This window comes from Microbispora siamensis, from assembly GCF_016863095.1.
Taxonomy (GTDB): Bacteria; Actinomycetota; Actinomycetes; order Streptosporangiales; family Streptosporangiaceae; genus Microbispora; species Microbispora siamensis.
This window is the reverse complement of record NZ_BOOF01000018.1, coordinates 57672-114526: the sequence shown is the minus strand read 5'-3', so window position 1 is coordinate 114526 and position 56855 is coordinate 57672. Positions and strand designations below refer to the sequence as shown.

The window sequence follows — 56855 nt, the reverse complement described above, 5'->3', positions numbered from 1 at the left end:
GTGGTGCAGCGACAGGTAGGTGCCGTTCAGCCGGCTGTCGGCGCACACGGAGGTGACGTTGTCGTTGTAGCCGGTGCCGCTGACGAAGATCCGGTTCTTCGGGATCGACGGGTGGTCGCCGATCCAGCCGGCGGCGACGTCCGCCCACGCCGACTGGCCGTAGCCGAACGGCTCGTTCATCGGCTCGAAGTAGACCAGGCCGTTGCCGCCGTACCTGGCGGTGACGGTGTTCCACATCGAGGTCCACGCCGCGACGTCGTCGATCCTGCCGTCCTTGGCGGAGGGGCCCTCCCAGTAGGCGAGCACGACCTTGAAGCCCTTGGCGGTCGCCGCGTCGATCGCGCCCGTGTACGAGTTCCACCAGCCGGTGCCGACGGAGTAGGGGTTGACCGGCAGCCGTACGGTGTTGGCGCCCAGGTTGTTCTGGAAGCCGGTGAGGATGGCGTCGGCCTTGGCCTTCACCGTGGCATAGCTGTCGGAGGCGGACAGTCCCGAGGGGATCACTGGATCGTCGGCGTAGTTGTCGCGGGGGTCGGCCCAGTTGACGCCCTTGAACTGGCTGGTGTCGGCCGCTGCGGGCGTCGCGCCGGCCAGCACACCGGCGGAGACGACGGCCAGTGCCGTGAGCGCGCCGGCCAGCGAACGGCGGTGTGCGTGCGTTCCGGGGTGCTTGCGGGGGTGGGAGTGCATGGTGCTTCCTTTCGGGGGGAGGACCGGCAGCCGGGCGAGGTCCGCTGGACCTGTCTGTTCGACCCGTCGGGTCAGGGGGATCGGCTGTCGGTGGCCGGGACGACGCCGCCGGTCGGCGGCGCCGCGGAAGTACGTATGCGGTGGACTCGGCGCAGTTCAATCGGCCGGGTGGAATCGGCACGTGCGCCGGGAACGCACGGGCCGGGGTGTGTCTAGCCGCCCGGCCCGTCCTGCCGCCGCGCTCCCCGCGGAACGGCGGCAGCGATGGCCCCGGCGACTACGGTGGCCGCTACTTGACGGTGAAGCCCTGCTCCTCGCCGTACTTCAGAGAGGCGTCCTGCCAGGCCTTCAGGCCGTCCTGCAGCGTGGTGGAGGAGGTGTACGCCTTGCCGACCGTGTCGTTGAAGATGCTGTTGGCGTAGACCTGGAAGGGCAGGTAGGACCAGCCGCTGACGACCTGCGAGGCGGACTCGGCGAGCACCTGGTTGACCTTCTGGCCGCCGAAGTAGGGGAACTCCTTGTCCTGGAACTTCGGGTCCTGCAGCTGGGCGGTGGTGGCGGGGAAGGCGCCGCCGTCGACCCGGGTCTGCACCCCCTCGTCCACGTTGGCGTACTTCAGGAAGGCGTAGGCGAGGTTCTTGTTGGCGCTGGCCTCGGGGATCGCGAGCGAGCTGCCGCCGTTCTCGGCGGTGGACCTGCCGCCGGCCTCCCACTGCGGCATGGGCGCGACCTGCCACTTGCCCTCTCCGGCCTTGACCCCGGACTCGAGGTTGGCGGGCATCCAGGCGCCGATGACCAGGGTGGCGATGGTGCCGTCGCCCAGGCCCTTGTACCAGGCGTCGCTCCAGCTGGTGACCGGCGCGAGCAGCTTGCCGTCGATCAGCTTCTGCCAGAGGGCGGTGAACTTCTGCGTGCCCGGCTCGGCGAAGTTGATCCCGACCGTGGTGCCGTCCACGGTGTACGGCTTGCCGCCCGCCTGCCAGATCATGCTGGTGGTGAAGCCCGCGTCGCCGGTGTCGTTGGTGATGTACGCCTTCGGGTTCGCCTTGTGCAGCTTCTCGGCGTCCGCCGCGAACTCATCCCAGGTGGTGGGCACCTTGAGGTCGTACTTGTCGAAGACCTCCTTGTTGTAGAACAGCGCCATCGGTCCGGAGTCCATGGGCAGGCCGTAGATGCCGTTGCCCATGTGGACGGAGCTCCACGGGCCGGGGGTGAAGGTGCCGTCCAGCTTGCCCGCGCCGAGGGCGCTGAGGTCGGCGACCGACTTGGCGAGGGCGAACTGCGGCAGGGCGTAGTACTCCACCTGGGCGACGTCCGGCACCCCGGACCCGGCCTTGATCGCGTTCTGCAGGGCCGTGTACTGGTCGTTGCCGGTGCCGGCGTTGACGAGGTTGACCTTGACCTTCGGATACTTGGCCTGGAAGTCCGCGACGACCTGCTTGAGCGTCGGCTCCCACGCCCAGACGGTGATGGAGCCGCCGGTGTCGAGCGCCTTCTGGATGTCGGCGTCGGAGACGGCCGCGGACGCCGCGGGGGCGGCGGGCGCGTCGGCGCCGGGGGCGGAGCCGTCGTCGCCGGAGCCGCAGGCGCCGGCGGTGAGCGACACGGTCAGGGCCGCGCCCAGCAGGAGGGCGCGACGGCGGGTTATCGCCATGGGATGTGCCTTTCTGAGTTATCCGGGGAGACAGACGTCGGTGGGGGCGGCCATGCCGTGCCGGTCACGCCGTGCCGGTCATTCCTTGACGCTTCCGGCGGCCAGGCCCGACTGCCAGTAGCGCTGGAGCAGCAGGAACGCCGCGATCAGCGGGATGATGGTGAGCAGCGAACCGGTGATCACGAGATTGAAGATCGCCTCGCCGCCCGCCGTGAGGGCCTGCTGGTTCCATTCCTTGAGGCCGACCGTGAGCGGATACCAGTCGGGGTCCTTCAGCATGATCAGCGGCAGGAAGTAGTTGTTCCAGGTCGCGACCACGTTGAAGAGCAGCACCGTGACCAGGCCGGGCGCCAGCAGCGGCAGGCTGATGCGGAAGAAGGTGCGGAACTCGCCCGAGCCGTCCACCCGCGCCGACTCGAGGATCTCCTTCGGCACGGCGTCGTTGGCGAAGGTCCACATCAGATAGAGGCCGAACGGCGAGACCAGCGACGGGATGATGATCGCCCACGGGGTGTCGGTCAGGCCCATCTTGGCGAACATCAGGAACGTGGGGACGGCAAGCGCGGTGCCGGGCACCGCCACCGCCCCGATCACGACGGCGAACACCGCCTTCTTGCCGGGGAAGTCGAACTTCGCCAGTCCGTAGCCCGCCAGCGTCGCCAGCAGGGTCGCGCCGCCCGCCCCGACGACCACGTACAGCAGGGTGTTGAGCAGCCAGCGGACGAAGATCCCGTCGTTGTACGTGAAGGTCGTGCCGATGTTGTCGAACAGGGCGAAGTCGCCGTCGAACCACAGGCCGAAGGAGCCCAGCAGTCCCTCCTGGGTCTTGGTGGCGTTGATCACCAGCCAGACCAGGGGGAGCAGCGTGTAGACGAGCATGAGCGCGGTCAGCACGGTCAGCGTCGCGCTGCGGCGGTCCTGCGGGGACCGGCGCCGCCGGATCCCGTGCCTGATCACCAGGGGGGCATGGCCCGGGGTGGTCTTCCGGCCGGTGACCGGAGCAGTGGTCGCCATGGGTCAGACCGCCTTCCGCATGCCGCGCAGCTGGACGAGGTAGGCGACGATCATCGTGATGATCCCCATGACGATGGCGACCGTCGCCGAGTAGTTGAACTGCTGGCCCGCGAAGGACAGCGAGTAGGCGTAGTAGTTCGGCGTGAAGTAGGTGGTGACCGAGTTCGGCGCGATCGTCTTGAGGATGCTCGGCTCGTTGAACAGCTGGAAGCTGCCGATGATCGAGAAGATTGTGGCGATCAGCAGCGCGCCGCGCAGGGCGGGAAGCTTGATCGCCCAGATGATCCGGAGCTGGCCGGCCCCGTCGAGCGCGGCCGCCTCGTACAGCGAGGGGTTCACCACCTTCAGCGCCGAGTAGAGGATCAGCATGTTGTAACCCACGAACTCCCAGGTCACGATGTTGCCGATCGACGCGAGGACCAGGTCGGGCGACAGCGGGTCGGGCAGCGAGATCCCGAACGCCTCGTTGATGTTGCCGATCAGGCCGAACCTGGTCCCGTACATGAAGCCCCACATCAGCGTGGCGACGACCGCGGGCACCGCGTACGGCAGGAACACCGAGATCCGGAAGAACGCCGTGCCGTACAGCCTGCCGCTGTCGATCGCGAGCGCGACCAGCAGCGCGAGGAACAACATGATCGGCACCTGGACGACCAGGAAGAGCGCGACGCGTCCGAACGCCGACCAGAACTGCGGGTCCTGCAGGACCTTCAGGTAGTTGTCGGCGCCGACGAAGGCCGTCCCGCCGATCAGCCGGGTGCGGAACAGGCTGAGGTTAACCCGGCTGCACGGCGGTGTTCGCCTCCAACGACCAGATGGCCCTCGGCCTGCTGCGCGCCTTCCACGAGCGGGGGCGCGCGGTGCCCGCCGACGTCAGCGTGGTCGGCTTCGACGACATCCCCGACGCCTCCTGCTTCGTCCCTCCGCTGACGACTGTCCACCAGGACTTCGCCGAGGTCGGGCGGCGCTGTGTCCAGGGCGTGCTGAGGCAGATCCGCGAGGGCGGGGCGTCCCGGCCCGGCACCGACCTCGTCCCCACCCGCCTGGTCGTCCGCGAGAGCACGGCGGCGCCGCCGCGCGTCAGGCCGTGAGGCGGCCACGTGCCGGCCGGCGAGCGGCCGGCACGGGCGTCAGGTGGCCCTCCCGGCGGTCAGCGACGGCATGGCGGGGATCACGGCGGCGAGCCATCCGGCGGGGTCCGCGGTGAAGCGCGGCGCCGCCTGCGTCTCCCACCACGACCGTGCGGCGAGGATCGTCTCCGCCTTCCCCGTCCGGCCGTCCCGGTAGGCGACCTCGCGCTGCCCGGTCTCCCGCACGACGACGCGGCCCCGCTTCGCGCCGGCCTCGTAGTCGTTCCAGTTGATGCCGTGGCCGGCCCACAGCATCTCCTGCATCTGCCCCGTGGACCTGCCGTGGAGCTCCCGGTGGGAGAACTTCGCCTGCGCGGCCATCGTGATGCTGTTGCGCACGCAGTCGTTCTGCCGCCACAGGAAGTAGTTCGCGACTTCGAAAGGGTCGGCGAGGGTGAACGCGCGGGCGTCGAACGTGGCACGCCGGCCGTCCGCGGGCCCGGTGCCGTATGCCTCGTTGAACGCGATCGTCGCGATGCTCGCGGCCACGCTGACGACCTTCTGGGTCACACCGCCGAACCACGGCTGCGAGGACGGGGTGGCGAAGTCGGTCATGAGGACGCTGCACTCGTCGGACTGGACGTACGCGAACACGCTGCCGGTGATCTCCTCGCACAGCGCCCTGCCGACCTCGTTCATGGCGTCCATGACGGCGCGGTCGAACGGCCGGTGGGCGTCGCGGAGGAAGGTGTGGAACGCCCGCCCGTCGACGCGGAGGATCGTGTACGCCCGGCGCGGCAGCACGCTCCTGGTGGCGTGCTCGTACGCCTTCATGCGGTCGCCGAGCGCGGTCTTGTCGCTCATGCCGGTCTCCTTGGCCTCCGCCGCCTGGCCGGTCTCGGGGTGGGGTGCGATGCAGGATCTCACGCCACGGGGGAGGGGCCGCCACCGCTTATCGCCACCCTTGTCGCGAGCGAGGACGGAGACCGGCGTTCCTCGATGGCAGGTGCGTCAGGCGCCGGGATGTGAGGCAGCGCGGCCTGTTCAGCCCTCTCCCTCTTCATCGGGGACCTGGAGCCTGCCCAGGAGCATCAGCAGGAGCTCGTCCACGATCTGGTCGCGGGTGGCGTCGACCCAGCCGACGGCCCAGTCGTGCATGAGCCCGTTGATCGCCCCGATGAACGCGGCGGCTGTGATGCGGAAGTCGCGCGGGGGGATCTCGCCGCGGCCGGCGGCGTCGTCCAGTTGCTCGCACAGGAAGTCGATCCAACGGGCGCGGCGGTCCAGGCGCTGGCGGTCCAGCCGGGGGCTCACGCCGATGATCTCCACGAACGCGATGCGGGTGTGACGGGGGTCGGCGGTGGCCCCGGCGGCGTACGCGCGGAACAGCCGGGTGCAGCGGTCGATGGGCTCCAGGTGCCGCACCTGGGGGAGCACGGCGAGGACGGACCGCTGGGCGACGTCGTTGACGTACAGGTGCAGCTCGGCCAGCAGGTCCTCCAGGGTGTGGAACTCCTCGTAGAACTGGCGGCTGGACAGGCCCGCGGCCCGGCACACGTCCGTGATCCTGGTGGCGCGGTAGCCGGGGCCGCCGCCGAACAGGTCCAGGCCCGCCTCGAGGAAGCGCCTGCGGCGCTCGGCCTGCCGTTCTTCCGCCGATCTGCCGCCGTACCGGCCCGCCGCCGGGGTGATCCTGCCCGCCACCGCGTCCTCCGCTCCGTGATGCATGAATTTTGGGCCTTGTAGGCGGGCGTCACACGTGCCTACCATCCAGTAACAAGTCTGAATATCGAAATGTTCAGACTTGCGCGGGTCCGCGCGCCGAGGCGTGCGGACCCCCACGGCCGGCCATGCTCGATCTCCGTCCACCTCCCACCCCCCGGAGGAAGAACATGCACGCTTCGGCCCCCGTACGCCGGCGCGGATCACTGCTCGCCGTCGCCGTGGCGGTCACCGCCGCCGTCGTCTGCGGCGCTCCCGCCGGTCCCGCGCGCGCCGCCGACGGACTGCGCGAGGTGATGTTCGTCGGCAACAACTGGGACGGCACCGCTGACGTTATCGAGTCGAGCGGGAGCTTCGCCAGGATCGGCCGGATCAACGTCATCCCCGACAAGGCCCGGCGGCTGGCCGAGATCTACCTCAACCCCGTCAAGCTGGCCTTTTTCCTGGGCATCCGGCAGGGCCCCGGGGAGGGGCACGACCAGTTCGTCGACGACATGTACGCCACCCCGGACGGCACGGCCATGGTCGTCTCCCGCCCGAGCTTCGCCGACGTGGTCTCGATCGACCTGGCCACCGGCGCGATCAGGTGGCGGTTCCCGGTCTCCGGCTTCCGCGCCGACCACATGGCCGTGTCGCCCGACGGCGCCAAGGTCGCGGTCTCGGCCTCCACCTCCAACACCGTGCACGTCCTGGACATCAACACCGGCAGGCAGCTCGGCTCGTTCGGCGCCGGCGACAAGCCGCACGAGAACATCTTCACCGGCGGCGGCAGGTACATCTGGAACATGTCGATCGGCGAGGTCGACAACGACTTCGACAGCCCGTCGCAGGACTGGCTGAAGGGCGACCGCCACATCACGATCGCGGACGCCTCGACGTACAAGGTCGTCAGGACCATCGACATGCAGGACCGGCTGGACGCCTTCGGCCGCAAGGACCTGTCGGACGCGGTGCGGCCCGCCGTCTTCACGCCCGACGAGTCGAAGCTGTACTTCCAGGTCTCGTTCTTCAACGGCTTCGCCGAGTACGACACGGCCACGGACAGGATCACGCGGATCAAGACCCTGCCGAAGAACCCCGCCACCAGCGAGGACCGCACCACCTGGGTCAACGACTCCCGCCACCACGGGCTGTCGATCAACCCCGCCGGTGACAAGCTCTGCGTCGCCGGGACGATGGACGACTACGCCACCGTCGTCGACCGGGCCACGCTGCAGGAGGGCCCGCTGGTGAGCGCGTCCAAGCCCTACTGGGCCACCGTCAGCGGCGACGGACGGGCCTGCGTCATCTCCGAGAGCGGCGCCGACCGGGTCACCGCCATCGACTTCGCGACCGGACAGAAGATCACCTCGGTGCCGGTCGGCGACCACCCGCAGCGCGTCCGCATCGCCCGCATCCCGGCCGGCTGGACCCCTCCGGCCGCCGGCTGAACCCCCGCGAGTGCCGGGACGGGCCGCCCCGTCCCGGCACCCCCGGTCGCGCTCCGGGTTCGGAGCCGATGGGGACTCAGGAGCCCTCGGCCAGTTGGATGGCGGCGCCGGGGCAGACGGCGGCGGCCTCGCGGACCGCGCTGTGCCGGTCCTCGGCGGGCTCGGGCTCCAGCAGGACGACGATGCCGTCCTCGTCGCGCTGGTCGAACACCTCAGGTGCGATCAGCACGCACTGGCCGGCGCCGCAGCACTTCGCCTCGTCGACGATGACCTTCATGTCCATGTCCTCCTTGCCATCGGGTCTTCGTGGTCGGGGGTCACCAGCGGACCGGGACCTCGCGCAGGCCGCCGACGGCCAGCCCCTCCACGCGTTCCAGCTCCTCCACCGGAACGGCCAGCTCCAGCGTCGGGAGCCTGCGCAGCAGCACCTCCAGGACGACCTGCAGCTCGGTGCGGGCCAGCGCCTGCCCGAGGCAGGAGTGGGCGCCGGAGCCGAAGGCCAGGTGGGGGTTCGGGCTGCGGGTCAGGTCCATCTCGGCGGCGTTCTCGAAGGCGGTCTCGTCGCGGTTGGCCGCGGCCATGCTGCACACCACGGTCGTGCCGCGGGGCAGGACCGTGCCGCTGACCTCGGTCTCCGCGTTCAGGTAGCGGGGCAGGCCGAAGCCGGAGTTGGCGTCGAATCGCAGCGACTCCTCCACCGTCGTGCGGATCAGCGACGGGTCGGCCAGCAGCCGCTCCCACCGGGAGCGGTCGGCCAGCAGCATGGAGACCATCTTGCCGATCATGTTGGCGGTGGTCTCGTGCCCGGCGACCAGCAACGCCATACCGGTGACCAGGATCTGGATGTCGGACAGCCCGCCGTCTTCCGGGCCGCCGACCGCGATCAGCTCGCTCAGCAGGTCGTCGCCGGGCTCGGCGCGCTTCCTGGCGACGAGGTCGGACATGTACTGGAAGAACTCGCCCTGGGCGGCCTCGATCTCGTCCTTGCCGTAGCGGGTGAGGTTGAGCAGTGTGTCGGACCAGTAGGAGAACCGGTCCCGGTCGGCGGCGGGCACGCCGAGCATGTCGCAGATCACGTAGACCGGCAGCGGGAAGCCGAGGCTCGCCCTGAGGTCGCCCGGCGCACCGCGCTTGACCATGTCGTCGATGAGATCCTCGGCGATCCGGATCATGGCGGGCCGCATGGCGTTCATGCGCTTGGCGGTGAACCACTTGCCGACCAGGCGCCGCCAGTGCTGGTGCTCCTCGCCGCTGTCGGGGATGATCGTCGCCATCTCGCTGCTGAACACCCCGCCGCCGTCCGCCGACAGCCGGGCCGCGTCGGGCGCGTTGAGCTGGCGGGTGAAGCGCGGGTCGGCCAGCACCTGCTTGACGTCCTCGTAGCGGGTCAGCAGCGTCGCCCCGTCGCCGCTGGGCAGCGTGACGTGGGCCACCGGGCATCGGGCGCGCAACTCGGCCCATTCCGCGGGCGGGTCCAGCGCCGCGTCGTTGGGGATCGGGTAGCTCAGGACCTGGTCGTTGACAGTCATTCGGCATCTCCTCTTATGGATGGTCGGTCGCCGTGCACCCCCGGATGGGAAGGACGGCGCCCATCACGTATGCCCGGGTAAGCGTGAAGGCCGGTCGTGCCGGTGCCCGTCTGCATGCAAACTCCGGGGCGTCTTCGGGACGGGTGTCTCAGCGTCGGGTGTGTCAGGGGCGGGCGGCGGCCGTGCTCACGGCGTGCGCCCACGCGGCGCCGGCCGCGATCATCGCCCGCCAGGCGCGCAGGGTCTTCGGCGGCATGCCGACGGAGAGCACCCCGGTCAGCCGCTCGTCCGTGCGGTAGGCGAGCAGGAAACGCCGCTGCGCGATGTCGCCGTCCACGACGACCGCCTCGTCGTGGCCGCGCAGGTGCCCGTACGCCTGGATCTTCATGTCGTACTGGTCGGACCAGAAGTACGGCACCGGGGCGAACGGCCGCCGGGCCTCGGGGGAGAGCAGGTTGCGGGCGACGGCCATGCCCTGCTCGGCGGCGTTGGTGCGGTGCTCGAGCCGCATCGCCGTGCCGAACAGCGGGTTGTGCCAGCGGGCCACGTCCCCGGCTCCGTACACGCCGGGTGCGGCGGCGCTGAACTCGTCGCACACCAGCCCGTCGGCCAGGGGAAGCCCGCTGCCCTCCAGCCAGCCGGTGTTGGGCACGGAGCCGATGGCCACCAGCACGTCGTCGGCCGGCAGGACCGTCCCGTCGCCCAGGCGCACACCGCTGACCGCGCCGCCGGCTCCGACGACCTCGCGGACGGCGGCGCCGGTGCGCAGGTCGACCCCGTGGTCACGGTGGACCTGGGCCAGGAACCGGCCGGCCTGCTCGCCGACGGCCTGCGCCATCGGGACCGGGCCCGCCTCCAGCATCGTCACCGCCACCCCCAGGCCGCGGGCGACGGCGGCGACCTCGGCGCCCACGAACCCGGCGCCGACGATCACCAGTCGCCGTCCCGGACGCAGCCGGTCCTTCAGCGTGAGAGCGTCGTCCAGGGTGCGCAGCGTGTGGATCCCGGTCACCCCCTCGCTTCCCGGCAGGCGGCGGGAGCGTACGCCGGTCGCGACGACCAGCCCGTCGTACGGCACACGGGCGCCGTCGGCCAGCTCCACCGCCCGCCCGGCCACGTCAAGCCCGGTCGCGGCCACTCCCAGGCGCAGGTCGAGGCCCAGCGCCTCGATGTCGTCGTCCCGCCGCAGCGGCAGCCGGCCGGGCTCCCATTCCCCGGTCAGGATCTGCTTCGACAGCGGCGGGCGGTCGTACGGCGGATGCGGCTCGTCGCCCACGAGCGTCAAGGCGCCCCGGTAGCCGGCCCTGCGCAGCGCCTCGGCGGTGATCAGTCCGCCCGCCGAGGCGCCGACGATCAGGACCCGGTTCACGACTGCCCCAGCGTGTTCATCGCGTTCCCTCCGATAGCTGGTGAGACCGGCGACGGTGGCGCCGGTCTGGGCTCGGGGGGACGCCCACGACCGGTTCAACCGGACAACGTTGTCCGGAACACCGTAGCCCGCCTGACAGTGATATGTCGAGTAAAGACGAAGTCGATGTCGAAAAATCGGACATTGATGTCCGGTTGCTATCCTGACCGCATGGCTGTAGCGCGCCGGACGAACAGGGGACCCAGCGCCGCGGCGGGGAACCGGGCGGCGCTGATCGCCGCGGCCCGGGAGGTGTTCGCCGCCGCCGGTTACGACGCGCCGCTCAGCGCGGTCGCCCGCGCCGCCGGAGTCGGCCAGGGCAGCCTCTACCGGCACTTCCCCGACCGAACCAGCCTCGCCCTGGCCGTGTTCGAGGACGGCGTCGCCGAGTTGGAGGCGCTGGCCGCCGAGCCCTGTGCGACGCTCGACGACCTGCTGGCCCTGATCAGGGAGCAGACCATCGCCTCGACCGCGTTCATCGAGATGGTCAGCGCGTACGCCGACGACCCGCGGATCATCGCCGTACGCGACCGCGTGGCCAAGGTGCTCGACGGCAAGCTCGCCGAGGCCCGGCGCGCCGGGCACGTCCGTGCGGACCTCACCACCGAGGACCTGATCCTGGCCGTCGGCATGTTCGCCGCGGTCCTCACCATGAGGCCCGCGCCGGCCCGGCGCGTCGCCGCCGCACGGGCGTGGGCCCTGCTGCGCAAGGGCATGGACGCCTGACCGGGCGGTCCGGCGACAACTGAGCGAACCACGCTCGCCCGTGCGGCGCGCGTAAGCGCACCTCCTCGGGGACACGACAACGGGGAGGCGCATGGAGGACGGGTGGACGCGATCATCAACTGGCTCTGGGGCCTGTCGGGGGCGGTGCTCTACGCGGTCGTGGCCGCGCTGGTCTTCGCCGAGGACGCGCTGTTCGTGGGGTTCGTCGTGCCGGGGGAGACGGCCGCCGTGCTGGGCGGCGTGCTCGCCAGCCAGGGCAAGCTGTCGGTGTACTGGCTGGGGCTCGTGGTGACGCTGGCCGCCATCGCCGGCGACAGCGTGGGTTACCTCATCGGCCGCCGCGTCGGCCCCAGCGTCCTGGACGTACGGGTTCTGCGGCGCCGTCGCGACCGCGTGGAGAAGGCCCAGGCGCTGATTCGCCGGTGGGGCCCTCAGGCGGTGCTCATCGCCCGGTTCGTCGCGTTCCTGCGCGCCATGATGCCGACCCTGGCCGGGGTGTCGCGCATGCACTACCGGCGGTTCTTCCTGTTCAACGTCCTGGGCGGGGTGCTCTGGGGCGTCGGTTACACCCTCCTGGGCTTCTTCGCCGGGGAGGCGTACGAGCAGGTGCAGTCGGCCGTCGGCGGTGTGGTCGCGGCCGTTCTCGCCGCGGCAGTCGTGACCGCTCTGGTCGTGTGGCGCGTCCGGCGGCACCGCAGAGGCTCCTGCGAGCGCGGGAACTCCGGCCGCTCGTGATGTCGTCGCCGCGGCTTTTTGTCGGTCCCGTCTGACAGGCTGGCTCTCTCATTCGAGTGCCTGTAAAGGAGGACGTGTGGCCAACTGGCGTGAAGTGGCCGAATCGGCACCGGAGTTCGCCGCCCGGGTCAGGGAGTCGTTCGAGTCGCACAAGCACAAGACCATCGCGACGCTGCGTAAGGACGGCTCGCCGCGGGTCAGCGGCATCGAGGCGTACATCATCGGTGACGAACTGTGGTTCGGATCGATGCCTCGTGCTCTGAAGGCCCGTGACCTGCAGCGTGATCCGCGCTTCGCCCTGCACGGCCCTCCGGTCATCCTCGGCGCCGGCGAGGCCGCCGGCTCATCGGGGGGTGACACGAAGCTGTCCGGCTACGCGGTCGAGGTCACCGATCGAGCCCGACTCGCGCCGATGCTGGCCGCGCGCGGCTTCGGTCCCGATGACTTCAGCGAGTCCCATTTCTTCACGGCGGACATCCGCGAGGTCGTGTTGACGCAGATCGAGGGATCCGCCATGGTCATGGACCTCTGGCGCCCCGGGCAGGGAGTCCGCCGCCTCGATCGCCCCTAGGGCCGGCATCAGCCCTGTGAGATCGGCTGCAGGCCTGCTGGGGCGGTATCGGCGGGGCCGGCGGCAATGACCGCGTCGAGCATGCCCTGTGACGCCTGCAGATCTTCGATGGTGTGGGTGATGCGCTCGCGCTCGCGGCGCAGTTGCGCCACCAGCTCGGAGCACACTGGCGCGAGGTTCGGGCCGTCGTCGCGGACGCAGGGCAGGACCTGGGCGATGGTGGTGGTCGACAGCCCGGCTGCGAGCAGGATGCGGATGCGCCGCACGGTGTCCACGTCCGCGTCGCTGTAGACGCGGTAGCCGCTGGGCAGCCGTGCCGGCGCCAGCAGACCCTGTTCTTCGTAGTAGCGCAGCAGCCGCTCGCTGACCCCGGTCCGGCGGACCATCTCCCCGATGCGCATGTGATCTGCACCTCACCGCATTGACTCTCACATTGATGTGAGACTTTAGCGTCTCGGTCATGACCACCGGCACAGCTCTCTTGGTTCTCTCGGCGACCCGGTCATCCCTGCTTTCCGCGCCGCGCCTGGCTGTGCACTCTGCTGACCGCCCTGGCCGCCGCGCCCGAGGCGCCCACCCTGGTCACCGCGATCAGCGCCTCCGCCTTCAATCTCGGCGTCGCCGGCGGCTCCCGGTTCGGCGGCCAAGCCCTCACCACTGGCCTCACCCTGCCGACCTGCCCTGGGCCGGTGCCCTGGTGGCAGGAGGCGCCGTGCTCCTCGCAGCGGTGGCCGCCCGCCGATCATGCACCACCACGGTCACCGCGTAGTGATCCCTCACAGAGAAACAGAAGGAGAAACAGCCTATGTCCACTGCTCTGCCCAACTCCCGCCTCGGCCGGGTGGTGCGCGGCACCGGCCCCGGCCTGTTGCTCGCCCATGGTGCCGGCGGCGGTATCGACGCCAACTACGGCCCCATCCTGGACACCCTCGCCGTGGAGCACACCGTCGTCGGGCCCGACTACCCCGGCACCGGCCGAACCCCGCGCGCAGCAGCTCCGCTTTCCCTGGACGGTCTGGCCGATGAGCTGGTTGCCACCGCCGTGGAAGAGGGCGTGGAGACCTTCGCCATCGCCGGTTACTCGCTCGGCAGCCCGGTCGCCATTCGGGCCGCCACCCGCCACCCTGACCGCGTGACCGCTCTGGTCCTCACCGCGGGCTTCGCCCACCCCAACCCGCGGTTCCTGCTCGCGGCCCGGATGTGGCGCGACCTGCTCCGCGCCAACGACCTGGAGCGCCTGGCCGGTTTCCTATCCCTCATCGGCCTCAGCGCCCCCGCCCTGGACGCGATCGACCAGGACGCCCTGGACACGGCCATCAAGACCACCGCGGCCACGATCCCGCCCGGCACGCCGGAGCACCTCGACCTGATCATCGACCACGTCGACGTACGGGCTGACCTCACCGCGCTCACGGTGCCGACCCTCGTCATCTCCACCACGCTCGATCAGCTCGTCACCCCGTACCATCACCGCCAGCTCAGCAACGCCATCCCCGGGGCGCGCTACGCCGAGATCCAAACCGGACATCTCCCTTTCATCGAGCAGCCCGAGCAGTGGGGCGCCCTCATCCGCGACTTCCTGCGCGACAGCCGCGCCTGAGCCCCGCACCACAGGCGTGCGGGCCCGTCCGCGTGGACGGGCCCGCACGTGCCACGGCCGGTGCTCGGATGCCGCGTACCCCGATCGCCGTCGGGATCAGGCGGGAGCGGTCCCGTGACCGGGCCGCTCTCACGCTCGACCGAGCGGGCGGGAATCAGTCCTTGTTCGACTGCCGCCAGTCCCGTACGGCGTCGCGGATCTTGTCGAACACGGCCACCGGCGGGCCGAGCAGCATGTTCGCGGTCGCGGACTCCCCGGCGCCCGGATGGGGCCTGGTCGGCGAGATCGCCTCGGCGGCCCGGACCGCGCCGGCCATGCGGCGCAACCGCTCCGGGGGCGTCTCCCGACGCAGCCGGGGGAACTCCTCCCGCTCCTCGTGCGTGGCGTGGTCGACGACCGCCTTCTCCAGTGCGGCCAGCCGGGTGTCGAACTCGGGGTGGTCGACGCCGAGGTCGTACAGGTCGGACAGGGCGTGCTTGGCCTCGTCCTCCTCGTGCAGCCGGGCCTCGACGACCTCCTCTCCCGCCTTCGACCGCGCCGCCGGGTGCACGACCTGCTCCTCCGCGCTCTCGTGCACCGCCAGCAGCCGTACGAGCTCGTTGAACAGTTCGCGTTTGCGCTCGCCCCGGGCGGCGGCGACCTCCACGAACATGGTCTTGATCTGGTTGTGCTGCGCCAGCAGCAGGTCGATGACGTCATGTTCCGTAGCAGTGGTCACTTTCGTCACCTTTCGAGTCGGAGACTCCGACCCGCCTGCCCGAACCCGGATCGCCTACACCCGCGCCTCGACCGGACGTCTTCCGTGAGCCGGAGGGCGCCGTGATGCGTCATAGAGAGCATGAGGATTTCGCGAATCGCGTTGCTGCCGTTGGCGGCCCTGCCCGTGCTGGCCGTCACCGCTCCCGCCGAGGCGGCCACGGCACACAGGAAGCTGCTCGTGGAGTTGCGGGAGGAGGGCGGGTTCGCCGGGCTGCACAACCGGGTGGCCGTCTACACCGACGGCTGCGCCGTGCTGAGCCGCCGCACCGGCCCCACCGTCCGCAAATGCCTGACCGCAGCCGAGTGGCGCGGACTGAGCGGCTCGCTGAAACACCTGCGGCTCGGGCGCTCCGAGTCCCAGCCTCCGGGGGCCGACTTCATCGCCTACCGGTTGTCCTACAAGGGGCACCGGGCAACCCGCTACACCCTGCCCCCCACCTGGCAACCGGTCGTGAGCAGGCTGGAGAAGGTCCTGGTCAAATACTGGTCCCCCAACTGACCGTCCCGGCTCAGCTGCGCAGGTAGGAGGCGCCGTTCAGGTCGACGATCGTGCCGCTGGCCCACTCGGCGTCCGGTGACGCCAGATACAGGACGGCGGCCGCGATCTCCTCGGGCCTCGCCACTCTCCCGAACGGGCTCTGCGCGCGGATCTCGTCGCCCCGCGGCGCCTTGAGATGCTCGTCGGTCATGTCGGTCTCGACGAAGCCGGGCGCCACGGTCGCCACGGCGATGCCGAGGGGCGCCAGGGCGATGGCGAGCGACTGGCCCAGCGCGTTCAGGCCCGCCTTGCTGGCCCCGTAGGCGGGACTGTCGGGCTCCCCGCGGAAGGCGCCGCGGGAGGAGACGTTGACGATCCTGCCGCCCGGAGCCATGTGCCGTACGGCGTTCCAGGTGACGTTGGCCGGTCCGACGAGATTGACGGCCAGCGTCTCGCGCCACACCTCCTGCCACTCCTCGTACGAGGTCTCCATGATCGGGTGGTGCAGGAAGACCCCCGCGTTGTTGACCAGGACGTCGATGCCGCCGAGGGCGGCCGCGGCCTCCTCGACCATCCGCCGCGCGTCGGCGGGATCGGCGACGTCGGCCTGGACGACGGCGTGGCCCGCTCCCGGCAGTTCGGCACGGACCCGTTCGGCCAGTTCGGGGGAGCCGCGGTGATGGATGGCGACGCGGTCGCCGGCGGCGGCGAAGGCCGTCGCGATCGCCCGTCCGATTCCGCGCGACGCGCCGGTAACGAGGACTGCTCGCTCACTCACAGGGGGAGACTAGCGTCCCTTCTGTTCCGATCATCACGGTGTGGTGCCCCTTCGAGGGAAGATCCGCTGAGTTTGCCGCGGCATGAGACAGGAGCGGTGATCGAGCGGCCACGGTTTGGCGTTGCGGCGGGCCCAAGGAAAGCGATGGGTGTTTCTCTGCAAAAAGACAGTCATAGGTGCCTGTTGTCTGAAATGTGCCGATTTATCGTGGTGCCTTCCCCATGCAGCTTCGCGTCGACCGGGAGGGAGGGCTGTGAGATCCGGACGACTGAGACTGCGTCCCCACTCCATCCGTACTCGTTACACCCTCACCGTGGGGGTCCTGGCCCTGATCGTCCTCACGGTGATCGGTGTCAGCCTGGACCTCGGTGCGCGCGGCCGGGTCCAGGACCGTGCGTTCGGTGAGACGCAGCGCGTCGGCATCGCCTGGGTCTCGTTGATGCGGCCCGGCCGGATTCCCCAGCCCTACCCGGTCGATCACGTCGAGTTCCTCCAGCTCGTCGACTCCAAGGGGAGGGTGGAGGCGGCCACCCGCGCAGCGGCGAACAGGCCTCTCAGCGAGGTGCGGCCGTCGGTGCGCGACCGCGTCCGGTATCTCACCGAGTGTCCGTCCGAGGGGCGCTGCCTTCTGGTCACGGCCATGCGGATCCTGCCGCAGGCGGCCGACGTGCTGTGGGCCGGCGAGCCGCATTTCCTGTACGCCGCGACCGTACAGCCGTGGATCCTGGCGGCGCACCGGCTGGAGTTCGGCATCCTCGCCGCGGTCCTGCTGGTCTCCGCCATCGCCGCCTGGACCACCTGGCTGGTGGTGGGCCGGACGCTGCGGCCCGTGATGGCCATCCGCGAGCAGGTACGCGAGGCGACCCGCAGCGACCTGCGGCTGAGGGTCCCCGAGCCGCCCGGCGACGACGAGATCGCCCAGCTCGCCCGCACCTCGAACCAGTACCTGGAGCGACTGGAGGAAGCGGTGACCTACCAGCGCCGCTTCGCCTCCCTGGCCAGCCACGAGCTCAGGTCCCCGGTGGCCGCCCTGCGCACCCAGCTCGACGAGGCGCTCACCTACCCCGAGGATGTCGACCCACGCGAGACCATCCGCACCGCGATGCGCACGACGGAGCGGTTCCAGGCGATCATCGACGAGCTGCTGGCCTACACCCGGCTCACGAACGCCTCCACGTCGCGCCCCGAGCCGCTCGACCTCATCGCGCTCGTACGTGACGAGGTCGCCGCCCGATCACACGGCACCTCGGTGACCCTGCGTGCCACGGGCGGCCCGCTGCTCGTCGAGGGCGTGCGGCTGCACCTGATCGGCGTCGTGAACAACCTTCTGACCAACGCGCAGCGGCACGCCTGCTCCCGCGTCGAGGTCACGGTGGAACGGGCAGGGGATCACGCCGTGCTGGCCGTCCAGGACGACGGCGACGGCATCGCCCCGCAGGACCGCGAGCGGGTCTTCGAACCCTTCGTCCGTCTCGCCGACGGGCGGCGCCGCGACCCCGGCGGCAGCGGCCTGGGCCTCGCCATCTGCCGCGAGACCGCCAAGGCCCACAACGGATCCCTCACGATCGAGGACGCCCCGCGCGGGGCCCGGTTCGTGCTCCGCATCCCCGTGCTGTCCGGAGCCCCGGACGCCGGGACGGGGACGGCGCCCGCCCAGGCGGGCAGCACGACGGAGCGCCCCAGGACCCACGTCCCCACGTGACCGGCGCCCTCCTACCTACCCGAGGGTGCGTACGGTGACCTCCAGCCGGGAGGCGAGCTCGGCCACGCTCGTGCCGTACGTCTCTGCCACGGTGACGCCCTCGGGGCCGATGTGGAAGACGGCCAGGTCGGTGTAGACGCGGCTCACGCAGGCCAGCCCGGTGAGCGGGTAGGTGCATTCGGGGACGAGTTTGGGCGTGCCGTCCTTGGCGAACAGCGTCATCATGACGAACACCTGCTTGGCGCCGGTGGCCAGGTCCATGGCGCCGCCGACCGCGGGGATGGCGTCGGGAGCGCCGGTGTGCCAGTTGGCCAGGTCGCCACGCTCGGAGACCTGGAAGGCGCCGAGCACGCATACGTCGAGGTGACCGCCGCGCATCATCGCGAACGAGTCGGCGTGGTGGAAATAGGAGGCGCCCGGCAACTCGGTGACGGGCATCTTGCCGGCGTTGGTCAGATCGGGGTCGATCTCGTCGCCGTGGGCGGCGGGTCCCATGCCGAGCATGCCGTTCTCGGTGTGCAGGACGACCCCGGAGCCGGCCGGGAGGTGGTCGGCGACCGTCGTCGGCTGGCCGATGCCGAGGTTGACGAAGGACCCGGGCGGGATGTCCCGGGCGACGAGGGCGGCGAGTTCGTCGCGGCCGAGCGGGCCGCGGCCGAGGTGTTCGACGGTCTTCACAGGGGTTTTCACAGTGGTTTTCACGACGTCGCCTCCGTCGCGCTCAGGTCCAGGATCCGGTCGACGTAGATGCAGGGGGTGACCACGGCCTCGGGGTCCAGCTCGCCGGTCTCGACCACGTGGTGCGCCTGCGCGATCGTCAGCGTCGCTGCGGTCGCCATGACCGGCCCGAAGTTGCGCGCGGTCTTGCGATAGACGAGGTTGCCCATCCGGTCGCCGACATGGGCGGCGATGAGGGCGACGTCCCCCTTGATCGGATACTCCAGCACGTAGTCGCGGCCGTCGATGGTGCGCGTCTCCTTGCCCTCGGCCAGCGGCGTGCCGACCCCGGTCGGGCAGTAGAAGGCGCCGATGCCGGCCCCGGCCGCACGCATGCGCTCGGCGAGGGTGCCCTGCGGGACGACCTCCAGCTCGATCTTGCCGGCCCGGTAGAGGCCGTCGAAGACCCACGAGTCGCTCTGGCGCGGGAACGAGCAGATCATCTTGCGCACCCGCCCGGCGGCCAGCAGCGCCGCCAGGCCGGTGTCGCCGTTGCCCGCGTTGTTGCTGACCACCGTCAGGTCCGTGGCCCCCTGCCGGATCAGCGCGTCGATGAGCCGTACGGGCATACCGGCCATGCCGAAGCCGCCGATCAGCACGGTGGAGCCGTCCGCGATGCCCGCGACCGCCTCGGCGGGGTCGGTGAACACCGTGGTCATGACGCGCTCACGTTCTCGAGCACGACGGCCAGGCCCTGGCCGACGCCGATGCAGATCGCGGCCACGCCCCACCGCTCGCGCCGTTCGCGCAGCACGTGGGCGAGCGTGCCGAGCACGCGCCCGCCGGAGGCGCCCAGGGGATGGCCGATGGCGATGGCGCCGCCCCTGGTGTTGACGATCGCGGGGTCGACCTTCCAGGCGTCGAGGCACACCAGCGACTGCACGGCGAACGCCTCGTTCAGTTCGACGGCGCCGACGTCGTCCCAGCCGATGCCGGCCCGGCGCAGCGCCTGGTTGGCCGCCTCGACCGGCGCGTACCCGAACATCTGCGGTTCGAGCGCCGTGGCGCCGCGACCCGCGACGCGGGCGATCGGGTCGGCGCCGATCCGCTCGGCGGCGGCACGCGAGCCGAGCACGACCGCCGAGGCGCCGTCGTTCAGCGGGGAGGCGTTGCCAGCCGTGATGGCGCCGTCGGGGCGGAAGGCCGGCTTGAGCCCGGCGAGGATCTCCGGCGTCGTGCCGGGCCTGATGCCTTCGTCCCGGGTGAGGTCGGCGCCCTCGACCGGGACGACCAGGTCGTCGTAGAAGCCGTCGTTCCAGGCCGCGTCGGCCAGCACGTGCGACCGCGCGGCGAAGGCGTCCTGCCGCTCGCGCGAGACGCCGAACCTCTCGCCGAGCTGCTCGTTGGCCTCGCCGAGGGAGACCGTCCACTCCTTGGGCATGCGCGGGTTCACCAGCCGCCAGCCGAGCGTCGTGGAGACCGCGGTCACGTCCCCGGCGGGAAAGGCACGGGAGGGCTTGGGCAGCACCCAGGGGGCCCGCGTCATCGACTCCACGCCACCGGTGACGACGACGTCGGCGTCGCCGCTCTCGATGGCCCGCGAGCCGATCATGGCGGCGTCCAGGCTGGACCCGCACAGCCGGTTCACCGTGGTGGCCGGCACGGTCACCGGCAGCCCGGCCAGCAGCACGGCCATCCGGCCCACGTTGCGGTTGTCCTCGCCCGCGCCGTTGGCGTTGCCCCACACCACGTCGCCGATCTCCGCCGGATCCAGTCCGGGGAGCTTGGCCAGCACACCGCGCAGCGCGGTGGCCGCCAGGTCGTCCGGCCGGACACCCGCGAGCGCCCCGTTGAACCTGCCGAACGGCGTACGCGCCGCGGCGTAGACGAAGGCCGAGCCCATCACGTTCCCTTCTTGTTCGCTATGCGAACGTAGGTTCATTTTGCGAACGCCACGAGCATAGTCCATGCCGTCGATGCGCCACCGAGGCAGCGTCCGGCACGCTTCCCCGCCGCGCCTGCTTCTACTAGGGAAATGACGCCGGACGGCCTAGCCTGGGGCGATGTCGGTCGACGGTACGGCGGCGTACGCCGATCTCACGGGGTTGCCTCCGCTGGTCGGGCGTGCGGTCCAGGTGGCCCGGCAGGCGGGCTTCGGTCCTTCCTGCCGGCCTGAGCAGGGGCGGCTGCTGTACGCCATGGCGGGCGGCGCCGAGGTGATCGGGGAGACCGGCACCGGGTGCGGAGTGGGCCTGGCCTGGCTGGCCTCGGGCGCCCGGCCCGGGACCCGGCTGGTCAGCGTCGAACGGGACGCGCATCGAGCGTCCCTGGCCGCCCAGGTCTTCCTCGATCATCCGCAGGTCTCGGTCTTCTGCGGTGACTGGCGGGAGATCTATCGGGACGGGCCGTACGACCTGCTCGTGCTCGATGGCGGCGGCCAGGGCAAGAGCGGCGAGCAGCCGGCTGATCCGCACCGGCTGCTCAGGCCGGGAGGCACGCTGGTCGTCGACGACCTGACCCCGGCTCGGCACTGGCCGCCGCGGTTCGACGGCGCTGTCGACCGGGCGCGGATGCACTGGCTCGGCCACCCGGGGCTGGACGCGGCCGAGCTTCGCCTCGCGCCGGATCTGGCCGCGCTCGTGGCCACTCGCCGGTTCGCCGAGACGTCCGGCACGGCGGATCACTGAACCGGGTCGCGCAGCGCGACCCTTTCCCTCCGGGTCAGGGCTTCGTGGCGGTGACGGGCTCGGGGACGTCGTGACCGGCCGTACGGCCCGCCGGACGTGCGGGGAGCGCCATGGTCACTGCGGCGGCGACGAGGGCGGCGGCGCAGCCGATCAGCATCCCGGCGCGGAAGCCGCCCTCCGACGGCAGCACGTGCCCGCCCAGCCGGATGGTCATCTGCGACAGGACGACGCCGACCACCGCGGCCGAGACCGTGGTGCCGATGGAGCGCATCAGCGTGTTGAAGCTGTTGGCGGCGGCGGTCTCGGAGCGCGGGACCGCGCCCATGATCAGGGCGGGCATCGCCCCGTAGGCCAGGCCGACACCGATGTTGCAGACGCAGGTGACGATCAGCAGGCCCCAGGTGGAGCCCAGCAGGACCGTCGAGGAGCCGTATCCGAGCGCCATGACCAGGCTGCCGGCGATCAGGGTGACCTTGGGGCCGCGAGCGGCCGACAGACGGGCGCCCAGCGGCGAGACGGCCATCATCACCAGGCCTGAAGGGGCCATCCACAGGCCGGCCGCCAGCATCGACTGGCCCAGCCCGTAGCCGGTCGCCGCGGGGAGCTGCAGGATCTGCATCACGATCAGCGCCTGGGCGTACATCGAGAAACCGACCACGATCGAGGCGAGGTTGGTCAGCAGCACCTGCCGCCGCGCGGTGACGCGCAGGTCGACCAGCGGGTCCCTGACGCGCAGCTCCCACCAGCCCCACAGCAGCAGTACGACCAAAGCGGCGGCGAGCAGGCCGAGCGTGGTGCCGCTCGCCCAGCCCCAGTCGGCGCCCTTGGAGACGCCCAGCAGCAGGCACACCAGCCCGGCGCCCAGGCCGAGCACACCGGCGGCGTCGATCCGGCCGGAAGCCCGGGCGGGTGTGGCCGGGACCAGCAGCCAGATCAGCACCGCGACCAGCACGCTCAGCACGGCCGAACCCCAGAACAGCGCCCGCCAGCTCGCGTACTCGGCGACCGCCGCCGCGATCGGCAGGCCGAGTGCGCCACCGATCCCCATGGACGAGCTCAGCAACGCGATGGAGGGACCCAGCCGCTCGGGCGGCAGCAGGTCGCGCAGGGCGCTGATGCCCAGGGGGATCATGCCCATGCCCATGCCCTGCAGCCCTCTTCCGATGATCATCGGGACCAGGGAGCCCGCCGTCGCGCAGACGGCGCAGCCCGCGATCAGCGGCACGGAGCAGACCAGCATCATGCGGCGCTTGCCGTACAGGTCGCCGAGCCGGCCGGTGACCGGAGTGGTGACCGCTCCCGCGAGCAGCGTGACGGTGATCACCCATGAGGCGTTCGACGCGGTGGTGTGCAGCAGGTTCGGCAGTTCGCCGACCAGCGGCACCACCAACGTCTGCATGAGCGACGCGACGATGCCGGCCACCGCCATCACGCTGACGATGCCGCCGGGGCGAGCGGCGGACGTGGAGCCTCCCACGTGGGTCTCCCTCGAATCGATGGTCAAAACGATGTGCACCCTACACATCATGTGTTACAGGCACAATTCGTGTAGGGTGCACACATCTGTACGAGAAGGAACCGGCATGGACAAGCCCACGCACCTCATCGAGTTCGAGACCATGCTGCTCGGGCGGCACCGGCACCTCGACCGCAGTGCCTACCTGCTGCTCAGCCGCATCCACATGACGGGCCCGATGTCCATCGGCCAGCTCAGCGACGCCTTCGGACTGGACGTGTCCACGCTCAACCGGCACACCTCGGCCCTGCTGCGCGCCGGGCTGGCCGAACGCATTCCCGACCCCGACGGCGGCATCGCCCGGAAGTTCCGCCTGACCGAAGAGGGCGAGCGGTGGCTCGGCGAGGAGCGCGAGAAGAACATCCTCGGCCTGGAGAAGGTGCTGGCCGACTGGACGGCCGAGGACGTCGCGGCCTTCGCCGCCTACCTGAAACGGTTCAACACCGACATCGAAAGTCTCGCCGGACGGCCCTGGCCCCGACCCTGAGCAGCGGACTCGCAGGCACCGGCCTCACTCGGCGGGGAAGCCGGACAGCTCCTCGACCGCCGCGTCCAATGAGGTGTCCACGCCGTCGTCGACCAGCTTCCGGTACGCCGGGTCGCCCGCCACCGCGAGACGCCGGATGCCGTCGGCGGAGGCGCCGACCCGCCGGCGGACTGTCTCGACGAACCGCCCGGCCGGGCCGTCCCAGCCGTAGGCGTCGAGGAACAGCCGCAGTCTCCGGGGCCGCTCGGCGAACGCGGTGAACCCCTCCGCCGCCGCGACATGGCGGGCGTGCAGCGGCACCCAGGAGAAGGCGGTGAAGGCGAGGTCCCACTCCGGCGTGACCGGACCGGCGAAGTCCCAGTCGAAGAAACCGACGAGGCGCCCGTCGGCCCACGCCGCGTTGTACGGCGCCGCGTCGTTGTGGCCGACGACCAGGCCGGGCCGCCAGGTTCCTCCCTCGCGCCAGACCGCGTCCGGCGGAGGGACGAAGCTGGACACCGCGGTGTGGAAGTCGCGCAGCCAGCCGCCCACCTGGCGGAGCGCGTCGTCACTGTGCACCCACGCGGGCCATGGCCGCGCGGTGCCGAGCACCTCTCCCGGCAGGTATGACAGGACCTCCCGGCCCTGGTCGTCGAACCCTCGTGCACGCGGCGCCCCTTCGAACCCCACGTCCTCCAGATGCCGCAGCAGCGCGTGCACGGCGGGCGTCCACGGGCCGGGGACACGGCGGACCGTGTCGCCGACCCGGACCGCCCCATTCGTGTTCCCGCCTGGAAGAGGTCTCTCCTGGGTCATGTCTACTCCGTGTATCCCTCCGCGCCTGACAGCCCCGGCGCGCGAACGAGCGGCAGGCCCGGGCGGGCGGCAGTGTACTGCCGCGCCGTCCGCGCGGGACCGGAGAGAGCGAGGAGGCCTGTCCGCCTGGCTCAGCCCTCGGCGCCACATCGGGAAAGATCGGCTACCGGGAAAGTCCGTTCAGACGAAGATCGGATCCACTACGCTCTGCCCGTCTGAAACCGGAGGATACGGAATGCCCCTCATCTATGGCGGGTTCGGTCTGGTTCTGCTCGCCTTATGGATCTTCTGCCTGTTCGACGTGATCGTCGCGGCGGAGGAGGACTGCCGCAACCTGCCCAAGGGGTTGTGGATCCTGATCGTCCTGTTCCTCCCCGAGGTCGGGTCGATCCTGTGGCTGGTCGCGGGCCGGCCGCAGACTGTGACGCGGCCCGGCGGGCTGCCGTACAAGGGCAACAACGGGCGCTTCCCCGAGTACGACCGGCCGGGCCGGTTCGTCCCCTCCAACCCCGACGACGACGAGGAGTTCCTCCGCCGCTGCCGGGAGCGGGCCGAGGAACAGCGCCGCGCCTACCGAGAGCAGCAGCGTCAGGCGGAGAAGAACCAGGACCAGTAGTGGCGGGCTCCCGGGCGAGCCCGATCCGGCGCGACGCCAGCGAGGCGAAGCCGAGCACGGACCGGTCCCAGGGCATCGCGACGTCCGCGGGAACGAGACTTTTGACTCCGATGCTCGTCGCCCCCGAACCCGCTCGTGGCGCTCCTGCCGCGCGGGTTCTTCCCGGCGCTTCGCTGGATTCGCTGGGGCGTCCTCGGGCGTCATCTTCCGGCGGCTGCGGCGGGGCCTCCTGCCGATCAGTGGTGCCGTGGGAGACGAAAAGGATGACTATGTCTCCATGAAGTCAGCCGCTGCTTTCCACCACGTCACCCGATCGAAGTCGTCTCCGGTCGCGGCATCTCACGCTGCCGAGACCTGGCGAGAGTCGTCCCGGTAGGACTGAGCTATTCGTCCCGGTACCGGCCCTGCCGTTCTGCAGAGCCGTCAACCGCTGGTAGGGGACGGCGCGCGAACGTACCCTGAGTGGGGCGGTGGCCCTTGCCCGCGCTCCTGGGGTTCGCGAATGAGGTGACCCGGCGATGGAACATCGATCAAGCAGCGACGTGCCCGACCCGAACGAGATCGCGGAGTTGCGGGCTCGGGCTGATGCCGGCGACCAGAACGCGGCAGGGCGGTTGGGGGAGTTGCTTGCCAGGAGCGGCGATCCGCAAGGCGCACTGCGGGTGTGGGCTCGAGCCTACGGCGACTCCTCGCCCACGACGAAGCGGTTGGCTGAGTTGAAGGCCGAGGACGGCGATCTGCAAGGCGCGGTGTCGACGTGGCAGGTTTCTGACGCTGTGCGGCAGAACCGGGAAGGTCTTCATCAGGAGTACCTGGACACCCTGGATGCCTACGAACGGCTCGAAGACGATGACCCCGAGGATTGGGCGTTCATAGAGGAGGAGGAGTTGACCCGGCTGCTGGCCGAGCGGGGTGACGAGGCGGCGATCGCGAAGCTGCGGGCCCAGGCCGACGCCGGCGACTCCGCCGCGGCGATACTGCTGGCCAGGTGCGAAGAACGCTACCGCCGCAGACAGAACGCGACGGCGCGGTCCCGAAGCCCCCATGGGGAGTGACCTTCGATCGGTGGGAAGACCTCGCCCGGCGTTTGGGCGCGAGGTTCGGCATGTCGCGGCTTCCTTCTTACATGTGTCCGGCTTCCCGATCCCGCCCACGGTCGCGGGAACGAGGGCCGCCGAACGCGGATGAGCCCTGGCCGCATGACCAGGGCTCGCGCGTCCGCCGCCGCGTCACACCTCCAAGAGCCGGGACAGCCGGACGATCGCGCCGGCCGCGAGGTCCACGACCACCGGGCCGGACGCCGCCGGCCGTACGCTGCCGTCGTCCCGCGTGAGCGTCACGGACACGGCGACCTTCCGGTCGAACGTCGAGCGGTCGGCGACCAGCGGTTGCACCAGGGTGACCTCGAGCGTGGGCGCGTCCGCGGGGAGGACGGCCCGCGCGACCTCGATGCCGGACACCGCGAAGACCAGCCCCACGCCGGCGATGCCCGCGGCCCGCAGGTCCACGTCCCGCCGGATCAGGACGGCCGTGTGCAGGTTCTCCAGGTAGACGTTGCGGACGACCAGCTGGACGGGGTCCGCAGGGTCGAGCAGCGCCTGCGGCACGACGGCCCCGTCCCGGACGGCGGCGGGCAGCGCGACGTCCCCGTGGGCGGGCACGCGCGCCGGCGGGTCGAGCGGGACACGCTCCCATCCTCCGACGGCCGGCCGCACCCAGAGAGCCGTCACCGTGGCCGCCGTGTCGGCGTCGTTGCGCAGCCCGGTCGCGGTGACCCGTACCGGCCCGCCCGGGTACGGGCCGGCCAGCTCGTCCACGTCCAGGTGCACGGTGGTCGCGATCGAGGTGGAGGAGTCGCCGGTGTCGAAGACGACCTGCGAGACCGCGTCGCCGCCGCGCAACTGGGTGACCGCCACGACAGCGTCGTCGTAGTCCACGTGCAGCGCCAGACGGATCGCGTCGTCGTCCAGGACGGCGCGCAGGCCGCCCTCCAATGTGCTCGACCGCACCGACACCCCGGTCGACCCCACCGAGGGGGACGTCGGGAGCAGCACACGGACGTCGCGCCCGCCGGCGTCCGCGCGCAGCAGCCACTCCAGCTCGGTGAGCTCGGCCGCCGACAGATCGGGCACGCACCGGGCCTGCAGCCGGCACGGCAGGCCCGCGTCCACGGTGGCGTCGAACACCTGCAGCCACTCCAGCTGGGGGCGGCCGGCCACGTCGCGGGCCACCCGGTAGTGGGTGGGCACGACGAGGTACGTGGCCGGCTGCTGGAGCGACTCCCACACCGAGTACCGGTGGTCGCGGTCCAGGCGCGGAGCCGGCGCGAACCGCCGGGCCGGGACGCGGCCGAGCTGGAAGGCGTCCTGGCAGCCGACGATCACAGGCTCTCCGCCCTCGACGTCCTGCCGGTACAGGCCTGGGTTGTCCCGGCACGGCACCAGCAGCGGCAGGCGGTGCGAGCGGGTCACGGACACGCCCATGTCGATGGTGAACGACGGGGGGTCCGTGGCGAACCCGTCGGGGTCGAGCCCGCCCGATCCCGTGGTCCCGGTGAGGATCCCGCCCCGCCGCCCGCCGAGGTCGTCGCGGAGCACCAGGCGCCGACCGGCGCGCGGCAGGGGGAGCGGAACCCGGGCGAGGGCCAGCGGGGCCGAGAGGTCCTGCGCCGGCGCCTCCACCTGTGCCTCCAACCGGGCCTCGGCCGGCGACGCCGCCGGCAAGGCCGGCCCCGCCACCGCCGAGTCCGCGAGCGACGCTTCCACCGCGCCCGGCGCCGCCGCGGAGGTGCCCGTGAGCGCCGACTCCGTGAACGGCGGCGACACCTGAGTCAACCGGACGGCGCCCCGCCCGGCGATCGTGAGCTCGCCGGGGACGCGGACCTCGGTGGTCACCACGTCCGACCAGTTCGGATGCTCGTCGGGGATCGGGTGCTCCACGCGCAGCGGCTCCTCGAACGGCCATCCCCGTACCGGCACGACCTCGAGAGTGCCTGGCCTGTCGTGGTTCACCACCGAGGTGGCCCACGCGGCGAGCGTCTCCTGCACGCCGACGAAGCTCGTGCTGACGATCATCCCCGCCCCGTCGTCCGGCTGGAAGCCCGGCGTGCTCAGCGCGCCGTACGCGGCCCTGGCCACGGCTCCGCTGATCTCGGCCCGGCAGTGGACGACGTCGTCGCGCCGGTCCACGTCGACCGGGAGCTCGGTGGAGGCCGGCCGGCCGGTGTCGGCGTCCACGAACGGGATGCGCAGCCGTACGCTGACGTCCGTCCACGGGACGGGCCGGGCTCCGGCGGGCGGCGAGGGGAAGCGCAGCACGGCGGTGAGCGTCGCGCTGAGGACGGGTGATCCCTCGTCGTCGTGACCGGTGACGCGGAACAGGAACCGAAACGTGCCCTCGGAGGCGGGCACGAGCTCCGGCGCGGGCGCCCACCAGGGCGAGCCCAGCTGCGAGTCCGGCAGCAGGGGCTCGCTCCGGTCGGCCGCTCCGACGCGGGGGCCCGGCTCGTCGGCCGGGACTCCTGGCGTGTTCATCCTGGTCAGTCCTGGCTCACGACGGTGACACCGGGAGCGGTCTTCTTCGGCACCCGCACGGACAGGTCGCCGCTGCCTTCGCCGTCCGTCCAGGGCCCGATCCACTCGTCCCCGTCCTCGAACAGCGTGCCCTTGATGATCACGCGCGCCCGGTACCGGTACGCCGGGGGCCGTCCCGGCTGTCCCGTGTAGAGGGCGAACCGGCGTTCCTTGTAGTTCTCCCCGGTGTCGGCCATGGTGAAGGTGAACGTCACGATCGGGCGCTCGCCGCCGTCGGGGCCCTCGCCCTTGGGCTGCACCTGCACCTCCACGATCTGGTTGCTCGCCGTCAGGTCCCGGTTGATGGAGATCGGGGCGAGCACGAGCGCGCCGGCGTTGTCGGCGCGCACGGCGACGTTCAGGCTGTCGGTGAGTGTGCCGAACGGGCCCGGGTCGAGGTCCACCTCGTTGGCCTCGACGATGATCCGGGAGAACCGGTCGTCGAGGGCGGACGGCGCCTCGTCGAACTGGATGGTGCGCCGGACGAACACCTTGTCCGGACGCCACCCCTCCGGCGCGCCGGCGACCTCCTCCGCCTTCTTCTGGGTCTGCCGGGCGAAGAAGACCTCGCTGGTCGCGCCGCTGGCGTAGACGAGGGTCGGCGAGGAGGCGGGGGCGAGCGGGGTGGTCTCCCCGACGGGGGCGCCCTCGCCGTGCACGTCGGTCGTCGCGTCGACCTCCTGCGGGCGCGGCGGCGGCAGGAAGTCGTGGGCGGACCACGCGATCTCGCCGTTCACGCTCGGGTAGCCGATCTGGACGCTGGCGAACTTCACCGGGTCGCCGCTCACGCCGTGGTCCGGGTCGGGCCACTTGATGACGGGCCGGCAGACCGTGGTGATCTTGCGCTCCCAGTTGTCCAGGTACAGCGTGCGCATGTAGCGGCTCTTGAGCTCCGGGTGGGCGGCCAGCAGGTCGGCCACGCCGTCCACGTTGCCGCCCATCGTGCTCGGCTGCGCGTACATCTCGTCGACCTCGAACGTGAAGGAGTTGGCGATCTCCACCCGATCGTGGCGGAAGTTGAGGTTGAACCCCGCGCCGAAGCCCCAGCCGAAGAGGTTGAGCAGCCCGCCGGGCTTGGGCGGGCCCGGGTCCTGGACCTCCGGCATCGGCTGGAAGATCACTTGCTTCGCCTGATCCAGCCACATGGCCACGAGCATGTCGATGTACTTGGTGACCATCGCCTCCTTGTTGTCCGCGCCGGGAATGGTCCGGTCCATCTCCAGCTCGACCTTGATGTCGCCGTTCATCCGCAGCGTGTTCCAGGTGGCCTTGAGGTCGCCCGAGCTCCACCACCAGCTGGCGTTGGCCTGGGCCGTGAAGTGGCTGAACACCCGCTCCCAGTCGGCGGTCATGTGCAGCCGCGTGATCGGCGCCCACAGCGGCAGTGTGAGGTCGGCCGTCACCCCGATGGGCACCTCGGTGCCCAGCAGTCCCTGCTCCACCTGCGCCGCCGCGAACGTGCCGAGGTTGACGACGAACGGGTGCTCGGCGGTGGGGATCAGGCTGCCGGTTCCGGCGCCCTGGGCGGTGACGAAGAACGGGTCGCCCGCGTTGCCGCCCTGCGTGCCGTCCTGGTCGGTGATCATCAGGCGCAGCGTGGAGCTCCTGATCGGGATCGGCCGGATGTCGGCGATCGTGGACCGGCCGGCCACGCCCGGCTTGACCTGCCAGAACCGGTCCCGGCTGCCCTGCTGCATCCGTTCCAGGATCTGCTTGTGCGCGGCCTGCAGGACGCCCTCGGGCGGCGCGCCGGTCATCGCGAAGCTGAGCACCCCGCCCGAGGTCTCCCGGGTCTGCCCGGGGGCCACGCCGAGGTTCGTCTGGCCGTCCTGCACGCCGAGGAAATGCAGGAAGCTGAGCCTGAGGTCGCCGTTCGGCTTGCGCGCCAGGCGCATCCGCTCCGGCAGCCAGTAGAAGACGGGGTTGGCCCCCTGAGCCTGGAGCTCGTCGTTGTGCTTGTCGGGGAGGAAGACGAGGGAGTATTCGACGCCGGCGTCGTTGAGGGTGACGGTCTCGAAGCCGCCGGCCATGATCGGTCCTGCTGGGTTCACCATCGCTGGCTCCTGAACTGTGTGGGAAGGCCGCTCACAGGGCGGCGGGGTAGTAGATGAGGGACCGGTCGAGGCCGCGGGCGACCACGGCGGCCGCGTTGCGGAACAGCCGGAGGTTCGCCCGGTTCCGTGGGGCGAGGCCGGGGTTGCCGTCCTCCCGCAGGTGGGACTGGGCCGCCGCGTCCTCCCACCGGCCGGCGTTCGCGGCGGCGTTGAAGCCCGGCCAGCGGGTGGGGAAGAACGAGCCTGTCCAGGCGATGCTGTGCGCCCCGAGCCGGGCGTCGGCGGGCCAGTCCGCCCACCCGGGGAAGAAGGCCGAAAGCCGGGCCTCGTTGACGTCGAACCGCTCGCGGACGAGCTCGTCGATCGCGGCGTCGGGCAGCTCCAGGGTGTGGATGGCCTTCGCCGCGAGGTGGCCCTTCTTCGCGAGGTCGGGCGCGTCCTTGATCCGGTGCCACTCGGCCACGATCTCCGCGCGGGTGGCGGGCGTCCCGGTGTCCTTGTGCACGAACGGCAGGGCGGCCGCCTCCTCGGGGGAGTCGACGAGGTTGCCGACGCCCGTGGTGACCAGGCCCTTGACGTCCTGGTACAGGTAGGGGAGCCGGCCCTCCAGCGGGGCGCTGAACTCGGGGAAGAAGTCCCTGACCGATCGCGCCGAGCCGGTCGGCCCGCCCGGTGCGGCAGGCTCGGGAACCTCCTCGGCCAGCGACCCGATCGGCAGCCCCGGCCAGTCCTCGATGGGCCGGGGGAAGCCCTCGGCCACGGAGCCGTCGTCCGGGTCGAGCCTCGCGTACTCGTTCCCGGAGAAGATGTACGGGTTGCCGCTGGGCCACCACAGCGCCGTCTCGATCCGCGGGAACGCTCCAGGCCAGTCGTCGGCGACCGACTTGGTCTCCGGGTCGATCCGGCCGGTTGTGCCGTCGAACTCCTGGTACTCCTCTCCGGAGAAGAAGTAGGCGTTGCCGCTGCCCCAAAGGATCGCGGCGTCGATGCCGGACTCGAACAGCCCGGGCCACATCTCGGCGATCGGCCGCGGGCCGTCCAGCACGATCCCGTTCTCGAGGTCGTACGACAGGCACTGGTCGCCGCGGAAGAAGAAGACCGAGCCGTCACTCCACGGCAGGGCGGCGTCGATGTCCGCCTCGAACAGGCCGGGCCACTGGTCGGAGATCGCCAGCGGGTAGCCCTCGTCGGCGCCGTCGGCCTCGACGTCGTACCGGATGTAGCGCTCGCCGGTGAAGAAGTACGCCTTCGCCCCGGACGGGGCGACGAACCCGCAGAGCTTGTCCACGGCCGTCACCCCCCGGCCCGGGGCGCGGGCTCGCCCGACACCGTGCCGACGTGGCGGAACCCGCGCGACTCGACCAGCGTGCCGCCGGCCGCCTCGATCCGCTCGACCGTCCGGGGCCGCAGCCGCAGCTCGGCGAAGTCGCCCGTCGCGGCGACGAGGTACTCGACCCGGCCGTGGACGGCCTCGTCGTCGCGGGTCCAGATCGCGCCGGACACCGCGCTGAACCGGGACGGCACGGTGACCTCCTCCTCGATCGCGGCCACCAGCTCCTTCTCGAAGGTCTCCTGGATCATCCGCAGCGGGAGGTGGACGGCGGCCATCACCAGCGAGTGGCCGTCCTGCGTCCGCAGCACGTCAAGCGCCGTCTCGTCGTCCGGCGCCGCGCCCGCGACGAGCCGGAAGCGCGGCTCCTTGGTGTCGGCGCCGAGCCGGGCGATCCGGGGGCGCATGCCGAAGAACCCGGTGTCGCTCACCAGGATCGAGTTCACCACGCAGCGGTACGCCGGCGGGAACCCGTAGCCGGCCTCGCGGTACAGGCTGCGCGTGAACAGCGTGCCGGGAGGGTGCGGCAGGTCGCCCGCGCCCGGCATGACGTCGCCGGTCATGGCCTCCTCGAAGACGGAGTCCACCGTCGAGGGGTGCAGCCGGATGTCGCAGAAGGTGAGGTTGCGCATGCTCAGACCGCCGTTCCGGTGACGCCGATCTGCATGTGGATGTGGTTCTTGTGGGCCTCTCGGCCGTGCGGCGTCCCGGGGGCGGTGGCCGGGTGGTCGGGGTGCATGATGAAGCTGCGCTCGCCGATGGACGTGGGCGTGTCCAGCCCATCGGGGCCGTCGGTGCGGTCCTGCCACTCCGAGGCGACGAACTCGTACACGGCGCGCCAGAAGTCGCGCGTGAACGGGTCGGCCTCCTCGTCGTCGAGCCGGTAGGACGTGTCGGACCCGGTCCCGGGCGGCCAGTTCCCGCCGGGGGTGGCGGTGGTCGACACGGTCCCCCAGTCGTCGTTGACGGTGAGCGTCCACTCCTCGCCGTCCTCGGCGACCGCCTTGACGCCGACGAAGTCGACCGCGCGGCCCTGGCCGTGGCAGTCGGTGCGCGGGCGGCCCTGGCTGTCGACGCCGCCGCCGGAGATGCCGAGGTGGTACAGCTCGACGACGTTGTAGGTGTCCTTCAGCCACTGGCACAGCCGCACCAGGGCGAGGGCGTTGCGGGGGTCCAGCCGGTCGGGCGCCGCCGGGTGGCTGGGCTGCCCGAACGTCACCGTGCCCGACGCCAGGTAGCGGACGACGACTCCGGCGACGTTGCCGTCCTGGGGCTGCTCGCCGTCCCAGCCGTCCAGGCTCACCCCGTCCGGGCCGCCCTCCCCCTCCAGCCGGATCACGTCGCTCGACTGCAGGTCGAGCAGCTCGGCGTAGGCGTCTTCCTTGCTGATCGCGCGTGCGGGATCGCTCACGATCCTGGTCCTTCCGGTGCGGTACGTCACCGCTGACGCGGTGGTCGGTCGCAGGACGGATGGCGCGGGGGGACCGGTGATACAGCGAATCTCCGCGAATTTTCCGGCGGGCCGCGGTCGGTCTACGGCCGGGGCCGATCCGGCCGGGGCGCGGTCGTCTACGGCCGGGCGTCGATCCAGCCGGTGATGACGGAGGCCCCGGCGGACGTGCGGACGTGCAGCCGGAAGCGCCGGGCCGGGACCGGCTCGATCACGAACCAGCCGACCTCGTCGACCGGGACCTCCCGGACGGGGCCGTCGTCGTCGCGCACGAGGACCGCACCGGACTGCGCGGGCACCAGTTGCCCGCGCACCGCGTCGGGATGGATCTCGGCCTCGATGGACAGCTCGCCGGCGGCGAAGCTCAGCACGCGCGGCCCCGAGCCGTCCGGCCGCGGCTCGTCGCGCAGGCCCGCCGGTTCCCGGGCCGGGAGCAGGGAGTCGAGCTGCAGCTCGGCCAGCTCGGCGTCCACGGTCCGCCACGCGAAGGCCGCCTTCCCGGCACGCACGAAGGACTCGGGCACCCGGGCCTCGCGCACCGCGTGCCCCAGCTCCTCGAGCAGCCGGTCGTCGTCGTCCCACCAGCTCGGTGCGTCCGTCACGCCGTCGCCCCCGTCCACGTCGACCGCCTAGGCCGGCTGGAGAGCGGCCAGCGCCCGGCTCCTGCGCAGCCTATCCAGGCAGCGCCCGCGGCTGGGGCCGATCGCCCCCACCGGGACGCCGAGCGCGGCGCTGATCTCGGCGTAGGAGGCCGGCGGTTCGGCGAACAGCATGCTCAGCAGCTCCCGGCACCGGGCCGGCAGCTCGGCGAAGGCCGTGCGCAGGGCGTGCCGCCGCTCCGCCACCAGTATCTCGCCGTCCACGCCGTCCTCCTCCCCGCGGGCGCCCGGCTCGGGGGCGTCCACCGGAACCTGCCGCTTACGGGCGCGCAGCAGCTGCAGGCACTGTCGCTGGGTGGTGCGGACGAGCCAGCCGGGAAGGGCGGCCGGCTCGTGCAGCGTGTCGAGGCGCTCCACCAGCCGCAGCCAGACGCCGCCGGCGACGTCGTCCGCGTCGCTGCCGGTCACGCGGTATCGGCCGCACACCCCCCAGACCAGCGGCGCGTACCGCTCGACTATCGCGTCCCACGCCGCGGCGTCGCCCTCGCGCGCCCGGAGCACGAGGTCGACGACGACCGGATCGTCGCGCATGACCCGTCAGCCCTCGAGCGGGTACGGCCGGACCTCGGCGGCCTCGGCCAGGAGCTTGTCCAGCGCCTGCCGGGGCGTCACCGAGCCCGGGACCGTGCGGGCGGCGACCGCGCCGGTGACGAGGGCGGCCGAGAAGGAGGTGCCGCTCCACCGGGCGTGGCCCTGGAAGGTCTGGCGGCGGCCGTCGATGTCGACCTCTCCCGTGAGGTACGAGCCAACGACCCCCTCCCCGGGCGCCAGGCACGCCACCCACGGGAGGTCCGGGCTCCAGCCGGGCATGACCGGGTGCCCGTCCACCGTGCCGTACGCGCCGACCGCGACGACGGGCGGGACGGCGGCCGGCCAGCAGGCCGAGCGCCGGCTGCGTCCGGAGCTGAGGTGGGGGAGCGCGCCGTGGTTGCCCGCGGCGGCCACGACCAGCACCCGCGGGGCGAGCCGCTCGATCGCGCGGGCGATGACCAGCGGCGGCCCCCCGGACAGCGTGAAGCAGCCGAGGGAGAGGTTGAGGATGTCCGGCCGGAAGGCGGCCGCCAGCCGCAGCATGGCCCGGGCCGTGTCCCAGGAGTCGGCCCGGCCCGTGCCGGGGTCGAGGACGCCCTCGACGGAGAGCTCCGCGGCCGGCGCCTGCCGCTGGATGAGGCTGCGCACGAACGCGGAGTGCCCCGAGCGGTACGGAAGCGGATGCTCCGCCGTACCCGGTTCCGTGGACGCGAGCGGGGTGTCGACGACGCCGACCCGCACGCCGCGCCCGGCGTCCTCGTGGCCGGCGAGCGACTGCGGCACGTCGGCGGGGCCGGCGGGCTCCGGCTGCCCGCCGTCCATCGGCTTGTGCCCCAGCACGTCGAACTCGCCCAGGGACATGGGCTTGTGCCCGAGGGCGGAGAACTCGCCGCTCACCAGGTGCATGGGCTTGTGCCCGCTCGCCAGGACCGCGCCGTCCGGCAGGGACATGGGTTTGTGGCCGTCCCCGATGACCGCGTCCACGACCCGGTTCTTGCCGATCGTCGGCACCCAGCCGCCGCGGTCGGCGGCCGCCTTCTCCCGCAGCAGGGCGAGGAGCTCGCCGACCTCGACGGAATCGTCGTCGGCGTCCTTGAGGTCGCGCAGGCGGGCCAGTCCGAGGAGCTCGTCCCGGTCGTCGGGGGCGAGGGCGGCGTGCACGACGCCGAAGTCGTTCAGCATGCGCTCGACGACCTCCAGGTGCAGGAGGTCGACGATGAGTTGGTCCGGTTGGTGCGATGTGGTGCCCGCGTCGACTGGCATCTGGATAGTGTCCTTCCCGGGGTCATGACTTGTCCGGAACGCGAACTTCCTCAGACGGAGCCACGAGGGCCTGGCCGTGATACATCCAACGCAGGAAACGCCGCCGGGCGCAAGGGCCCACGGGAACGCTCCAGCACCCGCTCCCGCCGTTCCCGCCGACGGCGGCACCGGCGGCCCGCCGCGCGTGGACGGGTCGCCGGAGCCGGCGGATGAGCCGCTCGCCGAGGCCGAGGCGGCGCTGGCCGCGGTCGACCGCGACCCCGTCTCGGGCCTGCCGACGGCCGAGAGGGCCGCCCGGCGCGCGGCCCGTGCGGGCCACGCCGTGGCGGCGTCCACCGCCGAACGCGCCTGGGGCCACGCGCTCCTGCACGTGGGCGAGCTCGACAACGCCGTCAGGCACCTGAGCCGCGCCGCCGCCTGGGGTGTGCGGGCCGGCCGCGCCGACCTGGCCGCCGAGGCGCGGTACAAGCTCGCCTTCGCGATCCTGCAACGGGGCAGGCCGCAGGCCGCGCTGCGCGAGATCGACGCCGCCCTGCCGGATCTGACCGGCATGGCGGCCGCCCGCGCCCGCGCGCAGCGCGCGATCGTGCTGCACGTGATCGGCCGCCTCGACGAGTCGCTCGCCGAGTTCGAGGTGGCGCTGCAGGTGCTGCGCCGGCACGCCGACCTGCTCGGCGTGCAGCGGATGCTGATCAACCGGGCCCTCGTCCACTCCGACCGGCACGCCTTTTCCGCGGCCGAACGCGACCTGCTGGAGGCGGAGACGCTGGCGCGCGAGCTCGGCCGCCCGCTGACGATCGGCCTGATCGCCAACAACCTCGGTCTCATGGAGACGCTGCGGGGCGACGTACCGGCCGCGCTGCGCCACCTCGACCGGGCCGAGCGCATCATCGGCGCGCACGGCGCTCAGCTGGGCACGCTGCACCAGGACCGGGCCGAGCTGCTGCTGTCGGTGGGGCTCACGGCCGAGGCGAAGGCGGCCGCCGCCCGCGCGGTGGACGCCTACCGCCGCGAGCGCCGCTCGCTCAAGGTGCCCGAGGTGCAGGTGCTGCTCGCACAGGCCGAGATCCTGTCCGGCGATCCGGCCGCCGCGCTGGGCCACGCCCGTGCGGCGCTGCGCCGCTTCCGCGCCCAGGGGCGGCGGGAGTGGGCGGAACTGGCCCGGCTGTCCGCCCTGTCCGCCCAGCGCGCCGCCGGCCGCCGGCCGCGCCTCCCGGCGGCGGTCATCGACGTCATGGTCGCGACCCTGGACGCGGCGGGATGGCCCGCGGCGGCGCTGGACGCCGCGATCGTGGCCGCCCAGGTGACCGCCGAGCGCCGCGTCCGGCGGGGTGAAGAAGGGCCCGGCCGCTCCGGAGACGCTGGTGACGCGCGGGCGGGGGCGGAGCCCGCCGCAGAGGGGCGTTCCCGGACGGCGGACGTGGCCGCCGGCTACCTGAGCCGGGCCGCGGCGGCGTCCCGGTCCCGGGGACCGGCGCTCGTCCGGGCGCGCGGCTGGTACGCGCGGGCGCTTCAACGGCGTGCCGAGGGGGACGCGCGCGGCGTGCTCGCCGCCGTACGGACAGGCCTGCGGGTCCTGGACGAGCACGCCTCAGCGATGGGGGCCACCGACCTGCGGGTACACGCGGCGGCGCACCGGGCCGACCTGGTGGCGCTGGGACTGGAGGTGGCCTTCGAGGCCGGCCGCCCCGACGGCCTCCTCGAGTGGTCGGAGCGCGCCCGGGCCAGCCGTCTGCCGGCCGCGCCGGTCCGTCCGCCCGACGACCCGGTGCTGACCGCGCTGCTGGCCCGGCTGCGCTCCGTCACGAGGGACCTGGCCGGTCAGGCGGCGGCGCCCGCCCCGCTGCTCGCCCGGCAGGCGGACCTGGAACGGCGCATCCGCGACCACAGCCGCCGACTCGCCGGCACTCCCGGCGACGCGCCCGCGGCCCCGGTAACGCCCCGGGACCTCGCCGCCTCGCTCGGTCCGTGGGCGCTGGTCGAGTACGTGCGCCGGGGCGCCGACCTGCACGTGCTCACCGTGGTGGACGGCCGCGTGGGCGTCCGGCGCCTCGGAGCGACGGCCGAGGCGGCCGACCTGATCGAGCGGCTGACGTTCGCCGTGCGGCGCGGCGCGCGCCCGGACGCCCGGCCCGAGCTGCTGGCCGCGTCCGCCGCGCTGCTGGACGCCGCGGCCGCCCGGCTCGACGCCCTGCTGCTCGGGCCGTTGGCCGAGATCGGCGACCGCCCGCTCATCGTGGTGCCCACCGGACCGCTGCACAGCCTGCCGTGGTCCCTCCTGCCGTCCTGCGCGGGACGGCCCGTGACCGTCGCGCCGTCCGCGACACTGTGGCACCTCGCCCGGACCCGCCTCGCGTCGGCGGACGGAACGGACGGTGACGGCAGGGGCGGCGCGGCCCTGGGGCGCGCGGGCGTCGCGGCCGGGGGACGGGTGGTCGCGGTGGCGGGGCCGCGGCTGCCGGCCGCCGGGCCCGAGGCGGCGGCGGTCGGCGCGATCCACGACGGCACCGTGCTCGCCGGGGCCGCGGCGTCGGTCGAGGCGGTCTCGGCCGCCCTGTCGCGGGCCGGGCTCGCGCATCTCGCCGCGCACGGCCACCTGTCGGCGGAGAACCCGCTGTTCTCCGGCATCGCCCTCGCCGACGGGCCGCTGATGGCCTACGACGTGGAACGGCTACCGCGGGTGCCGCACACGCTGGTGCTCGCGGCCTGCGACAGCGGTCGTTCCGTGGTCCGCACCGGCGACGAGCTGATGGGCCTCGCCGTGGCGTTCCTCGCCCGCGGCACGTCCCAGCTCGTCGCCTCGGTGCTGCCGATCCCCGACGCGGCGACGACCCCCGTCATGGTGGCCTTACACGAACGGCTGGCCGCCGGGCGCACGCCCGCCGCCGCCCTCGCCGAGGCCCAGCGGGCCGTCCGGGGCGACGACCCGCGGACGGCCGCCGCAGCGGCCGGCTTCGTGTGCATCGGCGTCGGCGCCGTCCCGGTCTTCGGCCGCGATCCGGGCCGTGATCGGGCCGCTGCCGGCGCCGGCTGACGAGGCGGTGGTCGCCTCGCCGACGCGTGCCTCGCCGCCGGCAGCTCGTTCAGGTCCGGGTCAGCCCTGCCCCTGCGGGACGTTCAGGGGGAAGCTGCCGGGGGCCGTGTCGGTCCACGCCGAGGTGTACGACCGGAGGTAGCTGGCGAGGAACGGCGAGACGTCGCCCTGCGCCGGGGTGTCGAACCGGACGTTGTCGAGCGCCAGCGAGAGCGAGGCCGAGCCGACCGTGATCGTCTGGTTCGACGGGGTGTCCGACCACGACCGGGTCGTGTTGGTGCCGATGCCGACGACGAGCTGGTGGCCCTTCGCCAGGGTCCACTCCGTCGACTTGAGGTCGAACTCGACCGTGCCGGTCCTGACGAGCGACATCTGCTCGTCGAACATCACGGCCGTCCCGTCGGGGGCCACGTCCCACATCCGGATCAGGACGTTGCCCTCGCCCTGCGCGGTGAAGGACACGCGCGGCGTGCCGGTGACCCGGACATCGCTGTTGACCGGCTTGGACCACGAGTAGAAGCCCTTGCCGTCGTCGGTCGTGCGCGGCTTCGGGCCGTAGCCCTGGTCCTGCGGTCCCGTGGGCAGGTCAGGCGCGTGCTCCATGTCCCACACGCCGGCGTCCTCGGCCGTCTGTGGCGCGGCGGTCCGCGCGCGGCCGTTGTCGACGTAGCTGCCGGGCTGGAGGCGGACCGTCGTCTCACGCTTCGCCACCGGCCACGAGTCCTGGGCGCGCCACACGCCGTCGCTGCCCTCGACGAGGAAGTTCGGATCCTCGACGGACGGGGCGACGCCCTTCAGGTGCAGGTCGTAGAAGCGCATGACCTCGTCGAACCAGCCGGCGCGGCCCATGAGGAGCCTGCCCTGGCTGTCGGTCTCGTTGCCGCGGACGTGCTCCCACTGCCCGAGCCAGCCTCGCGTCGGGCCGGCGTGGTTCGTCAGGTACCGCTGGATGTCCTCGGGCTTGGTGTTGTTCTCTATGAAGCCCTGCGTGACGAAGAGCGGCACCTGCGATCCCTTCGCCATCGCGGCGAGGTCACGGGCCTTCCAGTAGCCGGAGGTGCGGTCCGGGTCCTGGGTGTCCTTGAGGTTGTTCGCGAGGCACTCGGGGTGGGTCTTCTCGTAGTCGGCGTTCTGCTTGTAGTGGTCCGAGTCGTCCTTCATGCCGGGCAGGCTCGCGATGCCGTTGTAGGCCCGCGGGGTGCCGAGGTAGTTCGGGCGCCGGACACCGTTGCTGAAGAGGTAGTTGTACATGTCCCACAGCGGCTCCGAGGCGACGACGGCCGCGAGCCCCGGGCGGCCCTGGTTCGCGCCCACGAGGCCGGTCACCGCGTCGTACGACTTGCCGTACATCCCGACCTTGCCGGTCGACCACGGCTGACTCGCCGCCCAGTCGACCGCGGCCCGGATGTCGGCCTGCTCGCCGGGGCCGACCCAGTCGAGGCAGCCGGTCGAGCCGCCGAAGCCGCGCAGGTCGACCATGACGACGGTGTACCCGCGCGCCATGAGGTCGGCGCCCTCGATGAGGTCGTTGAAGCGCGCGGACGGGCCGGTTCCCGTGAAGCCGTCGTTGCCGGTCTGCCCGATGTGGCCGAAGTACGGGCCGACGGACAGGATGACCGGCGTCTTCGCATCCGAGGGCAGGTGGGCGGGTCTCAGGACGTCGGCGTGCAGCTCGACATCGCTGCCGTCCGAGGACGGGAAGTACTGCTCGGTCCACAGCGCTCCGGCGGGGACCCGCACGTTCTCCTCGTGGGAGACGGCGTGACCCGGTGACGGGATCGTGGCGGCCTGTGCCGGGGCGGACATGGCAAGGGGTGCCAGGCCACCGCACAGGAGCGCCGCCGAGGCGAGCACGGGGACAGTACGTTTGTGACGCACGTGGGGGTTCCTATCGTGGGGGGCGTCGACGCCGGCTCCGACGTCACATCGACGCTATGGGTGCCACCGCAGGCTCGCATCCTGCAGATGTCGGAAATTCAGCTCTGCGCACTTCGATGAATGCAGTATCAGAGGACCACCCCGTGCCTACGAGGATGTCGTCCTGCTCGCCGCGCAAGACGACGATGGGGGTGCTCGCAACCCGCTGTGCGACGCGAGCGAGATCCGCTGGAAGGCCGTGGACACCACCAACGGCCACTGGCGGGCTGAGCGGCCGGTCCGCCGGTGAACCTTTCATCCCCATCTTGCTGGTCGGGCATCGGCATCACGGCCGCCTGGCCTGGACCTCACCTGCGGGCGACCGCTACTCACGATCAAAAGGGCTCAATGCGGATGTCACACTAAAGCCGGATCTTCGCTCTTTGATGTCGTCCATAGCGTCATCAGACCGGAGAACGGGGATCGACTCATGCTGACTCGCAGGGATTCTCTGCGCCTGCTCGCGGGCGCCGTCGTGGGAGCCGCCGCATCGCCCGCCCGCTCGGCGATCGCGGCCGACACTCCTCCCGCCTGGACGGTCACCGGCTCGAGTTCGCCGTCGCTACAGCCCTTCGACGACCTACTGAAAAGCTTCATGGAGGCGCGGAGCATCTCGTACGCCTCGCTCGCCGTGGTGCGGCAGGGCAGGCTGGTGCTCGCGCGGGGATACAACTCCACGTCGGGCCCGGTCCTGGCCCAGCCGACGTCGTTGTTCCGCCTGGCCAGCCTGAGCAAGCCGGTCACGGCCACCGCGATCATGAAGCTTGTCCAGGACGGCAGGCTCAGCCTGTCGGCCACGGTGGCGCCGATGCTGGGGCTCAACACGGCCGTCGACTCCAGACTCGGTGACGTCACCGTGCTCCACCTGCTGCAGCACCTCGGCGGCTGGGACCGCTCCGTATCGTTCGACCCGATGTACCAGTGGGACTTCAATATCAGCAGCCGGCTCCAGGTGCCGCTGCCGGTGACACAGGCGAACATCATGGACTACACGTCGAGGTACAAGCTCGACTTCAAGCCCGGAGACAGGTACGCCTACTCGAACTATGGTTACATGCTGCTCGGCAAGGTCATCGAGAAGGTCACCGGCCTGCCGTACGCGACCTACGTCCAGCAGAACGTGCTCGCCCCGGTGAAGATCACCCGCATGACGCAGGGCCGCACGGCGCAGAGCCTGCGGCGGCCCTCGGAGATCGCCTACTACTCGCAGTACAGCGGGACGACCGTGCTGGACAACTCCGGGGCTCAGGTGCCGATGCCGTACGGGACGTTCAACCTCGAGAACATGGCCGCGCACGGTGCCTGGCTCTCCTCGGCCGTCGACATGGCGAAGTTCACCACGATCTTCGACGCGCCCGGCCTGCTCACCTCGTCGACGATCGCGCAGGTGTTCGCCCCGCCCGCCGTCGACTGGAGCGGCTCGTACTACGGCATGGGCTGGTCTGTCCGCCCCGTCAGCGGCGGCCTGAACACCTGGCACGACGGGGCGTACCCCGGCACCTCCACCCTCATGGTCCGGCGGTATGACGGGCTGAGCTGGGTCGTGCTCTTCAATCAGTGGAACGACGCCCTGGGCCAGAACTACACCGCTGACATCGACTACCCGTTGCACGTGGCGGCAGACAGCGTCACCTCCTGGCCGACCACGAACCTGTTCCCGTCCTACGGCCTGTGACCCTCGCCTGATCAGACCCTGCACGCCCCCGAGCCGATCGCCGTCGGCGCGAAGATCGGGGTGCGCGGACACCCCGGAACCGGCGGCGGCGGTTCCGGGGCGGGCGGTCGTTCCGGGATCGGCCTCCGGGATCAGGTCGCGAGGGCGGTGCGGCGGCCGCGGCGGGCCACTTCGCGCTCCAGGTACCACTCCACGGCCAGCAGCGGGATCGTCCAGCCGAGCCAGCCGGACAGACCGGAGATCGTCCACGCCATCAGGTCGGGGTCGCCGTGGAAGACGGTGTCCTGCAGCGGGGGCAGGGCGATGATCAGGATCCCGGTCCACAGCCGGTTGGTGATGATGGAGTAGGTCAGCACGGCGCTGCGCAGCATCCAGCGCCGGTGGTCGGCGTATCGGCGGGCGCGGGCAGCGCGCCAGCCGCTCACGGTGAAGGCGAGCCACAGCAAGGCGAGGAGCACGTCGCTGACCGCGAGGAACGGCCCGAACGGGGTGCGCGCCCCGATGACCAAGCCGGTCAGCCCGGCCGGCAGCACCCCGGCGAACACGTAGACCCGCCCCGCGCGCCGGTGCCATGCCGGGTGCCGCCGGCGGAACCACGGCCACACCTGGAAGAACGCGGTGACCATGGCGACCGTGGCGAACAGCACGTGCGCCACGAGCAGCGGGTAGTGCAGGCCGAACCCCTCCGGTTGCGGCACCCGGGACAGCGACGGGTTCCCGGTCAGGTACGGCGGCAGCGAGAAGGCGAGGAACCCGGCCGTGACCAGGCCGAGCGGCACCGTCCAGCGGCGCCGCCACCACGGACGCCGGCGGGCCGATACCGGCGGAGGACTGTCGATCGTCGTGTGCATGACGGCTCCAGGGGGACGGTCGGAGAGATGCGTATGCCATACGCTTAATGCGTACCATATACGCAAGGCGTAGGCCATACGCAAACTGGTAAGCTTCCTGGAATGCCGGACGACATCGCAGACGAGCTGCCGCACGCGCTGAACGTGCTGTGGGGGCGGGCCAAGCCGAAGGGGCGGGGACGCACGCCCGCGCTCAGCCTGGAACGGATCGTGGCGGCGGCCATCGCCCTCGCCGACGAGGAGGGCCTGGCCGCGCTTTCCATGGCCCGGCTCGCCGAACGGCTCGGCTGCGCGCCCATGTCGCTGTACCGGCACGTAACGGGCAAGGACGACCTGCAGCTGTTCATGCTGGACGCCGCGCCCGGCCCCCCGCCGGAGTTCGGCACGGCGCCGGCCGACTGGCGCGGCGCACTCACCCGGTGGGCCGTCGAGCTGTTCGGCGTCTACCTGCGGCATCCGTGGATCGTGCAGCTGGTGAGCTCTCCGCCGGTGGACCCCGGCCAGCTCGCCTGGCTGGACGCCGCGCTGCGCACTCTCGGCGGGACACCCCTGGACTGGCGGGCCCGGTTCTCGGTGGTCATGCTGGTGCTGCACTACGTGCGCGGCGCGGCCCAACTCGTGACGTCCGTGACCGCCGAACCAGAGGAAGGGGCCGACGGGGCGTACGCCGCACTGCTCACCGAGTTCGCCGACCCCGGCCGGTTCCCGGCGCTGGCCCGCGCCGTCGAGGCCGGAGTGTTCGCCCCCCAGGCGGGGCCCGGTCCGGACGACGACTTCCGCGTCGGGCTGGACCACCTGCTCGACGGGGTGGGAGTGGCGATCGAACGCGCCGCCCGGGCCTGAGCCGGATCAACCGGCCGGCGCGGCGCCGCAGGAGGCGCGGACCTTCAGCCGCTCAGGCTGTGGGTCGGCAGCGGAGCCGGGCCACCCTATCGATCAAGCAGGGTGGCGAGGAAGTCCTGCGTCCTGGCGTCGACGGAGTAGACAGCCGTGCCGATCATGCCGCGGGTCAGCAGCACCTTGTAGGTGTTGCGGATCAGCCGGTCGGCCTGTTCGTCCGTGACGGATTTCTTCAGCAGCGCGGGGTCCTTGCTGGCGGCGCGTACCGTGATCAGACGGCCGTCCCGATAGATTAGGTCGGGGCCGAAGACGACGCCGTTCCAGTCGTACTCGAAGCCCTGGGCGGTGTACACGCAGCCGACCTGCTCGAAGCCGCCCGGCATCGTGGCCCACAGCGCGCTGGGAGGGGCGTCACCGACGGCGCGGTCGCCCTTGACGTTCCACGGCTTGAACCAGCCGTCGATCCGCACGTCGGAGACGAGGCGGTCGCCGTCCGGGTCGCTCCATCGCCAGCAGAAGCCGGCCGTCATCCGTGCCGAGTAACCGTCGTTCAGCTTCCCCCGCAGCAGCCCCTCCAACTCGTACGGCGAGTCGGCGAGCGTGACCTCGAAGTGGGGGTCGCCGGTCCACGGCTCGGGATCCTCACCGTTCAGGCCGAGCAGTCGCAGCACCCATTCCTCGTACGCGCGGCTGCCGCCGCAGCGGAACTGGGCGTCCAGGTCCACCTGCTGTACGGCCAGCCCGCGGGCCTGGGCGTGCGCCCTGATGTCGGCGACGGTCCCGGTCTCGCCCGGCCGCACCACCTGGTGTTCGTCCAGGAGGAAGACGGGGACACGGGCGGCGCTCATCAGCTCGTCGAGCTGGGAACGCCCCGTCCGGTCGGCGGCCTTCGTGAAGCGATTGGCCGAGGTCTCGCGGATCCGGTGGGCCTCGTCGCAGATCAGCACGTCGAGGTCGTTGGGCTTGGCGGCCATGAAGTTGTTGAAGTACTTGAACATCGCCTTCGTGCGCGTGGATCCCCTGGCCACGTGGCGGCGCATGGTCTCGGTGAAGGACCGCGATCCGGTGGCGTGGTGTGCCGGATAGCCGCGCTCGGCGAGTTCGCCGAGCAGCGACAGGGCGATGACGCTCTTGCCCGAGCCGGGACCTCCGGTGACGATGACGACTTCCTTGGAGTCGGACGCCCTGGCCTTCTCCACCGCGTGCAGCACGATCCCGTACGCCAGGCGCTGCTGGTCCAGCAGGACGAACTGGTCCCGATGCTTGATCTCGGCCGCGGCCACCTTCAGCAGTTGCTTGGACGGCCGGATCGCCGACGCCAGCAGCCTGTCGGCGGCGTGCGCACCGGGTTCGGGCGCGAACTGCGCACGAAGGTAGTCGATGAACTGGCCGCGACGGCTCTGGCTGAACAGACGGGTCCGCTCGTCGTCCACGCGGTCGTAGAGGTCGTGGATGTCCAGGTCGTTCGCATTGTGCAGGTAGGCGACGCCGCGTACGGCGTGACGGCGGTCCTCCAGGGCGCCGACGAAGTCGGCGAGGTAGTCGCAGTAGCCGTGCACCTGCACGACCGGGTGAAGTTTGGGGTGGTCGCCCATGCCGGGGACGAGAACGAGGTCGGCGTCGTCCTCGTACAGCTCGGCGTGGCTCCACTGCTTGAGCTCCACGACGACGTATGCGTCGTCGCCGCTGTGCCGGTCCACGCCGGCGAGGATCACGTCGGCCCGCTTGCTGGTGAGCGGTAACTGGTATTCCAGCAGCATCTCGACGCCGCCGAGCCCGGCGTCGACGAGGTCACGGGCGAGCACGGGCAGGCTGCGATCCCAGGACCTTCGCTCGCTCCTGCCGGGGTTGACGCCCTGAGTGATGCGAAGCTGTTCGGCGATCACCTCGCTCAGCACCCTCTCCGGCACGGACGCGAGCTGAAGCAGACCTTCCGCGGAATGCCGGACAACGGCCACGGACCTACCCCCAGGCAGCACGAAAGACTCGTGCGGTATGGGGGCGTGTCCGTTCTCGAACGAGAGAACGGAAGCCCGTCGGGCCGCATCACCAGTACGTCCGGAAGATTACAACGATCCACCGACATGATCCCGGCGGAGCGTGCGTCTCACGCGGTTCGGATTCGTTGCGGTCAGCCGCCGGGGTACTTGTCCCGGTCGACGCGGCCGCCGGTGAACTGGGTGGTGAGGTCGTCGGCGAGTTCGACGACGGTGTCCCTGCCCTCCAGCCGGGACACCCAGTGCCGGGGGAGGGCCGCGTCGCCGTGCACGGTGCCGAGCAGGTTGCCGCAGAGGGAGCCGGTGGAGTCGCTGTCGCCGGAGTGGTTGACCGCGAGCAGCAGCGCCCGCTCGATGTCGTCGCCGCTCACCAGCGCGCAGTAGACCGCGATGGCGAGCGCCTCCTCGGCGACCCACCCGCCGCCGAGCGTCTCCACCGTCTCGGGCGACGGCTCCGCCGTGCCGGCCAGGGAGACCGCCGCCTCGATCGCGGCGGTGGTCTCCTCGTGCGCGGGCCGTTCGGCGAGCAGGCCGAGAGTGTCGCGTACGGCCTTCGCGAGCGGCGCGCCCTGGGCCAGGAAACAGACCAGCGCGGCGAAGGCCCCGGCCGCCAGATAACCGGTGGGGTGTCCGTGCGTGATCTGGGCGCAGTCGGCCGAGAGCGTGAAGGCCGCCCGCGGGTCGTGGGTGGCCAGTCCGAACGGCGCGGAGCGCATGACGGTGCCGCAGCCCTTGGAACCGGGGTTGACCGGCCCGGGCAGGCCGGGGGCGGCGAGCGGGCCGAGGTCGGCGCGCAGGCCGGACAGACAGGCGTTGCCGGGTGCGCGACGGGAGTAGAGCCAGGTCTGCTCGCGCAGCCAACCGGTGCGGACGAGGTCGTTCGCGGGCGGCGGCACGCGGTGCTCCTGCGTGTCGAGCCAGCGCAGGTAGGCGTGGCGGACCACCTGCACCTCACCGCCGCCGATGCCTCTCTCACTGACGCGTACGCCGGCGCGGATCAGCCCCTCGACGGTGAACAGCGTCATCTGGGTGTCGTCGGTGATCAGGCCGGTCTTGCCGCGCCAGTCGGGCGCGAGGTCGGTCAGGCCCGCCTCGCCATGGTTGCGGCGGATGGCGGCGATCGAGTCGAACTCCACGGGCGCGCCGAGGGCGTCGCCTACGGCCCCGCCGAGCAGGCAGCCGCGCACCCGGGCCCCGAACGGAATCTCGCCCGTTCCGGCATTGCTCACGATGGTCCCCTTTCTGCCTCGAATGAACCGTAGCGGTCTTGTCGTGGGGCCGCCGATCGGATAGAAACGGCTCACCTCGAGTAGGAAACTTTCCGACCTACTCGGGCCGGACGCGAGGTGAGCGTGAGCGGGAACTACCTGGCCGGGCCGCAGGGCCTGCTCTGGTCGATCAACGCCCGCGCCGTGCTCGACGTGGTCGACCGCGAGGGGCCGCTGGGCCGGCCGGAGATCACCAGGGCCACCGGCCTGTCCAAGACCACCGTCGCCCAGACGCTGCGCGAGCTCGTCGCACGCGGGGTCGTCGAGGAGGCGGGCGCCGACACCACCCGTCGCGGGCCCGCCGCGACCCTCTACCGGGTCGCTCCCCGCTGCGCGCTCGCGCTCGGTGTCGACATCGGCCACCTGCGCGTCCGCGCCGTCCTCGTCGACGCGGTGGGGGAGACGCTCGCCCAGGCGGAGACCGAAGCGCCGCGCCGCAGGGTGGCCGACACAGCGGCGGCGGTGACCGCGCTCGCCGCCGAGTGCGCCGGACGCGCCGGGACCGAGACCGGCGCCATCGGCCAGGCCGTCGTCGGAGTCCCCGCGGTCGTGGCACGCGACGGCCGCACCGTCAGGCGGGCCTACGGGCTGCCGCAGGGCGGCCGCGGCCTGGCCGAGGCGATCGAGCGCGACCTGCCGGTGCCCCTGCTGCTGGAGAACGACGTCAACCTCGCCGCCGTCGCCGAGCAGCGGTTCGGCGCGTGCGCCGACGTCGCCGACTTCGTCCTGCTCGGCCTTGGGGTCGGCCTCGGCGCCGGGATCGTGCTCGGCGGCCGTCTGCATCGGGGCTTCGCCGGAGGAGCTGGCGAGGTCGGATTCCTGCCCCATCCCGCGACCGAGCTCGGCACGGAGGTGCTCGGCGCCCGCCGCATCGCCGAACAGGCCAGGCAGGCGGGCATCGAGGGCAGGCCGTCGCCGCGCGAGATCTTCGAAAGCGCCAGGGGCGGCGACGAGAGGGCGCTCGCCGTCGTCGACGCGACCGCCCGCAGGATCGCCCACGTCGCGGCCTCCATCGCCCTCGTGATCGAGCCGGAGCTGTTCGTGCTCGGCGGCGCGTTCGGCGCCAGCGCCGACCTGCTGCTCGGCCGCATCCGCCGCCACCTGGCCAGGGACGCCGCGCCGCTCCCGATCAGGATCATCGCGAGCGGCGTTCCCGGGGACGCGGTGCTGCGCGGTGCGGCCTGGCTCGCCCGCCATCGGGCGCGCGAACGCGCCTTCGCCGCCGTCGTGGGCGGGCGGCCGTACGACACGGACCCGGCAGGGTCCGAGGAAGGGGACATCGCGTGAACCTCGCGCAACGGCTCGGCGCCGGGCCGGACGACCGGCTGCTGATCGTGAACGCCGACGACTACGGCATGTGCCGGGCGGCCAACACGGGCATCACCGCACTGCTGGCCGCCCGCGCCATCAGCTCGGCGACCGTCATGACGCCGTGCCCGTGGGCCCCCGACGCGGTCCGTACGGCTGTCGCGGGCGGCTACGACGTGGGCGTCCACCTGACGTTCACCAGCGAGTGGGAGGGATACCGGTGGGGACCGGTGACCCGCGACCGCGCGGTGTCCTCGCTCGTGGACGACGCCGGCTACTTCCCGGCCGACTGCCGCACAGTGGAGGAGCGGGCCGACCCCGAGGAGGTCCGCGCGGAGATCGACGCGCAGATCCGCAGGGCCGTCGCCCTCGGCCTCGACCCGTCGCACGCCGACAACCACATGGGCAGCCTGTACGGCCTGGCCACCGGCAGGGACTTCCTCGACGTGGTCTTCAAGGCGTGCGCGGAGCACGGCCTGCCGTTCCGCCTGCCCCGGACCCTCGACGGCATGGGCCTGCCGGAGGAACTGGAGCCGTTCGCGCGGGCCAGGGCCGAGGCCGCGGACGCGGCGGGCGTGGTGATCCTCGACCGGCTGTGGACGCTGCCCTTCGAACTGGCCGAGGGGGAGACGTACGAGAGCGTCAGAAGCGACATGATCGCGCTGATCCGGGCGCTGCGCCCCGGTGTCACCGAGATCTACATCCACCCGTTCGAGGACACCGGCGAGCTCCGGCAGATCATGCCGCATCACGCCAAACGCGGCATGGAACTGCGGCTGTTCACCGATCCGGAGGTCCGCCGCGCCATCGCGGAGGAGGGCGTCCGCCTCATCGGCTGGTCCGACCTGCGAACCCTTCAGAGGGCCCGATGACGGGCCCCGTGACGGGCTCATTGACGGGCTCGTTGAAGCGCGGCCAGGTGCTGGCCTACGGGTCGGGCAACCTGTCGGTCAATCTGCTCAGCCAGGCGTTCGCGACGTTCGCCACCTTCTACTACGTCGACCACCTGGGCGTCGACCCGTCGCTCATCGGCGTCGCCATGGTGATCCACGGCATCGTCAACGCGGTGCTCAACCCGTTCGTGGGGCACGTGTCCGACCGGACGCGCACGCGCTGGGGCAGGCGGGTGCCGTACATCGCGATCGGCATGGCGCCGCTGGCCGCCGCGTTCACCATGATCTGGATCCCGCTCGTGGACGGCGCGACGGCGAGGTTCTGGTACTTCCTGGTCGTGGTCCTCGTCTACGACGTGCTGTTCGTCGTCGTGGTGCTGAACTACGTGGCGCTGTTCCCCGAGATGTTCACCACCATCGCCGAGCGGGCCGCCGCCGCGTCGTGGCGGCAGATGTTCGCCATCGTCGGCATGATCGTCGGCGTCGCCGCGGCGCCCCTGCTGTACGGCGCCATCGGATGGGCCGCCATGGGTGTGTCCTTCGGCGTCGTGGCGCTGGCCTTCTTCGCGCTGTCGCTGCGCGGCTCGGCCGAACGGGCCCACGCGGAGCGCGAGAGCTTCGGGTTCCTCGCCGCGCTCCGTTACACGCTCGCCAACCGCGCCTTCGTCACGTACGTCACGGGCAGCTTCCTGCTGCAGCTGACCTTCGCCCTGCTGCAGGCGGGGATCCCGTTCTTCACCAAGTACGCCCTGGGCGAGGCCGACTCCGCCAACACCGTCATCCTGGGCGCGGTGTTCGTCACCGCGATCCCGATGGTCTACGTGTGGAGCCGGGTCACCATCCGGATCGGGCCGCGCCGCGCCGTCCTCGCCGCGATCGTCGTGTACGGCGCGGCGCTCGTGCCGTTCCTGTTCGTCGGGAACCTCGCCCTCGCGGCGGTCACCGGGGCGGCGGTCGGCGTCGGCATCGCGGGCATGCTCGTGCTCCTGGAGATCCTGCTCGCCGAGGTCATCGACGACGACGAGCACAGGACGGGCACCCGCCGCGAGGGGATGTACTTCGGGATGAACGGGTTCATCGTCCGCTGGGCGGTGTCTTTGCAGGCCGTGGTCATCACCGTCGTGCTGTCCCGATCGGGCTATCGCAGCGGGGCCGCGGTCCAGCCGGAGTCCGTCGTGACGGGCGTCCGGCTGACGATGGGCGTGGTGCCCCTGGCCGTGCTGGCGCTGGCCTTCGGCTGCTACCTCCTCTACCCGCTGCGCCCGGGCACCCGCCCACGCGACGAGAGCGCCCCCGCGCCGGTCGCGAACGGGCGGCCCGGCGCGTAGCAGCGGCGGGAAGCCCCGTGACCGCCGGAAGATCGGTTTCCCTTGCGCATTCGCTGTGTCCGTGTTAACGCTAACTGTGCCTTTGGAGACTGTGATGACCTGACCCAGCACAGGAGCCTTCGATGACAGACGCTCGCATGCGCGCCTTGAGAGACCGGGTCGGCGGCCTGGCGTACGGCGGGGACTACAACCCCGAGCAGTGGGACCGGTCCGTGTGGCGGGAGGACGTCCGGCTCATGCGGGAGGCGGGGGTGAACCTCGTGTCGCTCGGCGTCTTCGCGTGGGCCTCGCTGGAACCGGAGCCCGGCACGTACGAGTTCGGCTGGCTCGACGAGGTCATGGACCTGCTCCACGAGAACGGCATCGCGGTCAACCTGGCCACTCCCACGGCCGCGCCGCCCGCCTGGCTGATCCACCGGCACCCCGAGGTCCTCCCGGTCATGGCGGACGGCGAGCGGTTCGGCTTCGGCAACCGCCTGCACTACGACCCCTCGTCCCCGATCTACCGCGAGCACGCGGCGAACATCACCAGGCGGCTCGCCGAGCGCTACTCCTTCCATCCCGCCCTGGCCATGTGGCACATCAGCAACGAGTACGGCCCTACCGCGTACAACGAGGCCGCCTCGGCTGGCTTCCGGCGCTGGCTGCGGCGCAGGTACGGCGACCTGGAAACCCTCAACGAGGCGTGGACCACCCGCTTCTGGGGGCAGGTCTACACGGGCTGGGACCAGGTCGAGGTGCCGAGCGTCCCCCGCACGTGGATGAACCCCAGCCGCATCCTGGACTTCAAGCGCTTCACCTCCGACGCCCTGCTGGAGTGCTTCGTCGCCGAGCGCGACATCGTCCGCTCCTTCCGCGACGACATTCCGATCGTCACCAACTTCATGCGCTTCTACCGGAACGCCGACTACTGGCGCTGGGCTCCGGAGGAGGACGCGGCGGCCCTGGACATCTACCCCGACCCCGCCGAGCCGGACTCGCACGTGGCGTCGGCCTTCCAGTTCGACCTGTTCCGGTCGCTCAAGGGCGGGCGGCCGTGGCTGCTCATGGAGCAGGCCACGAGCGCGGTCAGCCAGTGGAGGCTCAACGTGGTCAAGGAGCCAGGCCGGATGCGGCTCGGCTCGCTCCAGGCGGTCTCGCGCGGAGCCGACTCCGTGATGTTCTTCCAGTGGCGGGCCGGTCGCGGCGGGCACGAACGCTTCCACTCCGCGATGCTGCCGCACTCCGGTCCGGAGTCGCGCACCTTCCGGGAGGTCGCGAACCTCGGCCGTGAGGTCGGGCTGCTCGCACCCGTGGCGGGCACGACCACGCGGGCCGAGGTCGCCGTCCTGTTCGACTGGAACGGCTGGTGGGGGCTGGAAGAGCTGTGGGGCCTGCCCCGCAACGACTTCAGCTACGTGGAGACCGTCATGCGGCACTACCGGCCGCTGTGGGAGCACCACTACGCGGTCGACGTCGTGTCCACCCGGAGCGACCTGTCGCCATACAAGGTGCTGGTCGTGCCCAACGCGTACCTTGTCGACGACGAGGGCGTCGCCGCCGTCACCGAGTTCGCCCGCAGTGGCGGGACGGTCGTCATGTCCTTCTTCTCGGGTGTAGTGGACGAGTGCAACCGGGTCCGGCCGGACGGCTACCCGGGCGCCTTCCGCCGCCTCATCGGCGCGAAGATCGACGAATACTGGCCGGCGCGTCCCGGCGAGCGGTTCACCGTCGAGTTCGCCGACGGACGTACGGCGACGGCGGACTGGTGGCGCGAGGACATCCACCTCGAAACCGGGACCGCACTGGCGACCTACGCGGACGGGCTGCTCAAGGGGCGCGCCGCGGTCGTCGCCAACCGCTTCGGAACCGGCCGGGTCGTCTACTTCGCCACCCTCCTGGAACAGGACGCCTTCGACCGGGTGCTGATCGGCGAGCTGAGAGCGGCGGGCGTGGGGAACCGCTTCGACGGCCTCCCCACCCACCTGGAGTGCACGGTCCGCGAGGACGAAGGGCACGAATACCTCTTCCTCCTCAACCACGACGCGGAGGCGGCCGTCGCCGTCCCTCTCGGAAGCCCCGGTACGGATCTCCTCACCGGCCTGCCGGCGTCAGGGGAGGTCAGCGTGCCTCCTCTCGGAGCGGCGGTCGTCCGCCGGGCGCGGCCGGCGTGACCGTGGCCCGGCCGCCCGGCGGCTTCCCTGGAGGCGCGGTGCTCTCGCGGACCACGAGTTCGTTCGCGAGGTCGATGCGGTTTACGGCGACGTCCAGGCCGCGGGCGAGGTCGAGCAGCGTCTGGGTCGCGACGGCCGCCATGTCGGACAGCGGCTGGTGCACCGTGGTGAGGGCGGGGTCGATCCAGGCGGCGGCCGGCACGTTGTCGTATCCGACGACCGACAGGTCCCCCGGGATGTCGAGGCCGAGCCGCCGCGCCGCCCGGATGACGCCGAGTGCCTGCAGGTCGGAACCGGCGAAGATCGCCGTCGGCCGGTCCGTACGCGTCAGGAGATCCATGCCGTGCTCGTAGCCGGCGTTCACGTAGAAGGTGCCGTAGCGGACCAGGTCGGGATCGACGGGGAGCCCCGCCTCGTCATGGGCGACTCGGAAACCGGCGACGCGTGCCCTGCTGCACAGCACGTCGCGGGGGCCGGAGACGACCGCGATGCGGCGATGGCCCAGCTCCAGAAGGTGACGCGTGGCGAGCAGGCCGCCGTCCCAGTTGTTCGAGCCGACCACGGGCACGGACGCCGAGGTCTCGCCGTCGGTGTCGACGACGACGAACGGGATCCGCTGTCGCCGCAGCCTCTGCTGCTGGGCCTGCGACAGACCGCACAGGACGAACAGCACGCCGAGAGGCCGCCGATCGAGCACGCCGTCAAGCCATTCGTCCGAGGGCCGGTGCGCCCCGCCCAGCTGCGAGAGGACGACATCGATCCGCGCGGCGGACGCGACGGAGTCGACGCCGCGGATGATCTCCATGGACCACACGGAGTTCAGCTGGTGGAAGACGAGGTCGATCTGCCCCTTGAGCGCGCGCCGCTTCGGGCGGCGGCGGTACTGGTGCCGCGCGAGGCCGGCCTCGACGCGTTCCCGGGTGTCGGGCGCCACGTCGGGCCGGCCGTTGAGGACCTTGGAGACCGTGGTCACCGAGACACCGAGCTCTTCGGCGATGGACGCGATCGTGGCGGGGCGTGGATCGCGGGCGGGGGAGGGGCTGGTCATCTGTCCGCTCGTCGGTTTTTCCGAAAGTTTCGCGAAACTCTACCATCGAAAGGCCCTGAGATATGCCGAGATCCAGGGTGTATTCGGCTCGGCTAGGGCGGAGTCTCGGCAATTGACTGCCCTCTTGACGCACCCATGTCCGGGTCTTATATTTCCGCAATATTACTGAGAACTTTCGAAACTTTCGGTTCGCGCTGTCGTGCCGTTTCCCGGTGCGGGGTGCGCGAAGCCGCCCCCTTCGGCGGCCGCACGCGCCGCCGTGGATCCGTTCGGATGGCACCGGAGGCACGGGATGAGCACCACCAGGACGATCGACGCGTCGCCGGACACCGGGGATCCCCGGCGGGCGCGGCCCGATCCCGCGCGTAAGCAGCGCCCGCCGCGCCGCACGTGGCGACAGGCGCTGCGCCGTGACTGGCAGCTCTACTCGCTGGCGATCCTCCCGCTGCTGTTCTTCGTGGTCTTCCGGTATCTGCCGATGATCGGGAACGTCATCGCCTTCCGGAAGTTCGAGCCAGGCGGCAGCGTGCTGGGCGAGGAATGGGTCGGCCTCCGCTACGTGAAGATGTTCCTGAACGACCCGTCGTTCTGGCAGGTGTTCACCAACACCGTGGTCATCGGCGCGCTGACCCTGCTGTTCTGCTTCCCGACGCCGATCGTGCTCGCGCTGCTGATCAACGAGCTGCGCGGCCGCAGGATCAAGCGGTTCGTCCAGTCGGTGTCCTACCTGCCGCACTTCCTGTCGATGGTGGTCGTGGCCGGGCTGGTCATGGAGATGCTGTCGGTGGACGGGCCGGTCAACCAGCTCCTGCGCGCGGCGGGCAACGAGCCCATCGCGTTCCTGCAGGAGGCCGGCTGGTTCCGGACGATCTACGTCTCCTCCGAGATGTGGCAGACGGTCGGCTGGGGGACGATCATCTACCTCGCCGCGCTCACGACCATCGACGAGCAGCTGTACGAGGCGGCCAGGATCGACGGCGCGAGCCGGTGGCGGCAGGTCTGGCACGTGACCCTCCCCGGCATCCGGCCGACCGCGGTCACCCTGCTGATCCTCAACATCGGCACGTTCATGGCGGTCGGCTTCGAGAAGATCCTGCTGCTCTACAACCCGCTCACGTATCCCACCGCCGACGTGATCTCCACGTACCTCTACCGGATGGGCATCGTCTCCAACAGCTTCAGCTACGCCGCGGCGATCGGCCTGTTCGAGGCCGTGATCGGGCTGGCCCTGGTCATGTCGGCGAACCTGATCTCCCGGCGCACGGTGGGGACGAGCCTGTGGTGACCGTCGACAGGACCCGGGGCTACCGGGTGTTCCGGGTGGTCAACGCGATCATTCTGACCGGCGTCGTGGTCGTGACCGTGTACCCCTTCGTCAACATCGTCGCCCGGTCGCTCAGCGACGAGTTCGCCATCCGCGCCGGCAAGGTCAACCTCGTCCCCGTCGGGTTCACCTTCCGTACGTACGAGTTCGTGGCCTCCGACCCGACGTTCTGGACCAACTACCGCAACACGGTGGTCTACACGGTCGTCGCCACGGCCATCGCGATGGTCATGACCACGTGCTACGCGTACGTCCTGTCGAAGAAGCACCTGAAGGGCCGCACGTTCCTGATCGGGATAGCGGTCTTCACGATGTTCTTCTCCGGCGGGCTCATCCCCAACTACATCCTCATCTCCAGCCTCGGGCTGAAGGACAGCATCTGGGCCATCGTGCTGCCGAACGCGGTCAGCGTCTTCAACCTCCTGGTGATGAAGGCGTTCTTCGAGGGCCTGCCCACCGAACTGGAAGAGGCCGCCGCGATCGACGGCATGAGCACCTACGGCATCCTGCTCCGGATCGTGCTGCCGCTGTCGAAGGCGGTCCTCGCGACGATGGTGCTGTTCTACGCCGTGTCGTTCTGGAACTCGTGGTTCGCGGCCTTCCTCTACATGAGTCAGAACGACCTGTTCCCGGTGACCGTCTACCTGCGCAACCTCATCGCCGGCGCCACCACGGGCACGTCCGTCGGCGCCGACGCCACCGACATGACGGTGGCCACCAACATCAAGTCCGTGACGATGGTGCTCACCGTCATCCCGATCCTGGTGGTCTACCCCTTCGTCCAGCGGTACTTCGTCAAGGGCGTCATGCTCGGCGCGGTGAAGGGATAACACGCCGGACCTCTCATCTCGCTTCCACCCAGCCCGTTTCCCCAGCTCATTTCCCAGGGAAAGGACCCCCCTTTCATGTATGAGATCAACCGGCGTCAGGCGATGGTCGCCGTGGGAGCCTTCCTCGCGCTCGCCGCCTGCAGCAGCGACGGCGATTCCGGCGGCAAGAAGAGCGGCGACGGCTTCGCGGCGAACCGCGACGGCGCGATGGCCGACTACGGCGTCGGCACGCAGTTCAAGGCCACTGCTCCCTTGTCGTTCAGCATCCTCTACAACAACCACCCGTTCTATCCGATCAAGAACGACTGGTTGTTCTGGTCCGAGCTGAAGAAGCGGACCAACGTGACGCTCCAGCCGAACGTCGTGCCGCTGAGCGACTACGAGAACAAGCGCAGCCTGCTGATCGGGGCCGGCGACGCGCCGATGATCATCCCGAAGACCTACCCCGGCCAGGAGACTCCCTTCGTCGCCTCCGGCGCCGTCCTGCCGGTCAGCGACTACCTCGACCTGATGCCGAACTTCAAGGAGAAGGTCGCCAAGTGGAACCTGCAGCCCGACCTTGACACGCTCCGGCAGGCCGACGGCCGCTTCTACGTGCTCCCCGGCCTCCACGAGGACTACTGGGTGGACTACACCATGGCGGTCCGCGCCGACGTCCTCGACAAGCTCGGCCTGGAGATTCCGCAGACCTGGGACGACGTGCACACCGTGCTGAAGGCGATCAAGGAGGAGCACCCGGACTCCTACCCCTTCTCCGATCGGTGGGGGACCGTCTCCACGCCGGGCGGCGCCCTGATGAACTACCTCGGCACGGGCTACGGCGCCCCCTGGGGGTGGGGCTACACGAACGGTGTGATGTGGGACCCCACCGCGCAGAAGTTCGCCTACGTGGGCGCCATGGACCAG

General features: G+C 71.4%; 53 protein-coding genes (2 of these 53 cut by a window edge). 22 read left to right on the top strand and 31 right to left on the bottom strand.

Going from position 1 to position 56855, the window contains the following annotated elements:
• The 4 genes from Msi02_RS43315 to Msi02_RS17705 form a co-directional block, all read right to left on the bottom strand.
• On the bottom strand, window positions 1–690 hold the 5' portion of the coding sequence (locus tag Msi02_RS43315) for a cellulase family glycosylhydrolase (protein ID WP_239108484.1). It extends 477 nt beyond the left edge of the window; 690 of the gene's 1167 nt are visible here — the first part of the coding sequence; its start codon is at window positions 688–690; the stop codon falls past the left edge of the window.
• A gap of 289 nt (window positions 691–979) precedes the next feature.
• On the bottom strand, window positions 980–2344 hold the full coding sequence (locus Msi02_RS17715; RefSeq protein WP_204049371.1) for an ABC transporter substrate-binding protein: 1365 nt from the start codon (window positions 2342–2344) through the stop codon (window positions 980–982).
• Window positions 2345–2422: 78 nt separating this feature from the next.
• Window positions 2423–3358 (bottom strand): carbohydrate ABC transporter permease, encoded by a 936-nt coding sequence (locus Msi02_RS17710; RefSeq protein WP_204049370.1) that lies wholly within the window; start codon window positions 3356–3358, stop codon window positions 2423–2425.
• Window positions 3359–3361: 3 nt separating this feature from the next.
• Window positions 3362–3994, bottom strand: coding sequence for a carbohydrate ABC transporter permease (locus Msi02_RS17705; RefSeq protein ID WP_239108483.1), 633 nt, complete (start codon window positions 3992–3994; stop codon window positions 3362–3364).
• Window positions 3995–4152: 158 nt separating this feature from the next.
• Between Msi02_RS17705 and Msi02_RS17700 the strand changes: the two genes are divergently transcribed.
• Window positions 4153–4449, top strand: a complete 297-nt coding sequence (locus Msi02_RS17700) for a substrate-binding domain-containing protein (RefSeq protein WP_239108482.1) — start codon at window positions 4153–4155, stop codon at window positions 4447–4449.
• A 39-nt stretch (window positions 4450–4488) separates the two neighbouring features.
• Here the strand turns inward: Msi02_RS17700 and Msi02_RS17695 are convergent, their stop codons facing one another.
• Window positions 4489–5292: a tRNA(His) guanylyltransferase Thg1 family protein gene (locus tag Msi02_RS17695; RefSeq protein WP_204049369.1), complete on the bottom strand. Its 804-nt coding sequence runs from the start codon at window positions 5290–5292 to the stop codon at window positions 4489–4491.
• A 180-nt stretch (window positions 5293–5472) separates the two neighbouring features.
• A complete protein-coding gene (locus Msi02_RS17690; protein WP_239108481.1) occupies window positions 5473–6156 on the bottom strand; it encodes a TetR/AcrR family transcriptional regulator in 684 nt (227 codons plus the stop codon).
• A gap of 164 nt (window positions 6157–6320) precedes the next feature.
• On the opposite strand from Msi02_RS17690, the gene Msi02_RS17685 reads away from it, so the two are divergent.
• A complete protein-coding gene (locus tag Msi02_RS17685) occupies window positions 6321–7580 on the top strand; it encodes a YncE family protein (RefSeq protein ID WP_204049368.1) in 1260 nt (419 codons plus the stop codon).
• Between the two features lie 76 nt (window positions 7581–7656).
• On the opposite strand, the gene Msi02_RS17680 is transcribed toward Msi02_RS17685, so the two are convergent.
• The 3 genes from Msi02_RS17680 to Msi02_RS17670 form a co-directional block, all read right to left on the bottom strand.
• Entirely contained in the window at window positions 7657–7857 is a 201-nt protein-coding gene (locus tag Msi02_RS17680) for a ferredoxin (RefSeq protein ID WP_204049461.1), read from the bottom strand.
• A gap of 40 nt (window positions 7858–7897) precedes the next feature.
• A complete protein-coding gene (locus Msi02_RS17675; protein ID WP_204049367.1) occupies window positions 7898–9109 on the bottom strand; it encodes a cytochrome P450 in 1212 nt (403 codons plus the stop codon).
• A gap of 163 nt (window positions 9110–9272) precedes the next feature.
• Complete coding sequence (locus Msi02_RS17670; RefSeq protein ID WP_204049366.1) at window positions 9273–10478, bottom strand: NAD(P)/FAD-dependent oxidoreductase; 1206 nt, start codon at window positions 10476–10478, stop codon at window positions 9273–9275.
• 210 nt (window positions 10479–10688) lie between these two features.
• On the opposite strand from Msi02_RS17670, the gene Msi02_RS17665 reads away from it, so the two are divergent.
• From Msi02_RS17665 to Msi02_RS17655, 3 genes are all read left to right on the top strand, one after another.
• A complete protein-coding gene (locus Msi02_RS17665) occupies window positions 10689–11243 on the top strand; it encodes a TetR/AcrR family transcriptional regulator (protein WP_079312992.1) in 555 nt (184 codons plus the stop codon).
• Between the two features lie 102 nt (window positions 11244–11345).
• Window positions 11346–11978 (top strand): DedA family protein, encoded by a 633-nt coding sequence (locus Msi02_RS17660; RefSeq protein ID WP_204049365.1) that lies wholly within the window; start codon window positions 11346–11348, stop codon window positions 11976–11978.
• 76 nt (window positions 11979–12054) lie between these two features.
• Window positions 12055–12549, top strand: coding sequence for a pyridoxamine 5'-phosphate oxidase family protein (locus tag Msi02_RS17655; RefSeq protein WP_204049364.1), 495 nt, complete (start codon window positions 12055–12057; stop codon window positions 12547–12549).
• Window positions 12550–12557: 8 nt separating this feature from the next.
• On the opposite strand, the gene Msi02_RS17650 is transcribed toward Msi02_RS17655, so the two are convergent.
• Together Msi02_RS17650 and Msi02_RS17645 are read right to left on the bottom strand one after the other, a co-directional pair.
• Window positions 12558–12950 (bottom strand): MerR family transcriptional regulator, encoded by a 393-nt coding sequence (locus Msi02_RS17650; RefSeq protein WP_204049363.1) that lies wholly within the window; start codon window positions 12948–12950, stop codon window positions 12558–12560.
• A 101-nt stretch (window positions 12951–13051) separates the two neighbouring features.
• A complete protein-coding gene (locus Msi02_RS17645; protein WP_204049362.1) occupies window positions 13052–13207 on the bottom strand; it encodes a hypothetical protein in 156 nt (51 codons plus the stop codon).
• Between the two features lie 147 nt (window positions 13208–13354).
• Here Msi02_RS17645 and Msi02_RS17640 point away from each other — a divergent pair, with 147 nt between their 5' ends.
• Window positions 13355–14149 (top strand): alpha/beta fold hydrolase, encoded by a 795-nt coding sequence (locus Msi02_RS17640; RefSeq protein WP_204049361.1) that lies wholly within the window; start codon window positions 13355–13357, stop codon window positions 14147–14149.
• A 154-nt stretch (window positions 14150–14303) separates the two neighbouring features.
• Here the strand turns inward: Msi02_RS17640 and Msi02_RS17635 are convergent, their stop codons facing one another.
• Window positions 14304–14867 (bottom strand): hemerythrin domain-containing protein, encoded by a 564-nt coding sequence (locus tag Msi02_RS17635; protein ID WP_239108480.1) that lies wholly within the window; start codon window positions 14865–14867, stop codon window positions 14304–14306.
• A gap of 120 nt (window positions 14868–14987) precedes the next feature.
• Between Msi02_RS17635 and Msi02_RS17630 the strand changes: the two genes are divergently transcribed.
• Entirely contained in the window at window positions 14988–15407 is a 420-nt protein-coding gene (locus tag Msi02_RS17630; RefSeq protein ID WP_204049360.1) for a hypothetical protein, read from the top strand.
• Between the two features lie 10 nt (window positions 15408–15417).
• Here the strand turns inward: Msi02_RS17630 and Msi02_RS17625 are convergent, their stop codons facing one another.
• A complete protein-coding gene (locus Msi02_RS17625) occupies window positions 15418–16164 on the bottom strand; it encodes an SDR family NAD(P)-dependent oxidoreductase (protein WP_079313006.1) in 747 nt (248 codons plus the stop codon).
• A gap of 313 nt (window positions 16165–16477) precedes the next feature.
• On the opposite strand from Msi02_RS17625, the gene Msi02_RS17620 reads away from it, so the two are divergent.
• Complete coding sequence (locus Msi02_RS17620) at window positions 16478–17866, top strand: sensor histidine kinase (RefSeq protein ID WP_204049359.1); 1389 nt, start codon at window positions 16478–16480, stop codon at window positions 17864–17866.
• 15 nt (window positions 17867–17881) lie between these two features.
• Here Msi02_RS17620 and Msi02_RS17615 read toward each other — a convergent pair whose 3' ends face one another.
• The 3 genes from Msi02_RS17615 to Msi02_RS17605 are packed head-to-tail and all read right to left on the bottom strand — an operon-like array spanning window position 17882 to window position 20426.
• Window positions 17882–18568: a 3-oxoacid CoA-transferase subunit B gene (locus Msi02_RS17615; RefSeq protein WP_275414150.1), complete on the bottom strand. Its 687-nt coding sequence runs from the start codon at window positions 18566–18568 to the stop codon at window positions 17882–17884.
• A complete protein-coding gene (locus Msi02_RS17610) occupies window positions 18565–19242 on the bottom strand; it encodes a 3-oxoacid CoA-transferase subunit A (RefSeq protein ID WP_079313012.1) in 678 nt (225 codons plus the stop codon). Before Msi02_RS17610 ends, Msi02_RS17615 begins: the two co-directional genes overlap by 4 nt.
• Entirely contained in the window at window positions 19239–20426 is a 1188-nt protein-coding gene (locus Msi02_RS17605) for a thiolase family protein (protein WP_204049458.1), read from the bottom strand. The genes Msi02_RS17610 and Msi02_RS17605 overlap by 4 nt, the downstream gene beginning before the upstream one ends.
• A 160-nt stretch (window positions 20427–20586) precedes the next feature.
• On the opposite strand from Msi02_RS17605, the gene Msi02_RS17600 reads away from it, so the two are divergent.
• Window positions 20587–21210 (top strand): O-methyltransferase, encoded by a 624-nt coding sequence (locus tag Msi02_RS17600; protein ID WP_204049358.1) that lies wholly within the window; start codon window positions 20587–20589, stop codon window positions 21208–21210.
• A 34-nt stretch (window positions 21211–21244) separates the two neighbouring features.
• Here Msi02_RS17600 and Msi02_RS17595 read toward each other — a convergent pair whose 3' ends face one another.
• A complete protein-coding gene (locus tag Msi02_RS17595) occupies window positions 21245–22687 on the bottom strand; it encodes an MFS transporter (protein WP_239108479.1) in 1443 nt (480 codons plus the stop codon).
• A gap of 106 nt (window positions 22688–22793) precedes the next feature.
• On the opposite strand from Msi02_RS17595, the gene Msi02_RS17590 reads away from it, so the two are divergent.
• Window positions 22794–23213 (top strand): MarR family winged helix-turn-helix transcriptional regulator, encoded by a 420-nt coding sequence (locus Msi02_RS17590; protein ID WP_204049357.1) that lies wholly within the window; start codon window positions 22794–22796, stop codon window positions 23211–23213.
• A 24-nt stretch (window positions 23214–23237) separates the two neighbouring features.
• Here Msi02_RS17590 and Msi02_RS17585 read toward each other — a convergent pair whose 3' ends face one another.
• On the bottom strand, window positions 23238–24008 hold the full coding sequence (locus Msi02_RS17585) for a phosphotransferase (RefSeq protein WP_204049356.1): 771 nt from the start codon (window positions 24006–24008) through the stop codon (window positions 23238–23240).
• Window positions 24009–24243: 235 nt separating this feature from the next.
• Here Msi02_RS17585 and Msi02_RS17580 point away from each other — a divergent pair, with 235 nt between their 5' ends.
• Together Msi02_RS17580 and Msi02_RS17575 are read left to right on the top strand one after the other, a co-directional pair.
• Window positions 24244–24624, top strand: coding sequence for a PLDc N-terminal domain-containing protein (locus Msi02_RS17580; RefSeq protein WP_204049355.1), 381 nt, complete (start codon window positions 24244–24246; stop codon window positions 24622–24624).
• A gap of 518 nt (window positions 24625–25142) precedes the next feature.
• A complete protein-coding gene (locus Msi02_RS17575; RefSeq protein ID WP_204049354.1) occupies window positions 25143–25679 on the top strand; it encodes a hypothetical protein in 537 nt (178 codons plus the stop codon).
• 174 nt (window positions 25680–25853) lie between these two features.
• On the opposite strand, the gene Msi02_RS17570 is transcribed toward Msi02_RS17575, so the two are convergent.
• The 8 genes from Msi02_RS17570 to Msi02_RS17535 all read right to left on the bottom strand — a co-directional run bounded on the left by Msi02_RS17570 (window position 25854) and on the right by Msi02_RS17535 (window position 35483).
• On the bottom strand, window positions 25854–28157 hold the full coding sequence (locus tag Msi02_RS17570) for a hypothetical protein (RefSeq protein ID WP_204049353.1): 2304 nt from the start codon (window positions 28155–28157) through the stop codon (window positions 25854–25856).
• 5 nt (window positions 28158–28162) lie between these two features.
• Window positions 28163–30250 (bottom strand): hypothetical protein, encoded by a 2088-nt coding sequence (locus Msi02_RS17565; protein WP_204049352.1) that lies wholly within the window; start codon window positions 30248–30250, stop codon window positions 28163–28165.
• A gap of 31 nt (window positions 30251–30281) precedes the next feature.
• Complete coding sequence (locus Msi02_RS17560) at window positions 30282–31538, bottom strand: hemopexin repeat-containing protein (protein WP_204049351.1); 1257 nt, start codon at window positions 31536–31538, stop codon at window positions 30282–30284.
• A gap of 5 nt (window positions 31539–31543) precedes the next feature.
• Window positions 31544–32212 carry a hypothetical protein gene (locus Msi02_RS17555; RefSeq protein ID WP_204049350.1) on the bottom strand — a complete coding sequence of 223 codons (669 nt, stop codon included), beginning with the start codon at window positions 32210–32212 and terminating at the stop codon, window positions 31544–31546.
• Window positions 32213–32214: 2 nt separating this feature from the next.
• The gene (locus Msi02_RS17550; protein ID WP_204049349.1) at window positions 32215–32991 is read right to left on the bottom strand and encodes a hypothetical protein; all 777 of its coding nucleotides are present in this window, start codon (window positions 32989–32991) and stop codon (window positions 32215–32217) included.
• A gap of 158 nt (window positions 32992–33149) precedes the next feature.
• Window positions 33150–33650: a hypothetical protein gene (locus tag Msi02_RS17545; protein WP_079313034.1), complete on the bottom strand. Its 501-nt coding sequence runs from the start codon at window positions 33648–33650 to the stop codon at window positions 33150–33152.
• A 9-nt stretch (window positions 33651–33659) separates the two neighbouring features.
• Window positions 33660–34220 carry an RNA polymerase sigma factor gene (locus Msi02_RS17540; protein ID WP_204049348.1) on the bottom strand — a complete coding sequence of 187 codons (561 nt, stop codon included), beginning with the start codon at window positions 34218–34220 and terminating at the stop codon, window positions 33660–33662.
• A gap of 6 nt (window positions 34221–34226) precedes the next feature.
• Window positions 34227–35483, bottom strand: coding sequence for a S8/S53 family peptidase (locus Msi02_RS17535; protein ID WP_204049347.1), 1257 nt, complete (start codon window positions 35481–35483; stop codon window positions 34227–34229).
• A gap of 184 nt (window positions 35484–35667) precedes the next feature.
• Here Msi02_RS17535 and Msi02_RS17530 point away from each other — a divergent pair, with 184 nt between their 5' ends.
• Complete coding sequence (locus Msi02_RS17530) at window positions 35668–38517, top strand: CHAT domain-containing protein (protein ID WP_204049346.1); 2850 nt, start codon at window positions 35668–35670, stop codon at window positions 38515–38517.
• A gap of 60 nt (window positions 38518–38577) precedes the next feature.
• Here the strand turns inward: Msi02_RS17530 and Msi02_RS17525 are convergent, their stop codons facing one another.
• Entirely contained in the window at window positions 38578–40395 is a 1818-nt protein-coding gene (locus tag Msi02_RS17525) for a CocE/NonD family hydrolase (RefSeq protein WP_204049345.1), read from the bottom strand.
• A gap of 469 nt (window positions 40396–40864) precedes the next feature.
• Here Msi02_RS17525 and Msi02_RS17520 point away from each other — a divergent pair, with 469 nt between their 5' ends.
• Complete coding sequence (locus tag Msi02_RS17520; RefSeq protein ID WP_204049344.1) at window positions 40865–42109, top strand: serine hydrolase domain-containing protein; 1245 nt, start codon at window positions 40865–40867, stop codon at window positions 42107–42109.
• Window positions 42110–42240: 131 nt separating this feature from the next.
• Here the strand turns inward: Msi02_RS17520 and Msi02_RS17515 are convergent, their stop codons facing one another.
• Window positions 42241–42960: a DUF2306 domain-containing protein gene (locus tag Msi02_RS17515; RefSeq protein WP_204049343.1), complete on the bottom strand. Its 720-nt coding sequence runs from the start codon at window positions 42958–42960 to the stop codon at window positions 42241–42243.
• Window positions 42961–43062: 102 nt separating this feature from the next.
• Between Msi02_RS17515 and Msi02_RS17510 the strand changes: the two genes are divergently transcribed.
• Window positions 43063–43803: a TetR/AcrR family transcriptional regulator gene (locus Msi02_RS17510; protein ID WP_204049342.1), complete on the top strand. Its 741-nt coding sequence runs from the start codon at window positions 43063–43065 to the stop codon at window positions 43801–43803.
• Window positions 43804–43889: 86 nt separating this feature from the next.
• Here Msi02_RS17510 and Msi02_RS17505 read toward each other — a convergent pair whose 3' ends face one another.
• Window positions 43890–45710: a DUF2075 domain-containing protein gene (locus tag Msi02_RS17505; protein WP_239108478.1), complete on the bottom strand. Its 1821-nt coding sequence runs from the start codon at window positions 45708–45710 to the stop codon at window positions 43890–43892.
• 221 nt (window positions 45711–45931) lie between these two features.
• Window positions 45932–47026 (bottom strand): ADP-ribosylglycohydrolase family protein, encoded by a 1095-nt coding sequence (locus tag Msi02_RS17500; RefSeq protein ID WP_239108477.1) that lies wholly within the window; start codon window positions 47024–47026, stop codon window positions 45932–45934.
• Window positions 47027–47149: 123 nt separating this feature from the next.
• Here Msi02_RS17500 and Msi02_RS17495 point away from each other — a divergent pair, with 123 nt between their 5' ends.
• From Msi02_RS17495 to Msi02_RS17480, 4 genes are all read left to right on the top strand, one after another.
• On the top strand, window positions 47150–48352 hold the full coding sequence (locus Msi02_RS17495) for an ROK family transcriptional regulator (RefSeq protein WP_204049340.1): 1203 nt from the start codon (window positions 47150–47152) through the stop codon (window positions 48350–48352).
• Window positions 48349–49245 carry a polysaccharide deacetylase family protein gene (locus Msi02_RS17490; protein ID WP_204049339.1) on the top strand — a complete coding sequence of 299 codons (897 nt, stop codon included), beginning with the start codon at window positions 48349–48351 and terminating at the stop codon, window positions 49243–49245. The genes Msi02_RS17495 and Msi02_RS17490 overlap by 4 nt, the downstream gene beginning before the upstream one ends.
• Before the next feature lie 8 nt (window positions 49246–49253).
• Complete coding sequence (locus Msi02_RS17485) at window positions 49254–50594, top strand: MFS transporter (RefSeq protein WP_204049338.1); 1341 nt, start codon at window positions 49254–49256, stop codon at window positions 50592–50594.
• Window positions 50595–50716: 122 nt separating this feature from the next.
• Window positions 50717–52747 (top strand): beta-galactosidase, encoded by a 2031-nt coding sequence (locus Msi02_RS17480; protein WP_239108476.1) that lies wholly within the window; start codon window positions 50717–50719, stop codon window positions 52745–52747.
• Here Msi02_RS17480 and Msi02_RS17475 read toward each other — a convergent pair.
• Window positions 52695–53795, bottom strand: coding sequence for a LacI family DNA-binding transcriptional regulator (locus tag Msi02_RS17475; protein WP_204049337.1), 1101 nt, complete (start codon window positions 53793–53795; stop codon window positions 52695–52697). The genes Msi02_RS17480 and Msi02_RS17475 overlap by 53 nt on opposite strands.
• A 292-nt stretch (window positions 53796–54087) precedes the next feature.
• Here Msi02_RS17475 and Msi02_RS17470 point away from each other — a divergent pair, with 292 nt between their 5' ends.
• The 3 genes from Msi02_RS17470 to Msi02_RS17460 all read left to right on the top strand — a co-directional run.
• Window positions 54088–55080 (top strand): ABC transporter permease, encoded by a 993-nt coding sequence (locus tag Msi02_RS17470; protein WP_079313066.1) that lies wholly within the window; start codon window positions 54088–54090, stop codon window positions 55078–55080.
• Complete coding sequence (locus tag Msi02_RS17465; protein ID WP_239108475.1) at window positions 55077–55949, top strand: carbohydrate ABC transporter permease; 873 nt, start codon at window positions 55077–55079, stop codon at window positions 55947–55949. Before Msi02_RS17470 ends, Msi02_RS17465 begins: the two co-directional genes overlap by 4 nt.
• Before the next feature lie 75 nt (window positions 55950–56024).
• Window positions 56025–56855: the 5' portion of an ABC transporter substrate-binding protein gene (locus tag Msi02_RS17460; protein ID WP_204049335.1), read on the top strand. Its footprint extends 828 nt past the window's final position; the window shows 831 of its 1659 coding nt (coding positions 1–831); it begins with the start codon at window positions 56025–56027; the stop codon falls past the right edge of the window.

Coding starts and splice junctions, on each gene's coding strand:
- Msi02_RS17715 (WP_204049371.1), bottom strand. CDS start 2,344: ATGGCGATAACCCGCCGTCGCGCCCTCCTGCTGGGCGCGGCCCTGACC.
- Msi02_RS17710 (WP_204049370.1), bottom strand. CDS start 3,358: ATGGCGACCACTGCTCCGGTCACCGGCCGGAAGACCACCCCGGGCCAT.
- Msi02_RS17705 (WP_239108483.1), bottom strand. CDS start 3,994: ATGTTGTTCCTCGCGCTGCTGGTCGCGCTCGCGATCGACAGCGGCAGG.
- Msi02_RS17695 (WP_204049369.1), bottom strand. CDS start 5,292: ATGAGCGACAAGACCGCGCTCGGCGACCGCATGAAGGCGTACGAGCAC.
- Msi02_RS17690 (WP_239108481.1), bottom strand. CDS start 6,156: ATGCATCACGGAGCGGAGGACGCGGTGGCGGGCAGGATCACCCCGGCG.
- Msi02_RS17685 (WP_204049368.1), top strand. CDS start 6,321: ATGCACGCTTCGGCCCCCGTACGCCGGCGCGGATCACTGCTCGCCGTC.
- Msi02_RS17680 (WP_204049461.1), bottom strand. CDS start 7,857: ATGAAGGTCATCGTCGACGAGGCGAAGTGCTGCGGCGCCGGCCAGTGC.
- Msi02_RS17675 (WP_204049367.1), bottom strand. CDS start 9,109: ATGACTGTCAACGACCAGGTCCTGAGCTACCCGATCCCCAACGACGCG.
- Msi02_RS17665 (WP_079312992.1), top strand. CDS start 10,689: ATGGCTGTAGCGCGCCGGACGAACAGGGGACCCAGCGCCGCGGCGGGG.
- Msi02_RS17650 (WP_204049363.1), bottom strand. CDS start 12,950: ATGCGCATCGGGGAGATGGTCCGCCGGACCGGGGTCAGCGAGCGGCTG.
- Msi02_RS17640 (WP_204049361.1), top strand. CDS start 13,355: ATGTCCACTGCTCTGCCCAACTCCCGCCTCGGCCGGGTGGTGCGCGGC.
- Msi02_RS17630 (WP_204049360.1), top strand. CDS start 14,988: ATGAGGATTTCGCGAATCGCGTTGCTGCCGTTGGCGGCCCTGCCCGTG.
- Msi02_RS17610 (WP_079313012.1), bottom strand. CDS start 19,242: ATGACCACGGTGTTCACCGACCCCGCCGAGGCGGTCGCGGGCATCGCG.
- Msi02_RS17605 (WP_204049458.1), bottom strand. CDS start 20,426: ATGGGCTCGGCCTTCGTCTACGCCGCGGCGCGTACGCCGTTCGGCAGG.
- Msi02_RS17600 (WP_204049358.1), top strand. CDS start 20,587: ATGTCGGTCGACGGTACGGCGGCGTACGCCGATCTCACGGGGTTGCCT.
- Msi02_RS17590 (WP_204049357.1), top strand. CDS start 22,794: ATGGACAAGCCCACGCACCTCATCGAGTTCGAGACCATGCTGCTCGGG.
- Msi02_RS17585 (WP_204049356.1), bottom strand. CDS start 24,008: ATGACCCAGGAGAGACCTCTTCCAGGCGGGAACACGAATGGGGCGGTC.
- Msi02_RS17580 (WP_204049355.1), top strand. CDS start 24,244: ATGCCCCTCATCTATGGCGGGTTCGGTCTGGTTCTGCTCGCCTTATGG.
- Msi02_RS17575 (WP_204049354.1), top strand. CDS start 25,143: ATGGAACATCGATCAAGCAGCGACGTGCCCGACCCGAACGAGATCGCG.
- Msi02_RS17570 (WP_204049353.1), bottom strand. CDS start 28,157: ATGAACACGCCAGGAGTCCCGGCCGACGAGCCGGGCCCCCGCGTCGGA.
- Msi02_RS17565 (WP_204049352.1), bottom strand. CDS start 30,250: ATGGTGAACCCAGCAGGACCGATCATGGCCGGCGGCTTCGAGACCGTC.
- Msi02_RS17555 (WP_204049350.1), bottom strand. CDS start 32,212: ATGCGCAACCTCACCTTCTGCGACATCCGGCTGCACCCCTCGACGGTG.
- Msi02_RS17540 (WP_204049348.1), bottom strand. CDS start 34,220: ATGCGCGACGATCCGGTCGTCGTCGACCTCGTGCTCCGGGCGCGCGAG.
- Msi02_RS17535 (WP_204049347.1), bottom strand. CDS start 35,483: ATGCCAGTCGACGCGGGCACCACATCGCACCAACCGGACCAACTCATC.
- Msi02_RS17520 (WP_204049344.1), top strand. CDS start 40,865: ATGCTGACTCGCAGGGATTCTCTGCGCCTGCTCGCGGGCGCCGTCGTG.
- Msi02_RS17515 (WP_204049343.1), bottom strand. CDS start 42,960: ATGCACACGACGATCGACAGTCCTCCGCCGGTATCGGCCCGCCGGCGT.
- Msi02_RS17510 (WP_204049342.1), top strand. CDS start 43,063: ATGCCGGACGACATCGCAGACGAGCTGCCGCACGCGCTGAACGTGCTG.
- Msi02_RS17480 (WP_239108476.1), top strand. CDS start 50,717: ATGACAGACGCTCGCATGCGCGCCTTGAGAGACCGGGTCGGCGGCCTG.
- Msi02_RS17475 (WP_204049337.1), bottom strand. CDS start 53,795: ATGACCAGCCCCTCCCCCGCCCGCGATCCACGCCCCGCCACGATCGCG.
- Msi02_RS17470 (WP_079313066.1), top strand. CDS start 54,088: ATGAGCACCACCAGGACGATCGACGCGTCGCCGGACACCGGGGATCCC.